Source organism: Pedococcus sp. P2_E2, from assembly GCF_056403955.1.
In genome coordinates this window covers 736,909-794,579 of sequence record NZ_JBFUEM010000001.1, presented here as the reverse complement: position 1 = coordinate 794,579, position 57,671 = coordinate 736,909, and the positions used below count along the sequence as shown (strand labels likewise).

Here is a 57,671-nt window from a genome sequence, read left to right as displayed (position 1 = left end):
AGCGATGCGGCGGAATTCGGGCAGGTCCACCAGACGCACCGCGGCATATACGACCATCGCCCCGAGGGCTGCCCGTGGGAAGGCGGCCAGCACCGGTCCGAGGAACGCGACGGAGAGCACGACGGCACCCAGCGCCACGAGCGAATAGAGCTGGGTCCGGCTGCCCAGCGAGTCGCCGATCGCCGTCCGACTCCCGCTACTGCTCACGGGAAACCCCTGGGCCGCACCGGAAGCGAGGTTTGCGGCGCCGAGAGCCAGGAGCTCCTGGTTGGCGTCGAGGGCAGTCTCGTTGCGTGCGGCGAAAGCGCGAGCTGTCAGCACGTTGTCAGAGAACGCGACCATGGCGACTCCGAGGGCCGCAGGCAGGAGCGTCAGCAGATCCTCCGGCCCCATGTGTGGCAGCTGGAGAGCAGGGACCCCGCGCGGGATGGCTCCCACCACCGACACACCCGTCGCATCGAGGTCGAAGAGGGCAACGACCCCGGTTGCCAGAAGCATCCCGATGAGGGGGACGGGGGCCTTCGGGAAGTACCGGCTCGCAAGAAACAGGAAGGTCAGGACGAGAAGAGCCAGGACTGCCGTGGGAGGGTCGACGTCCCCCAGGTGACGCAGGACGAAGCCGACCTCCTCCACCGGTGAGTCGCCCTCCACCGTCAGCCCGGTGACCTTGCCCAGCTGGGTCACCACCATGAGTAGGGCCACTCCCGCCATGTAGCCGACGAGCACCGGCCGCGAGAGCAGGTCCGCCAGGAAACCCAGACGTGCCACCCAGGCGACCACGCAGATGAGGCCCACCAGACCCGCGAGCACGGCGGCAAGGGCCGCGTACCTTTCCGGCTGCCCTGCTGCAAGACCCGCCAGCGCCGTGGCGGTCATCAGGGCGGTGGTCGACTCAGGGCCCACGGACAACTGGGGTGACGACCCCATCACCGCATAGACGAGCAGTGACACCGAGGCAGCCCATAGCCCCGCCACTGCGGGGAGCCCGGCGACCTCGGCATACGCCATCACCTGCGGGATGAGGTATGCCGCAACCGTGACCCCGGCCAGGACGTCACCACGCAGCCACCCCCGCTTGTAGCCGGCGAACGCTGCGACACCCGGCGTCACCCGGCCCCAACGCCGTCCACCCTGCGATCGCAGCCGGCTCACGTCGCTGGCCTGAGGCCGCCGCGGGTCAGAAGAGTCATCACGCCACGCCTCCTCCCGGTGTCCAGCGTCCCATTCTCACGTCCGCCGGAACACCTGTCACAGGGGCAAGATCCCGGGCCGCGCCCGCCCAATTCCGTGACCGAGGCCGGTTTCGTGCCGATGTCGATCATGTCGTCCAGGGTCCTGAGGTAGTTCACTGGCCGCGTTGAGCCCGACCGCCCTGCGCGGCGAGTGCTGATTCAGGCAGAGCCGCCCGAAGTGCCGCCGCCAGGCCTCCCGCAACCACCTCGCGCAGCTCGTACCGTGCCCGCACAACCGGTACGGGGACGGAAAGCACTCGTGTCAGGTCGATCGGCGTGCCGCTGACCACCGCGTCGCAGACCCCTGCATCCACGGCTGCCCGGATCGTCGCCTCGAGGTCGCGTACCTGCGCCGCGCCGTAGCCCATGGCCGGTAGGACGCCACGGGCGTTCGCATACTTGGCGTACGTTGGGGCGATGCACCCCACGGCATACGGCACCGGGTCGACGATCTCGGAGGCCCCAGCCGCCCGGGCGCCGACCACGCCGGCGCCGTAGGTCATGGATCCGTGGGTGAGCGTCGGGCCGTCCTCGACGAGGATGGCACGACGCCCGTGCACTGCCGCAGCGTCGTCGACGGTCACCGGGCTGTCAGCCCGCAGGACGGTCGCGGCGGGGTTGAGGGAGCGCACTGACGCCTCGACTGCCTCGATGTCGGCCCTTCGCGCCGAGTCGCACTTCGCGACGACGACGACATCGGCCATGCGGACGTTCGCCTCCCCTGGGTGGTATGCCGCCTCGTCGCCCGGGCGCAGCGGGTCGGCGAGCACGATGTGCAGGTCGGGCACGATGAAGGGAAGGTCGTTGTTGCCGCCGTCCCAAAGAATGACGTCTGCCTCCCGCTCCGCTTCGCGCAGAATGCGCTCGTAGTCGACGCCCGCGTAGACGACTCCCCCCGCGTCGATGTGCGGCTCGTACTCCTCGCGTTCCTCGATGGTGCAGTGGTGTCGGTCGAGGTCGGCATAGGACCCGAACCGCTGGACGGCCTGCGCGGCGAGGTCGCCGTAGGGCATGGGGTGCCGGACCGCTACGACCCGCAGGCCGTGGTCGCGCAGGATCCTGGATAGGTAACGGGTGGTCGGGCTCTTGCCAACACCGGTGCGCACCGATGTGACCGCGACGACCGGCTTCGTGCTGCGCACCATGGTGCGCCGGGCGCTGTGGAGACGGAAGTCCGCGCCCGCACCGATACACCGCGACGCCAGGTGCATGACCTCCTCGTGGCGCACGTCGGAGTAGGCGAAGACAACCACCTCCACGCGCTCGCGCTCCAGGAGATCGGTCAGCTCCGACTCTGCCACGATCGGGAGGCCGTCCGGATAGAGCGCCCCGGCAAGCTCTGGCGGGTAGCGACGTCCCGCGATGTCGGGAATCTGCGTCGCGGTGAAGGCGACGACCTGGTGGCTCGGGTCGTCGCGGAAGACGACGTTGAAGTCGTGGAAGTCGCGCCCGGCAGCGCCGAGGATGACGACGCGGGTGCGGGGTGAGTTGGTGCTGGTCACGGCCATCTCCGCGACTGGGTCACCGACGTGACCGATCCACCCAGTGTGGGAGGTCTCTCGTTTCCAGCGTCCGCGTCAGCGGTCATGGCGGCGGCCGATCAGGAAGTAGGCGCACGGCCCCACGAAGTTCACGAACGTGGCGCCGACCCACACCCAGCGCGGTCCGTTGACCTGTTCCGGCGCGCGATGACGCAGGTCTCGAAGGGCTGCGAGCTGAAGAGCCACCTGCGCGAGCGCCCCCGCCACGACCACGCGGCGCTGAAACTGGCTCAGGTCAGCCCAATTGCTCTTCCCCATGATGGTCTCCCTTGGAACGTCATTTGACAGTGAAGTCTTGTCGTCCGTGGCTGGGCCGTTGCCCTCCCCGCCAGAGGGGTCGTCGGTGGACAGGGTCACGATGTATGCCAGGTCCCAGCCGACTGCTGAACGACAATGCGCCGAAGCCTCCGGTGCCGGTGCCACCCATGGTCGAACCCCGGGCGACCTCGATCCCAGCGGCGGTGCGGATCGTCCAGCCGAAGGTGGCCTCGAACGACGCCCCGAGTCCCGTGAAGGTCACCTTTCCGGCCCTGCGGATGCCCCCCTCCTGCGGGGCGGTGATCCATGCCTGAGCCTGGACCTCGAGCGGGACGGCCCGCTTGGTGGCGGTGCCGATACGCAGGGCTCCCCACACGTCCGCGGGTTTGCCGTCCCTGGTGATCGTCACGCTGGTCGCCGGCGTCCCGCTCTGGGGGGCCGCGACGGTGGCGGTGTAGATGAGCTGCTGGAGGGCGCTCGCAGCGACCTCGCTGCCGAGGTTGGTGTTCGCGAACGCGTCAGCGGACAGGTCGACCGCGACGTTGTTCCCCGTCTGCTGCACCGTAATCCGGCTGGCGGGTCGCCACGGCGTCATGTAGTCCGTGTCGAGTGGGGCCAGTCGGGTCATGGCGCTCACGGCTGAGGCGACGGTTCCGCCCGTGTCGGGCACGGTACGGAACGCGCGGTACAGCTTGAATGAGCGCTGGGACTCGGCGACGTAGTAGACGGGGATGCTCTTGAGGGTGGTGGCCGCCGTCGGGGTTGACGGGGTCGTGGTGGACGGGATGGTCGTCGACGTGGTCCCCGATGGGCGGGGCGACGCCGGGGTGACGAGCGTGCTGGATGAGGGCCGGCCCGGGCCGTCTGCGCCGCCGCACGCCGCGACGGAGGCAACGGATGCGGGGACGATGACCGCGCCCGCGACCACCTGCGTCGACTGACCTCTCATGACTCCTCCTCGGAACGTTGCTTCCTTCCAGTGCAGAGCGGAAGGAAGCCGCGGACTAGGGCCGAAGGGCCCGTCACGGAGAGGACCGACCTGGGTCCACACGAACCAGGTCCTCAGCTCTGGCGGATCCGGGACCAAGGTCCCTGCTGCGATCTCGCCAGAGGTGAGAGAAAGGGGGTGTCGCAATCGGCAACGACGGCGACACCGAAGGAAACCACCACCCTCGGTCCCACGGGCCAGACCCGCGGGACACGCCCTCGACGACGGGATGTGGTGGCACGGGTTCTCATCGGCGCTGCGTGCAACGTCGGCAACGCAGACGAGGCCCCGGACGATTCTTGAATCGCCCGGGGTCTCGCCATGTCGGGCCGAAAAGCGTGGCTGCAGGGAAGCTTGGCGCCTGTCCCTGCGTGAACGGAGACTGATCAACTTCGAGGCACCCCGCCGAAGAATTTCATGGGCATGGCACAGGACGATCCAAGCACTCGATCGAATCAGCCACAGGCGGCCTACGGCCAGGCTCCCCCATTCGCATCGATCTTGGCGGGGTCGGAACCGAGTGCCGTGGCAACAAGTGCGCCAGCGCGGCGGCGGCGCCGCCCTTATGTTGGGCCATGTACAGATGCGCGGCGGCCGCGTATACAGGAACCATGGCGTGGTGCTCAGCTATAAGCCCACCGAAGGAGCTGGCTCTGGTCCCGCGCGAGGCGATGTGGTTGGCCCGTGGGCTGTCCGACAATCGCACACTCGTTGCCCGTTACGACAGGTGCCAAGTTGCTGTCCCACCGTATTGGTGGAGCGTCCACGGCCTGCAAGAGCGGTCGACTCCAGAAGCAAGAGTGGTCATTCAGACCGCCGGTTGGGACCAGTCATGTCTGCAACGGAGTTTCACATCACCATCGGATACTCGCCCGCCTCGGACGGATGGGGGTTTGTGGGCAGCGTCAAGATCGAAGAGCACGAGTGCTATCGGACAATGCAGGGCTTCACGACACCAACCGAGGCCCTCCAAGCAACCCAGCTGATCGTCGGTGACGCCCTCGGAGTTTTGCTGGCAGGACAAGAGTGGCGCGCTTTGGGCCAAGGGACGGGACACGCGCCGACCCGTCAGGACCTGAAGTTCGGGCTCTCAACCTCGGATTCGCGCGGCGGCGGCTCGCAGCGCAGCTCATAGGTCGGGCGACTCGCCAGGACCGGATGTGCCGGGCCGTGCCGCCAAAGCCAACGAGACTGCGGTGGCCCTTGCGACAGTGTGTGCTGGTGGGAGCTCAGGACTTGTGGCCATTCGGGGAACGGTGGGCCAGCCGCAGTCTGATCAACGGCTGATGCCCCGACTCGACAAAGACGCAGTGAACGGAACGCCGCTTGGCGCCCACTACACAACGTTGAGCTCGAGCAGATAGACGAGAAAAGCGCGCACTGGCGGATCAAACCACGCCGCGCCCGGCTTTCAGCGGCAGCGGTCGGTGGTGGCTCCAGCGTGCGGACAGCCGGTGGATGCGGTGGGTGTGGTCGCGCTGAAGGGGACGCGGCGTGGTGGTGAGGGCTGCCTTGTAGAAGAAGTACTTGCCCATTTCCACGGCGGCCAGGTAGGCGATCACGAAGGCGGTGAGCACCCCGAAAAACGCGGGAGGCAGCGGCGCGAACCCGAGTACGTCGTTGAACGGGCTCTGCGGGACCAGGACACCGACGGTCACGACGGCGAGAACCGAAATCAGCAGAGGCCTCGAGGGGCGACTGGCGAAGAACGGGACGCGACGGGTGCGGATCACGAACACGATGAGGGTCTGGGTGGCAAGGGACTCGACGAACCAGCCGGACCGGAACTCGGGCGCGGTGGCGTCGAAGGCCCAGAGCATCGCGGCGAAGGTGGCGAAGTCGAACACCGAGCTGATGGGACCGAAGCGGATCATGAACCGGCGGATGAAGCCGATGTCCCAGTGCGAGGGACGGGCCAGCTGTTCCTCGTCCACGCGATCGGTCGGGATGGTCATCTGGCTGGTGTCGTAGAGCAGGTTGTTGAGCAGGATCTGGAAGGGGAGCATCGGCAGGAACGGCAGGAATGCGGCGGCGGCGGTGACGCTGAACATGTTGCCGAAGTTCGACGAGGTGCCCATGAGCACGTACTTGATGGTGTTGGCGAAGATCCGGCGTCCCTCGGTGACACCATCTGCGAGCACGTCGAGGTCGCGTTCGAGCAGGATGATGTCGGCGGCGTCCTTGGCGACGTCGGTGGCCGAGTCAACCGAGATCCCGACATCCGCGTGGTGCAGGGCGAGGGCGTCGTTTACACCATCGCCGAGGAAGGCCACGGCGGAGCCGGCGTCGCGCTGGGCGCGAAGGATCCGAGCTTTCTGCTCGGGGCTGACCCTGGCGAAGATCGTGGCCCTGCCGACAGCGGCGACGAGCTGGGCGTCGTCGAGTGAGTCGAGATCGGCACCGGTGAGGGTTCCGTCAGACTTGACCCCGAGGGTCCGGCACACGGTCTCGGCTACCACCGGATTGTCACCCGTCACGATCTTGACCGTGATGCCGAGCCCTGCAAGCCGCGCGATCGACGCAGCGGCCGATGGCTTCGGCTGGTCGAGAAACACGAGGAAGCCCGCGAGGGTCAGGTCGTGTTCGTCGCCGGGGGCGATGGTGTCTAGGTCCGGGGCCAATCGGCTGGCGATGGCGACCACGCGGTGGCCGGCGCTGAACTCTGCGTCGAGCACGCGAAGGGCACCTTCGGCGACGTTCGTGCAGTGCCCTAGAACCGCTTCGGGAGCGCCCTTGGTGATCAGGAACCGCTTGCCGTCGTGGGCGGCGAGCACCGACGCACAGCGCCGCTCGTGATCGAAAGGTGTCACGGCAATCTGCTGAAAGCTGCCGAACTGGCTAGTAGCCGCGGCAGGCGCTTCCCACAGGGCGACGTCGAGCGGGTTTCCACCCACGGCTGTGTCCCCGGTCGGAGTGGCCTCGTTGCACACCAAGCCGAGGGTGAGCACGTCGTCGCTCTCGTTGCCGGCCGGATCGATCGCCCGTTCGAAACTGATGTGGCCATCGGTCAGAGTGCCGGTCTTGTCAGTGAACAGGACGTCGATGTCGCCGAGGTCCTCGATGCACACCAGACGCTTGACGAGCACCTTCTTTTCCGCGAGGCGCCGAGATCCGGTGGCCAGGCTTGTAGAGACGACAGCCGGCAGCAGCTGCGGGGTGATGCCGACGGCTACAGCAAGAGAGAACAACACTGCGTCTATGACCGGGCGCCCCAGGCCGACGTTGATCACAAAGATCGCCGCGCTGAGCACCGCACCTACCTTCGCCAACAGCCCCGAGAAACGGGTGAGCCCGAGCTGGAACTCGGTTTGAGGATGTCGCTCACCGAGCCCGACGGCGATACGCCCGAACTGGGTCGAGGAGCCGATCGCCACCACCACCGCCTCGGCGGCTCCTTCGTGGACGACCGTGCCCATGAACAGGCACGACGACAGCTCGGCCAGCGGGGCGGCCCTCGGCACACGATCGGCCGACTTCTCCGCCGGAACTGACTCACCAGTCAGGAGCGACTCGTCACACTCAAGATTGCTCGCGGATAGGATGCGCACATCGGCCGGGATGATCGAACCGACACCCAGGCGCACGATATCCCCCGGCACAAGGTGGGTGACTTCAACGCTGACCGATCCCCCATCGCGCGTCGTCGCGACCACGTGGCGTATCTCCGAGTGCATCGCCTCCGCCGCGCGCTCGGCCCGGTACTCATTGGTGAAGCCGAGGCCCACCGACGCCGCGACGATCACCCCGATGATGACAGCGTCGAGTCCCTCGCCCACCACCCCGGACACAGCCGCCGCGGCAAGCAGCAACCACAACAACGGACTCTGCAGCTGCCGGGAGAGCACCGGCCACGCACTCGCATGATGCGAACGCACGGCGTTCGGACCAAAGAGTGCAGATCTTGTCGCGACCTCCACCGACGACAGACCCGACAGCCGGGACCCGAAGGCGGCCAGCGCCTGGTCCGGGGTCAGCGCAGCCGCCTCCACGATCGACGGTAGTGACGCAACCTCGAGCGAGGATGGGAGAACGGTCACACCCGAGTATGCGCTGCCGCATTGGGTGAACGGTGTTTCTGCGTCGTGCGCGAACGCGCGAATCCACAACTCACGCCGCTGCTGAGGTACCTGCCGTCATGGCTGTACGCGGCTGACCCTGGCGACCTGAACCCCGCGACGCCCACACCGGAGCCAATCTCTTCATGCCTAGTCTCGAGGACCCGGCGGACTAACCGCATACCTCGCAGTCCACCGTGACCGTCGGCGGATCTGGTGGACCTTTGGCACAGGCCCCGGGACCGGTAGAGGAGCTAAGCCGATCGGCGCGCACTCCACCTCCCGCATTTGGGGCAACCTTCCATCACCGATCGTGGGCGTGGGTGACGCGTACCCGTGTCGACCCGATGCTTCGCGACGGACAACCTGGTGCTGACTTCCAGCTCGTGCCTCCATTCGACGAACCTCGATGGCGGACTGGTCCGCGCGAGACGTGTCGATCGCCGAGCGAAGAACCTCCATTGGGTCGCCTTCAGGAACACCGACGTGATTGGTGTCGCCGTCGAGGTCGTACGCAACATCGACATAGAGGCGGTTGCACTCGCGTCCCCTGGTGGCCATGACGTACAGAGGTTCGCGCATTGTTGCCCCCGTCACGAAGGCGTGAGCGGTGTCGACGGTGCGGCCCTGTGCCCGGTGGGCGGTCGACGCGTAGCCGAGTTCGACATTCTCGGCAACGTAGTCGCGGGGAAGAACACCCAACGCTCCTCCACGAACACCGCGCACGCGAACGGAGCCGTCACGGTTAACGGCTTCCACGATCCAGTCATCACCGTTCTTGACCCACCCGCGCCCGTTCACGATGGAGCGCCGGTTCAGGCGGGTGACAATGAGATCGCCGACCCCAACCTTCGTTCCGTCCGCCGTGGTCCAGCCGGTGTTGGCAACCTCGCCAGTTGCGACCCTGTGGGCGCGCGCACGGCTGTTCAGGTCGGCCACGGTTAGGGCGTCGGCGGCAACCATCAAGGATTGGCGTCCGGCTCGAGTGTCGTTGAGCCAGGCTGCGAACAGCAGGTCGAGCATGTCCTCGCGGGACCCGGACTCAACGCGCCCATGCCGGAGGTAGACGTCGGCGACGTCGCCGTTGCCGATGCGCAGTTGCAGCGAGGCATCGCGTTCCCACTCGTGGCGGAATCGGCGCACCCCGTGAAGAGTCGGAACCTCATGGCCGCGGTCGTCAGTGAGCAGCTTGAACGCACCACCGGCCTGTACAGGGGAGAGTTGCGCCCAGTCCCCCACCAGCAGCACCTTGGCGCCGGCGCGTGACGCAAGGGCGGTGATCTGGTCAAGGTCCTTGGTGTTGGCCATAGATGCCTCGTCAACAATGACCAATTGCCCGGGTGTTAGGGTCCAGCGTCGGTATGCCGCGCATTCGGTCGCCGCCTGTTGCTGCAGTTGGCGGGTGGCCGGGGATGGGTAGGCGCCCGCCAGCCGGGCGGCATACTCGCGCAGTCTTTGCTCGCGTTCGGGCAGGCGCGCGTTCTCACTGATCCACTTGGCGGTGTTTTCGGTGTTGACCCCTACGGCGTCCGCCAAGACGTCTGCGGCGGCCGCCGACGGAGCCAACCCGACGACCGAGCCGGGACCGAACGTGGCTTCCCATATGGCGCGGACGCCGGCCATCGCAGTGGACTTTCCGGTACCAGCCGCTCCGACGAGTACGTCGAGGCGACGCCCAGACGTGACGATGACGGCGACCGCGTGCGCCTGCTCCGCAGACAAGACATGGTCTCTGCCGGGGGTACCAATTGGTCCATCCTGGTGACAACCTGCGGGTGCACGGCCGGCCCGTCGGTGGCTTGCCCGGCGATGAGCAGCCGGGCTTCGGCATCGAGGATCTCCTGGGTTGCGTAGACCTCGCTGTTGCGGGCTCGCAGCCGGGACGTACCGTCCGCCCGCAGCAGGTGCGCAGGCACAAGTTCGACGCTGTATGGCGTCAGCCTGACTGCTTTCGCGACAGCAAGGTCAGCAGTCCGTTCAGCGACGCTGATGCGGTCGGTGGGCGTGGCAAACCGGACCCCGTGCAGCTGCCTGTGGATCTCGGCCAGCAGGTTCGCGCGAGTGAACGTGGCCTGCCTCTCCGCGACCTTGGCCAACACAAGGGTGGCCGCATCGGCAAGGATCCCCTCCCCCAGGTCAGACGCGGGCACCAGGCTTTGCATGAGTCGTCCGGCCAGCTGGGTCACCCACGAGGTCTGATCTGGGCCGATGAACACGGCAGCACGTTCGCGCCAAGACTCGACGAGCTGGCTGAACGGCCGGACATGCTTGTCCCCGCGGGTCACGAGGGTGGCCTGCTGCCGAAGCTGGATGACCTCACGAGCCGTGGGCTGACGACCGTGCGAACCGACAAACGCGTCGACGAGGCCATCCTTTGCTCGTTCGATGTCGGTCGTGCGTTGGGAGAACTCAGCCCGCAACTCCTTCGGCACGCCCTCGACTGCCCACTTCGGCTCGGCCGAGCGGCGCCGCGCCTCGGGCACCCACGCCCACCCAAACTCGCGCGTGAGCTCATCGGCCAGGAGGCCGTTGTAGAGCTCGGACATCCCCACTGCCGCCCGGAACAGGGCCTTCGAATCGAGCGTCCGCCACGCTCCATCGCGTACGGATTGAGCCCTATTCAAGACGACTACGTGTGTGTGCAGCTGGGGGTCACCGGCACGGGAGTCCCAGTGGTCGAACCCGGTCGCGACCACTCCGCGCACGTCCTCGTTGATCGCGCCGCCATGGCCGGTGCGGGTGGCGAAGACCTGGGACTCCCCGTAGGCGATGACCGACAGAAGGGCACGCGCGTGTGCCGCGTGGATTCGCGCGCGCGTGCCTTCGTCGGCCAATGCCCAGGCAACCGACACCGACTTGGGCGCAGAGAACGTGAGGTCGAAACCGGCTATTGACTGACGCGCTTTACAAACCCGGCCTAGGTGGTCGACGAACACCATCCCTGGCCCCGTCGGTGCCCGGCCGAGCTGCTCTCCCGTGACCGGGTCCTGCAGCATCCCTAGCATCCGCCACAGCTGCTCTTCCGTCACCGCTGAGCCCGGCTCGACGCCGGCTCCCCCGGCAAGGCCAGCCAACCCCGCCCCGAGAAACCGGCCAGGTGGAGTGCCATGGGCAGCGTAGTAACCGGTCAGGCCGCGAGCCGGGCCTGCTTCGTCCACGCGAGCGACTGATGACATCAGGTATCGGTAGCCGGCACCCAGCGTCATCCGCCTGATCGACATCGTCATACCTCGCAAACGCGCCCTTGGGGGCAACATCGCAACCACATCCCGCACCTTGGTGCCAGACGTGTGAAGCGGCGTGGTGGGTGTCGAGCGGGTGGCCGGGGTGGGGCGCGCGTTCTGTCCGTGGTTGGAGGTCGTCGGCGGCCAGATTCGGCCCCGGGCCGGACCTGAGGAGACGGGGAGGTGGAGCGGACCTGACTGGAGCGGTAGGGCTTGGCGCGGTCGTGGACGAGGTGTGAACCACCCAAAGCCGCGGCCGGCTGAAGGGATCGCTTCGGGCTTGCAAGGGGAGCTTTGCGCTCAGGCGCCAGCCTCAGTGGGCTGGATTGGCCCTGGGATGTTGTCAGATCGGCGTCGTTGCCGTTCTTCCAGCACCTCGATGATGATCACCTGGATGGAACCCGCGATCGGGATGGCGGCCAGGGACCCCAGGATGCCGGCGACCTCGGTGCACAGGATGATCGATATCAGGACTGCCAGAGCTGAGAGCTGCAGGGCGCGGCCGTAGATGAGCGGGCGCAGCGTGTGGCCCTCGATCAGGTGGTAGAGGAGCATGAGGACGAAGACAATGGCGGCGGCGGCGGGGCTTTCGGTCAATGCAACCAGGCTGAGCAGCACGGTGACGACCGCTGGGCCGATGTAGGGGATCAGCTCGACGATCGCCGTGAACAGGCCAAGGGGGAGTGCGTACGGGACCCCGACGAGCAGCAGGATCACCGTGGCGACGACTCCGGCGAGAAAGCTCGCCAGGAGGTTGCCGGTGACGAAACCCCTGACGGACTTGTACACGCCAGCGCCGATGCGCTCGGCCGGGAGCATGTGACGCTCGGGTATCAGGTCGGTGACCCGTCGCCGCCATTCGGGGCCCTCGAGGAGCATGAAGAGCGTCAAGAAGGCGATGATGACCATGCCGGTAACGGTTGTGGCCACGCCCTTGGCGATGCCGAACGCTGGCGTTGCCGCTCCCGTCAGCGCGTCGGAGCTTTGCCTGGTCGTTGCCCCACGGACGCTTTCGACGACGTGGTATCTGCGCTCGAGGAACCCGAACGGTCCGTGACCCTTGGTCAGGTCGTCCACCAGAACGGGCAGGGCAGTGACGAAGTGCGAGACCTGCGTCACCAACGGCGGGATGAAGACCAGACCCAGCAGCGCGAAGAAGGCCACCGTGAGGCTGGAGACGAGGGCGACCGCCACCCCGCGACCCAGCCCGCGACGCTGGAAGAACTCCACGGCGGGGTTGATGGCGATCGCCAGGAACAGAGCGACCGCGATGAGTGTGAGGCCTTTTTGCGCCCGCAGGATGAACTCGAGGGCGGCCAGTACGCCCAGCGCGATACCCAGCCCGATGAAGACGGTGCGAAGGCGAAGCGTGACCACCCGCACGTTGCTCGTGGGGAGTTGTGGTTGGGGCGTGCCAGCCGACATGCGCAGAGTCCTCTCAGCGGTGCCCCTGCGCTGCAGGGTTGACCTGACCGTAGTGCCCGTCCGGTGAATTGGCAGGCCGGAGCGCGCTCGTGCTCGTCAGGGAGCTGGGCTGGATCCGCTGGACCTGTTCCTGGTCCACATGACGGACTTCGTCCTCCCGACCAACGTCCTCGCCATCGGCGTGGGCTTCCAGTGCACCAAAGTGGCCGGCGATCTCCACAGGCAGGGGATTCATCCTGCCGAGCTCGCCCACAGAGGTAATCGCGGGAGGGCATCGGGCGGGCGAAGTGCCGGGATAGTGGCCCATGCGTGGGCCGGCCCCTTCCTCCCTTTCGCGGTGCGCGCCGACGCGGGAGAGGTCAAGCTCCGTTACCCCGCTACATACAGACTCCGGGCATCCATCGCCGGTCGAGCGAGTGAAACCTTGGATGAGGCAGAGCCATCCACAGAATCACCGTGGCTCATCCCAATGATTCCGAGAGTGCCCAACAATGCTGACGTCGGCTGCACCACCAGGCCACGAACTAGCTGATGGTGCCCCCTCTTCCGCGTTGTCCATCCGAGGACAACAAGGGAGAAACCAATGACAGCAGTGGCAGAACGAGCGCTCTACGCCATTTCTGATGTCATGACGTTGCTGAGCATGAGCCGCAGCGTCATCTACGAGCAGATCCGCGCCGGACGGCTCGAAACCGTGCATCAGGGTCGTCGGTGCTACATCACCGGCGCCGCGATCGACCGCTACATCGCCTTGCTCGAGTCCGAGGCCCAGACTGATGCCAACACGGCGTAGCCGTGGCGAGGGCGGGGTCCATTACTCGGAGGCAAGGGAGCGGTGGATCGCCACCGCCCATGTCGGATTCAGCGCCGACGGCAAGCGCATCGTCAAGCGGGTCAGTGGCCGGACGAAGACAGAGGCCAAGACCAAGCTCCAAGCGATCCGCCGTGACCTCGACGACGGCGTTGGCGTCCAGGGGCACAAGTTCACCGTGGAGGATGCCCTGATGGACTGGCTCGAGCACGGTCTCAACGGTCGCGATCCCAAGACCATCGCATCCAATCGCTTCTTGATCGAGCACCGGCTCGTCCCAGGTTTGGGACGACGTCGCCTGCGCGAACTGACAGCAGATGACGTTGACCGATGGCTCGCCAATGAGGCACGTCAGGTCAGCAGCGCAACCCTGAGCAAGATGATGTCGATCCTGCGCCGCGCGATCCAACGGCAGATGGCGCGGGATCGAGTCAAGCGCAATGTCGCGCTGCTCTGTGAGCTGCCCAAGGGACAACCGGGACGTCCGTCGAAGTCAATGACGTTCGAGCAAGCCAAGGCGTTACTTGCCGCTGCAGAGGACTCAGATTTGAACGCCTATGTTTCCCTCTCCCTGCTCACCGGCGCCCGGACCGAGGAGCTGCGCGCCCTGACCTGGGCCAACGTCGACCTCGTCGGAGATACAGAGGTCAACCCGCCCGGGCCCCCAACCGTGCAGTTGTGGCGCTCGGTACGCGCCAGCGATGACACGAAGACCAAACTGTCTCGGCGTACCTTGCGGCTTCCTCTGCGCTGCGTCGAAGCGCTGACATCGCATCGGGATGATCAGCAGGGGGTTCGTGATCGTGCGGGCGATCGCTGGCAGGACAACGACCTGGTCTTCACGTCCTGGCACGGCGCTCAGCTCGACGCCGCCAACGTACGTCGGGCCTTCAGACGGGTGCTGGCCGACGCCGGCCTGGACCCCAAGGCGTGGACCCCCCGGGAGCTACGGCACAGCTTCGTGTCGCTGATGTCCGACGCGGGAGTCCCGGTGGAAGAGATCGCGCGGTTGGTCGGGCACCGCGGCACGGTCGTCACCGAAGCCGTCTACCGCAAGCAGCTCCGCCCCGTGATCACCGAGGGAGCCGAGGCGATGGACCGGATCTTCGCCGTTCATAACGTCCAGAAACATCCCAGGACACCCACGGATGTCGACGCGAAATCGGATCCTTAGTCACTCAATTGGTCACTCAGTGGCCAATTTGGCCGCTCTGCAGGCATGAACAAAACAGCCCCTGACCCGCGTTTTCGCAGGTCAGGGGCTGTTTCGTGCTGGTGGGCGATACTGGGTTTGAACCAGTGACCTCTTCCGTGTCAAGGAAGCGCGCTACCACTGCGCCAATCGCCCCGGGTCCTGCTGGGTGGTGGGTCGTGCTGGGTGGTGCTGGGTTCGACTCAGGGTTCAAGTCGTCTGAGGTGGAGACGGGATTTGAACCCGTGTACGCGGCTTTGCAGGCCGCTGCCTCGCCTCTCGGCCACTCCACCGTGAAGGCGGTCAAACCCTCCGAGCGGATGACCGGGCTCGAACCGGCGACCTCAACCTTGGCAAGGTTGCGCTCTACCAACTGAGCTACATCCGCATACACGCGCTATTGGTGTTGAACGGGGTTTTTCACCCGCTGCGCGTGCGTGCAGACATTATCCGATCATCAGCGTCGTCTCCAAATTGGGTGTCGTCCGCGGCGTTTTCCGACCCACGAGGCATGGGGGTCAGCGGCTTTCGCGCCTCGTCCCGCAGTCCCTCGACCGAGGACGTCAGCTCCTCGCGCGCCCCGTCGACACGCAGCCGATCATCGCTGGCCGGCGCGTTGAGGGGCAGCGAGCCAGTCCTGCGCGCAGACACGCGGGCCTTCACCCACTTCACCATCTGTGCCCGCAGGGAAAGCCGATCCGCCACCGGCCACATCGTGCGGATCGCTGCGTTGAGGGCGGCACCGATGAGGACGGCGATGGCCAGCGCGTACAGGAAGATCAGCAGCACGATCGGGGCGGACAGCGGGCCGTAGATCGAAGTTCCACCGCTGACCGAGGCCGTGATCGTGCCGCGAAGGACGAAGGACGCAAGCACCCAGATCAGCAAGGTGAGTACTGCGCCGGGCACGTCCCTCAGCCACGGCGACCGACGCGGCGTGGAGATGTGGAACAGGGTCGCGATGCTTGCCACAGCGGCAATGGTCACCACGGGCCAGTAGAGGTACGCCAGGAACTCTGCCCCCGGCGGCAACAGATCCTTGAGCCACGTCGGGCCGATCACGACGAGCGGGACGACCACGATCCCGACGACCAGAGACAGGAAGTACAGGGTCAACGACAGCGCACGGGTCCGGACGATCCCCCGCTCGCCCGACTGTCCGTACATGATCGAGATCGTGTCGACGAAGACGTTGAGCGCTCGCGACCCCGACCAGATCGACAGCAGGAAGCCGAGCGAGATCAGGTCTCCGCGACCGTTCTGCAGCACGTCGTTCGCCGTGGGCAGGATGATCTGTTCGACGACGTTGGCGACCAGGAAGTCGGACGCGAAGTTCTGGATCCCCTTGATCAGCTGGTTGACGATGTCCTTGCCGAGCCACCCGCTGATGTAACCCACGCCACCGAACAGCCCCAGCACCAACGGCGGCAGAGACAGCAGCATGAAGAAGCCTGCCTCCGACGCCAGGCCGGTCACCCGGTACCGCAGGCACACCCGGATCGTCTCCACGGTCAGCTTGGCCGCGGGCATGGCGCCGGGCACGCGTAGCAGCGCGCGGCGTACCCGGGCCTTAGGTGTCACCCCGTCACGGTATCCCGGCATAGTGTGCCCTCGTGCCCACCCACGCCGTCACCAACCAGGTGCCCCCACTGCCCGACTACAACACGGTCACGTCCCAGCCGGCGCTGGACGAGGGGCTGAGGCGCTGGGCCGGCTCCGCGGCATACGACGAAGTCAGTGCGCTGGGGGCCCGTGCGGGCAGTGCCGAGGCGCGCGAATGGGCCGTCCAAGCCAACGAGAACGAGCCCGTGCTGCGCACCCACTCCCCCACCGGCGAGCGCATCGACGAGGTCGCCTTCCATCCAGCCTGGCACTCCCTGATGGACGTCGCCGTCGGCGCCGGGCTCACAGCCGAGCCGTGGACCCAGCCCGCCGGGAGCGGCGCCCACGTGCGGCGGGCAGCGGGCTTCGTCGCGTGGTCCGAGAACGAGCAGGGTCACCTGTGCCCCATCTCCATGACGTATGCCGCGGCGCCGGCCCTCGCGGCCAACGCACCTCTCGCGGCGCGTTGGCTGCCCCAGCTCGCCTCGCGCAGCTACGACTTCGGGCTGAGGCCCCTGGCCGACAAGCGCGGGGCGCTGGTCGGGATGGGCATGACCGAGAAGCAGGGCGGTTCGGACGTCCGTGCCAACACGACGCGTGCAGTCGCGACGCCGGACGGTCCGGTCGAGGGCGGCGAGACCTACCGGCTGACCGGCCACAAGTGGTTCTGCTCGGCCCCGATGAGTGATGCGTTCCTCGTCCTGGCGCAGACCGATGCCGGCGTCGGTTGCTTCCTCGTGCCGCGCGCGCTCGACGACGGCGCACGCAACCCCTTTGCGCTGCAACGACTCAAGGACAAGCTGGGCAACCGGTCCAACGCCTCTTCCGAGGTCGAGCTCGACGGCACGTGGGGCGTGCGCGTCGGCGATGACGGTCGCGGGATCCGCACCATCCTCGACATGGTCGCGGCCACCAGGCTCGACTGCATCCTCGGTTCGGCGTCGACGATGCGAGCCGCCCTCGTGCGGGCGATCCACCACACCCGACACCGCTCCGCGTTCGGTGCCCTGCTCGTCGACCAGCCGCTCATGCAGAACGTCCTGGCCGACCTCGCCCTCGAGGTCGAAGCCGCCACCACCCTCGCGCTGCGTCTGGCGCACGCGGTCGACGAAGGCGACACCGCGCTGTCGCGACTCGGTGTGGCCGTCGGCAAGTACTGGGTCTGCAAGCGCACCTCACCGATGGTCGCGGAGGCGCTCGAGTGCCTGGGCGGCAACGGCTACGTCGAGGAGAACGGCCTCGCCCGGCTCTACAGGGAGGCACCGCTCAACTCGATCTGGGAGGGCTCGGGCAACGTCAACGCCCTCGACGTCCTGCGCGCAATCACCCGCGAGCCCCTGTCCGTCGAGGCGTTCCGCAAGGAGCTCGCCCTCGCCCACGGCCACAGCACCGTCCTCGACGAAGCCATCACCCGCGTCGACGACGTGATCGCGTATGCCGCGGAGCCCGGCGCGCAGGCGGGCGCCCGACACGCCGTGGAACGCCTCGCGGTGACCCTGCAGGCGTCCCTGCTGGCCCGCTACGCGCCGACCGTGGTCGCCGACGCGTTCGTTGCCAGCCGCCTCGGAGGGCAGCACGGCGCCACCTTCGGCACCCTCGACGCGGGTCTGTCGACCCAGCATGCCCGCACAATCATCGACCGCGCGTTCGCCGGCTGATGCGAGGCGGTCGCGCGCGCGGGCTCTTGATCGGCGCCGCCCTCGGCATGCTCGTCACGGGCGCACTGATCCTGCTCCCGGCGGCCCTCCAGGGCGACTTCTACGAGATTGGCGACGCGCTGCTCGTCATGGGTGTTCCGATCATCGTCCTCAGCGCCATCGTCGGCGCCGTCGTCGTGGCAAGTCCCCGCGGATCCGGGGCTGGCAGAGCGGCGCACACCTCCAAGGGTGCCCGGCAGGTCTGGATCGGGTGTCTGTGCGTGGGCGCCCTCCTCGCTGTCTGGCTCCTCCTGTGGGGCACTGGGGCGATCAGCACACCGGTGCTCTGGATCGGCTAGTCCTGGATCACGGAGAGGACGTTGCCTGCGGGGTCGGTGAACCAGGCGATGAGCGGGCCGCCCTTGCGGAAGATGCCCTTGGCGTCGGTCTCCATCGGGGTGCCCTCGTACCTCTCGAAGGCCACTCCCCGACCCGTTAGTTCGTCAACCGTCGCCTCGATATCGCTCACCGGGAAGTTCAGGATCGTGAAACCTGCCGGCTCGTGGTTCGGCTTCGGGTAGGCGATGGCGTGGTGTCCCCCGCCGAGCTGGATGCGCAGGATGCCGTTGGCCTCGCTCACCTCCAGCCCCAGAGTCTCGGCATAGAACCTGCGGGCGGCTTCGGTGTCCGGCACCGAGAAGCCGCTGAACGCCTGGGAGTCCTTGAGCATGGCTGATTCCTTCCGTTGACGACCCAGTGTCGGCTACCGGTACCGACCCAGACGGCCCGGCAAACTCATCGGTCGGACGGTCGGGCTCAGGACTTCGCCAGTCGCTGCTTCTCGGCCTCGACGTCGAAGTCGGCGGCCGGCCACTGGGGGTCCATCGCCTCCAGGTGCTCGAGCACCAGGTTCTGGACAGCCAGCCGGGCGTACCACTTGCGGTCGGCGGGAACGACGTACCACGGGGCTGCCTCGGTCGAGGTCTTCTCGAGCACCGCCTGGTACGCCTCTTGGTACTGCGGCCACCGCAGGCGCTCGTCGACGTCCCCGGGGTTGTACTTCCAGTGCTTGTCCTCGCGCTCGAGCCGCTCGGTGAGGCGGGCCTTCTGCTCGTCCACCGAGATGTTCAGCATCACCTTGACGATCGTCGTGCCGTCAGCGACGGCCTTGGCCTCGAAGTCGTTGATCTGGGCGTAGCGCCGCGACCACGTCGCCCGCGGCACGAGCTCGTGGACGCGGACGATGAGCACGTCCTCGTACTGCGACCTGTCGAAGACACCGACCTGACCGGGGCCAGGCAGGGCGTTGCGGATGCGCCAGAGGAAGGGGTGCTTGCGCTCCTCGGCGGTGGGCGCCTTGAAGGCGGTGTACTTGACGCCCTGCGGGTCCATCTGCCCGACGACGTGACGCATGATGCCCCCCTTGCCGGAGGTGTCCATGCCCTGCACCACCAACAGGAGAGAGCGCTTCACGTCACCCTTGGACTCGGCATAGAGCCGCTCCTGGAGCTGGCTGATCTCCCCTGCGCGTGCCGCGAGGGCTTCCTCGCCCGCTGCCTTGTCACCGTCGAAGCCCGGGGTGGAGCGTGGGTCGCACTCGGCGAGGATGAAACCATCCGTGACCCTCAACGCGTCGGCGAAGGCCGTCGGCTCGGGGACACCCTTGTCGGATGCCGCCGTGGCGTCCAGGCCTGCGACCTTGGACTTCGGCCCCCCCTTGGACTTCTTGTCGCCCTTGGACTTCTTGCTGGCCTTTGCGTCGTTCTTCCCCTTGCCCATTGACGCATCCTGTCATCGCGGGGCACGGCGCGCGAGGGATTCCAGCCGAGCAAGTGCCCGTGCGTCAGCCGGCACCCCCGCCGTCGCCCGGCCCCCACTGTCCCGGAGGCCCACCCAGACCCGACCCGGACCGCGGGTCGTCCGGGCGATAGCTCGGGTCGCCGGTCGAGCCGCGCCGCCTGAGGACGAGGAAGAGCGCAGCGATCACCGCGACAACGACCAGAAGCCAGATCCACCACATGGTCGCTCCCTCCATGCCGCACCCAGCGGCGGCCACTTCCGATGTCCTCAGCCCGAGTGTCCTCATGTCGAGGATGGCTGTCCACAGCCCAGCAGATGGGGCAGTTGCTCAGTCGGCGTGGCGCGCGAGGGAAGTGAGTCGCGAGATCGCGCGAAAGTACTTCTTGCGGTAGCCGCCCGCCAGCATCTCCTGGGAGAACAGGTCGCCCAGCGGCAGCCCGCCGGCGAACACAGGGATGTCGGCGTCGTAGAGCCGGTCCGCGAGGACGACCAGCCGCAGGGCGACGGCCTGGTCCGTCACGGGGCGCACGTGGGTCCACCCGACGGCGGTGACCCCGTCGAGCATCGCGCGATAGCGGCTCGGGTGCACGGTGGCGAGGTGACGCGTCACGTCGACGAAGTGGTCGAGCACCCCACCGTCGACATCCACGCCGGCGCGCACCTCGTCCTCTGAGGAGGGCGGGGGGCTGTCGACGCTGTCGCGGTGCCGGTAGTCGGGGCCGTTCACGGTCAGGACCTCGAACCGTGCCGACAGCGCCTGGATCTCGCGCAGGAAGTCCTCGGCCGCGAACCGCCCTGCCCCCAGCGCGTCGGGCAGGGTGTTCGACGTGGCGGCCAGCGAGACCCCTGCTGTGGCCAGCCGCCCGAGCAGCGTCGCCATCAACACGGTGTCGCCCGGGTCGTCGAGCTCGAACTCGTCGATGCAGACCAGCTCGTGACCGCTGAGCGCCTCCACGGTGGGTTGGAAGCCCAGCGCTCCGACGAGATTCGTGTACTCGACGAAGGTGCCAAAGGCCTTGGCCCCGGTGGCTTCGTGCCACAAGGACGCCAGCAGGTGGGTCTTGCCGACTCCGAAGCCGCCGTCGAGATAGACCCCGCGGCCGTCCCCTGCGGCGGCCTTTCGCCGCGCGAACCATCGGCCACTCGCGCGGTGGCCCAGCGACGCGGCATACCGCTCGAGTCGCTCCACGGCGGCCGCCTGCGAGGGTTCGGACGGATCTGGCCGGTAGGTCGTGAACCGCTCGGTGTCGAAACGGGGAGGGGGCACGAGCTCCCGCACCAACCGCGCACGGTCCAGCCGAGGAGAGCGGTCGAGAAGGGAGCCGGGCACGATGTCGAGCCTAGTGAACGAAGATCGAGGGAAATGCAAGACTGTGCGCATGCGCCTGCTGCTTGACTCCTCCGGCACCCATGCCCCCGGTGACCTCGTCGACGCCGCCGACCTCGCGGACCTGTACGCCCCGCCCGCCCGTCGCTGGCTGCGCGCCAACTTCGTGGCGACCCTGGACGGCGCGGCCAATGGTCCCGACCAGAAGTCGGGCAGCATCAACACCGAGGCCGACCATGTGGTCTTCGACCTGCTGCGCCGTATGACGGACGTCGTCGTGGTCGGGGCCGGCACGGTCAGGGCCGAGGGTTACCCCTCGCTGAAGGCCGAGAACGCAGCGGCACCGACGCTCGTGGTCGTCAGCCACTCAGGACAGCTGCCTGTGAGCGTGGCCGACGGACCTCCCGGATCCGTCCTGCTCGTCACCCGCAGCGGAGCCGACGCACGCGCCCTGGACGCCTCGCGTGAGCTGATCGGTGAGGAGTTCGTCCTCATGTCCGGCACCGACTCGGTGAACTTGGTGCGGATGAGAAACATGTTGGAGGACAAGGGCTTCCGACAGATCCTGTGTGAGGGCGGCCCCACCCTGCTCGCCAGCCTGTTGAAGGCCGGGGTCGTCGACGAGCTCGACCTCACCTGGTCGCCCGTCATCGTCGGCGGCCAGCATCCGGCGATCGTCAACGGACCGGAGCTGAACGTCCCCGCCTCCCCCGCGGTCCTGCTCGAGGAGGACGGCAGCATCCTGGGACGCTGGTTCGTCAACCGCTGACCCGACAGGTCCGCGCGGCACCGGGCGTGGATGGCTCAGGTGGCCACGAACTCGGCGACAGACCGCTCCCAGCGGTCCGGGTCGACGTTCCACTCCTTGGTGTGCCGCGCGGTGTCCCACCGCTCCATCGTCACCAGGTCTGGCCGCGCCTGCGCCAACGCCTGGGACGGGCCCACGGGGACGAACTCGTCGTCGACCGAGTGGATGAGCAGGATCGGGTGCGCCAACTCGCCCGCACGCGCCACCCAGTTGGTCTTGGCCACGTCCACCGGGTCGTGCACGCCGACGAGTCGGCGCGCCGAGCGGCGACCCATGAGGGCCCGGCCGAGACCGCCGATCGGGGCCGGGATGCCGTTGGCCCGCGCGTGGTGGGCCAGCACGTCACCCCAGTCGATGACCGGCGCGTCGAGCACCACGTGGGTGACGTGGTCGGCCAGCCAGGAGCGGCTGAGGGTCTGCAGGACGATGGCCCCTCCCATCGACCACCCGACGAGCAGTAGCTCCCGCGCCCCACGCTGCACCGCGTGCAGGCCGGCGTCCTCGATGTCGCGCCACTCCGAGAGGCCCAGGTTGTAGCGCCCGTCCGGTCCGCTGCGTGCTCCGAGGTCGTTGCGGTAGCTGGGGATGATCACGTTGATCCCGTTGTCGTGCAACGGCTTCACCGCCCGCACCCCCTCGTGGCGCCTGGCCCCACGGCCGTGGACGAGGATTGCCCACCGGTGCGACGTCGTGGCGGCCGGCACCACCCAGGCGGGCATGGTGCCCAGTTCGGTGAGCACGTCGACGTACTCGGTGCGCAGTCCCAGTGAGCGGTCCGGGGGGCTGGCGAAGTAGTACTGGTTCCACCGGCCGAACCCGCCGGTGAGGTGTCCGAAGTCGACCCCCAGCAGCTCTCGACGCACCCGGCCCGACCCCTGGTCGAGCTCCAGGACGTCGCCGACGCGCGCGTGGCCGCTCTCGCCGTCCAGCCAGAGGCCGTACCGCCCGGGCGAGACCGTCTCTGGGCTCACCCCCAAGGTCACCGAGTCGTCGGCGACGGCAAGGATCTGGGTGTCATCGGGTCGCTGCCGGTCCGGGGTGAGGACCCGGCGTGCGAAGTAGGTCGCGGCGCCCATGGTGGTCAGGGCACCTGCGGTCAGCACCGACCCTGCGGTCACTGCTCCCGCGATGGCCGCCTTGCGGCCGGCAGACATCGGGGTCGAGGTCGCCCCGGTGGCCACTACCTCTCCCCCAGCACGTCGGCGAGGTCGAAGCTGACCGGCTCCTCGAGCTGGTCGTAGGTGCACGACTGCGGGGTTCGGTCCTGGCGCCAGCGGACGAACTGGGCTGTGTGGCGGAACCGGGCGCCCTCCATGTGGTCGTACCTCACCTCGACCACGCGGTCGGGCCGAAGCGGCGTGAACGACAGGTCCTTGCCCGCGTTCCAGCGCGACGTCGCCCCGCCCGTCGGGGTGCGGTTGCCCATCTCCTCCTTGGCCCAGGACCACGGGTGGTCGTCGAGGTCGGTGACCAGCGGCTGCAGCTCGTCGAACAGCTCCTTGCGTCGCGCCATCGGGAACGCCCCGATCACGCCCACGCTCATCAGGGATCCTTCGTCGGTGTACAGGCCCAGCAGCAGTGAACCGATCAGGTCGTCGCCGCTCTTGTGGGTGCGATAGCCCGCAACCACGCAGTCAGCGGTCCGCTCGTGCTTGATCTTCAGCATCAGCCGCTTGTCGGGCACGTAGCCGATGTCGAGGGGCTTGGCGATGACGCCGTCGAGCCCGGCCCCCTCGAACTGCTCGAACCACTCCTGCGCAACACTCGGGTCGTCGGTGGCCCGCGTGAGGTGGATCGGCGGCTGCGCCGCGGCGAGGGCCTGCTCGAGCCGGGCACGGCGCTCTGAGAAGGGGCGCACGGTGAGGTCGTCCTCGCCGATCGCGAGCAGGTCGAACGCGACGAAGCTGGCAGGGGTCTCGGCGGCGAGCTTCTTCACCCGGCTGGCGGCGGGGTGGATCCGCTGCTGCAGGGCGTCGAAGTCGAGCCGGTCGCCGGTCGCGCCGATGAGGACGATCTCGCCGTCCACGACGCACTTCTCGGGGAAGTTGGCCAGCACGGCCTCGACCACCTCGGGGAAGTAGCGAGTCATCGGCTTCTCGTTGCGGCTGCCGATCTCCACCTGCTCGCCCGACCGGAAGATGATCGAGCGGAATCCGTCCCACTTGGGCTCGAACAGGTAGTCGCCCGTGGGGATCCCCTTCACCGGCTTGGCCAGCATCGGGGCGACGGGCGGCACGACCGGACCCCACACGGAGCGCAGGTCCGCATCGCGTTCGGCCTTGGGGGGCATGTAGTCCTCGTCGGACTTGTCCTTGCGGCGCTTGCTCGGCTGCACCCTGGGTGGCTCTCCCGGCATCTTGGGGTAGTCCGGCGGGAAGTTCAGCTCGCCGAGGCCACGCTCGCTGATGTCCTTGTCCCACAACGCAATTGCCGAGGAGACGTCACCGACAGCATCGTCCATCGCCGCCCATGCGTCACCATCCGCGGCGACGATCCCCGGCACCGTCAGCACGGTGAAGTCGCCGGGACTGACGCCGGGCAGCGTGTCCCAGCTGACCGGCATACTCACCGGCGCTCCGGGGAGCGGGCGCGGGCTGTAGGCCGAAGCGATGGTGCGGTCGCGACACGCCTGGTTGAAGTCGACGAAGACGCGCTCGCCGCGCTCCTCCTTCCACCACGAGGTCGTCACGAGGTCGGGCAGGCGGCGCTCGAGCTCGCGCGCGATCCCGATCACCCCGTGCCGCACGTCGAGGAACTCGTGGGTCGGCGCGACCCGGACGAAGACGTGGACCCCACGGTTGCCGGACGTCTTGGCCCAGCCGGTCAGCCCGAGCTCGGTGAGCAGCTCACGGAGCACGAGGGCGGCTTCGACGGAGTCCTTGAAGTCGCGGCCCGGCTGCGGGTCCAGGTCGATGCGCAGCTCGTCGGGGTTGTCGACGTTGCTCGTGCGCACCGGCCAGGGGTGGAACGTCACCGTGTTCATCTGCATCGCCCACACCACGGCTGCCGGCTCGTCGACGACCACCTGGAGGTGCTTGCGACCCGAGGGGTAGGTGCACATGACGGGGTCGATGAAGTCGGGCATGCCCTTGGGCGGGTTCTTGGTCCAGAACTCCTCGCCCGCGATGCCCTCGGGGAACCGCTGCAGGGTCACCGGGCGGTTGCCCAGTGCGCGCATGAAGCCGTCAGAGACGTCGACGGCGTACTGCGCGAGGTCGAGCTTGGTGATCCCGTCGTCGGGCCAGATCAGGCGCTCGGGGCTCGAAATCCGAACACGTCGCGATCCCTCAGGTCCCCCGGGGACTTCCAGCTCGGTTGCTTTGGCCGCCATGGCGCGAGCCTATCCGGGGAGCCCGTCAGCGGGCCGTAAGGATCTACGGGACCAGAATGGGCCTTGATTGCGTTGTGATGGACGTGAAGCTGTTTGGACGAAGTGGGATCACCGGGCGAAGGAGCCGAAACGTGAGCATGGACCAGACCGACCGCACCTATGCCGTCACCAAGACGGACGAGCAGTGGCGTGAGGAGCTGAGCCCGGCGGAGTACCAGGTGCTCCGTCAGGCAGGCACCGAGCGGCCGTTCGTCGGGGAGTACACCGACACCAAGGACGAGGGCGTCTATGCCTGCCGAGCCTGTGGTGCCGAGCTGTTCACCTCCGACACCAAGTTCGACAGCCACTGCGGGTGGCCGTCGTTCTACTCACCCCTCGCCGGCGACTCGGTCGAGTACCTCGAGGACTATGACATGGGCATGAAGCGCGTCGAGGTCAGGTGCGCCAACTGTGGCAGCCACCTCGGCCACGTCTTCGAGGGCGAGGGCTACGGCACCCCCACGGACCAGCGCTACTGCATCAACTCGATCTCGATGACCCTGCGCCCCAAGCCCGACGCCACCTGACCGACCCCCCTGCCCCGCCTTTATCGGGTCATGGGACAAAGGTCGGCTTCACCCCGGAACGGTTTCGGGGTGAGGCCGACCTTTGTGGGGCGCGGCCGGCTTGAGCACAGCGCTGGATGGGTATGCCGCGTGGCTGAGGACACCGAGCGCCCGCAGCCGCGCGATGAGCGGTCCAAGGCGCTCGAGATCCGACCAGACGACGCGGACCACCCGGTATCCCAGCCGTCTCAGCTCGTCCTCTCGGCGTTTCTCAGCGATGAGCGCCTCCGAGCCACCGTCGCGATACTTCACGAGGCCGTCGAACTCGATCACGACGTTGGTGCCCTTGACGAGGAAGTCGACCCTCGCCACGACTCTGCCTCGCTCGTCGCGGATGGCGACCTGCGCCTCGACCTCGATCCCCACCGCGGCGAGGCCGACGCGAAGGCGCGACTCCCCCACGGACTCGGACTTCGGGTCGACGAAGGCCAGCATGGTCCTGACCCGGCTCGACCGCGGCCAGCCGTGCACGCGCGCGGCGACGGCCTCGAGCTCGTCGCGCGAGATCATGCCCTCGTGAAGCGCCGCGTCGGCCGCCACCACTCCGGGGGTGGCGCCGTGCTCGAGGCAGTGCTGGACCACGGCCACCGGAGTGGAGACCACACCACGGGGCGCCTTCAGCCCAGCGAACGGCGGCCGGATCACGAGGTCTCGCGTCAACACCTCACGGTGGATCGGTCGCTCGAGGTGCGCACGCTGCAGGGAGGCACCCCAGACGGGGAGCCCGAGTGCCACCAGCGCCGTGTGACCAGAGAGCGCGCCGTCCGGATAGAGCAGCTGCGCGCCGCGGCCGAGCAGGCGATGCCTTTCCGCCGAAGCCGTCGGGCCGTCGGGCGGCGCGCCCACGGCATACACACCGCGAGTCAGGCGCACCACGCCGCCGTCGCGAACCAGTGCCGCCAGCGACTCGCGGCTGTGGCCGAGCAATCTCGCCTGACGGGTGATGAACACGCCGTCCTGCGAGTTGGCGATGTCGAGAAGCGCAGGGTCCATGGCCCGAGGATGTCCGCCGTCGAGGCGCTCCATCGACCCACGGACGTGGACCTGTGGAGGGCTGGGTGCGGACAGGTCGCTTGTGGACGGCCGTCGCCACACCCGGGCAAGGACGGCATGACCCGAGAACGGTTTCGGGGTGAAGCCGACCCAAGTCCCTAGACCCGATAAAGGTGGGGCGGGGTCAGCGCAGGGAGGCGAGGAGCTCGTCGACCTGGACGCGGCGACCGGTGTGGAACGGCAGCTCCTCGCGGACGTGCATGCGGGCCCGCGAGGCGCGCAGCTCACGCATCAGGTCGACGATGCGGTGCAGCTCGTCGGCCTCGAAGGCCAGCACCCACTCGTAGTCGTTCAGCGCGAACGAGGCGATCGTGTTGGCCCGCACGTCGGGGTAGTCACGTGCCTGCTGCCCGTGCTCGCGCAGCATGTCGCGGCGCTCGGCGTCCGGCAGCAGGTACCACTCGTAGGACCGGACGAACGGGTAGACGCAGATGAAGTCCTTGGGCGGCTCGTCGCCGAGGAACGCCGGGATGTGGCTCTTGTTGAACTCCGCCGGTCGGTGCAGCGCTGCCGCCGACCAGGTCGGCTCGAGCAGGTGGCCCAGCTCGGTGCGCAGCAGGGAGCGGTAGGCCCGCTGTACGTCCTCGATCCGTTCGGCGTGCCACCAGACCATGAAGTCGGCGTCGGCGCGCAGCCCCCCGATGTCGTAGACGCCGCGGGTCACCACACCCTCTGCCTCGAGCTGCGCGAAGAGGTCCTCGACCTCCTTGGCCATCACGTCCCGGTTGTCGCCCAAGGGCCCGGTGACGGAGAACACCGACCACATGGCATACCGGATCGAGTCGTTGATCTCGCGGATCCGGGCAGCGTTCGGGTTGGAGGGGTGCGGCTCGCTCATGCCCCTATCCTCCCGCGCCGATCGTTCGCGTCCGCAGGTGGGTGGTCACCGCCAGTGCCGCCGACCGCCCAGTCGCGATGCACGCCGGGATCCCCACACCTTCGTATGCCGCGCCGGCGAGGGCCAGCCCCGGCGCGGCCGCCGCTGCGGCCCGGATGCGGGCCACCCGGTCGAGGTGCCCGACGGTGTACTGCGGCAGCGCACCGCCCCAGCGTTGGACGTGGGTGTCGACGATCCGGGGCAGCTGGTGGCCGAGGGCCTCGCTGACCTCGGCGACGGCGATCGCCACGAGCTCCTCGTCCGGGCGCTGCAGGTCGGTCGTCTCGCCGAACCGCCCCACAGAGGCTCGCAGGAAGGAAAGGTCCCCGGCAGCCTCGGCGGTCCATCGCCACTTGGTCGAGGAGAAGGTGCTGGCCTTGATGGTCCTGCCCTCGACCGCCGGCACGAGGAAACCGGAGCCGGGAAGCGGCACGGTGCCGGGGCCCTCGGCCCCGACGGCCAGGGTGATGATCGCCATCGAGGCGTACTCGACCTCACGCAGCGCCCGGGACGCGTCGGGCAGGTGTCGAGCCAGGAGCCGGCTCGCAGGGGCGGCGGGGACGGCGAGAACCACCGCTTCCGCGACCAGCCGTTCGGGCCGCGGGTGCGGTCCGACCACCACCGACCAGCCGCCACCCGCGGTGTCCGGCTCCCGGTGCAGCTCACGGACGATGGTGCTGCTGCGAATCGTCACGCCGCGAGCCCGCAGCGACTCGGTCAGCGACTCGGCGAGCCGGCCCACCCCACCCACCAGCCCGGCGAAGACCGGCGCGGCCAGCTGGTCGGTCTGGCCCGCCTGGCCCGCGCGGTCGGCCCGGCCCGCCCGGCCCGCCTCACCGGCCTGGCCCGCAGCTGCTGTCTGCGTGAGGGACTCGCCTCGCCGGGCCGCCGCGAACACGGAAGGCAGGCAGGCGCGCAGCGACAACGACCGAGCCTGCCCGGCATACACGCCCCCGAGGAGCGGCTCGACGAGACGGTCGACGACCGCGTCGCCCAAGCGGGCCGCGACGTAGTCGCCCACCGAAACGTCCTCGAAATCGCCTCTGTCCCATGGTGTTTCGCCCTCGGCTCGAGCGACCTCGTCAGGGGACAGGACGCCGAGCGCGGAGGCGGCCGGCGAAGGGATCCCCATCAGCGTGCCCTTGGGCATGGGGTGAAGGTCACCTCGCGACCAGATGGACGCCGACGTCGTGTCGGGGTGGACGACCTCGCCATCGAGGCCCAGCTCGGACATCAGGTCCAGCGCCTCGGGTCGTCTGGCCAGCATCGACTCGGCCCCCACGTCCAGCGCCACCCCTGCCACGGGTTCGCGTCGGAGCTTGCCGCCGGGTCGGTCTGCCGCGTCGAGGATCGTGATGGTCGCGTCAGGAACCGCACGCGTCAGCTCCCAAGCGCAGGCAAGTCCAGCGATACCTCCCCCGACGATGAGGATTCGTGATCCGACCATGCCCACACCCTTTCAAGATCGTGACTGTTTCGACACCACCGGGTGGGAACGTCGAGCCCACGACGCGAGTCGCACCGGTATTCCGCACCGCCCGATACGACCAGCTCGACTCGACCAGGGGGTCGCCATGTTCAGCGTTCGTCCGCACCGCAGCATCGCCGTCGTCGGCGCAGCTCTCCTCGCAACGCTCGCCCTCGCTGCCTGCGGCGGCGGCGGCTCCGACACCTCCAGCGCCGCCTCGGTGGCCGGAGGCAGCTCCAACGAGTCGTCCGGCCGGGCCGTGGCCCCGTCCGCCGGCGACAGTTCCGCGTCGGGAGGTGACTCGGCCAAGCCGGGATCAGGCACCGCTCCCAAGGGAGTCACGGCAGCCAACCTCGCGGCCAACCAGGACTCCCTCGCCCGTCGCGCGACCATCGCGCTCCAAGTCAAGAACATCGGCCAGGCAGTGGCGAAGGTGCGGGCCACCACGGCGACCGCCGAGGGCATCGTCCTGTCGGAGAACATCGGGACGGCGAACAGCGACGCCCCCCTCACGGACTCCGCGAAGGTGACCGCCACGACGTACGCCGAGATCACCCTCTCGGTGCCCTCCGCAGAGCTCGACCGGGTCATCGCCGAGCTCGGGTCGGTCGGCACGGTGATCCGCTCGACGAGCTCGAGCGAGAACGTCGGCGGACAGATCGTCGACACCGCCTCACGGCTGGAGACGATGCGGGTCAGCGTCGAGCGGGTCCGGGCCTTCCTCAAGGACGCCAAGGACCTCAACCAGATCGTCGCCATGGAGGCCGAGCTGACCCGGCGCCAGTCCGACCTCGAGTCCCTCGAGGCGCAGCTCGCCTCCCTCAAGGGGAGCGTCGCGCGCTCCCCCATCCAGATCAGCCTGACCACAGAGCCGAACGCGATCGTGGAGGAGCCCGACCAGGCCGGCTTCCTCGTCGGGCTCAAGGGTGGCTGGGACGCCTTCACCGGGTCCGCGACCGTGCTGCTCACGGTCGTCGGAGCGATGTTGCCGTTCCTCGTCCTGCTCGGCCTCCTGGGACTGCCGGTGTGGTGGTACGTGCGACGCCGTCGTCCGGTGACGCCGCCCCCCGCCGTCCTGCCGCAGTAGCCCCCACTACGGCAGGGGCGAGGTCGGTCGGCGACTCAGCGCTGGCCGACCTCGTGCACCAGCTCGACCACACGGGTCAGCACATCGGGATCGGTGTCGGGCAGCACGCCGTGGCCCAGGTTGAAGATGTGACCGGGTGCGGCCCGTCCCTCCTCCACGATCGAACGGACCTTGGCCTCCAGCGCCTCCCAGGGCGCGAAGAGGAGGGCGGGGTCGAGGTTGCCCTGCACTGCGTACGAACCGTCGAGACGGGCGAGGGCATCGGTGAGGGACACGCGGTAGTCGACGCCGACCACGTCGGCGCCCACGGCGCCCATGGCCGGCAGCAGCTCACCGGTGCCGACCCCGAAGTGGATCTTCGGGATGCCGCGTGCCGACACGGCTTCCAGCGCCGCGGTCGAGTGCGGGGCGACGAAGCGCTCGTAGTCGGCTCGTGGGAGGGCCCCCACCCACGAGTCGAAGAGCTGGACCGCGGAGGCCCCTGCGGCGGCCTGCACGTCGAGGAAGGTGCCCGAGATCTGGGCCAGGCGGGCGCACAGGTCGTGCCACAGCTGCGGGTCGCCGTACATCAGTGCCTTGGTGTGTTCGTGGTTCTTGCTCGGGCCGCCTTCGACCAGGTAGCTCGCCAGCGTGAACGGTGCGCCCGCGAAGCCGATGAGGGGCGTGTCACCCAGCTCCGCGGTCAGGAGCCGGACGGCTTCGGTGATGTAGGGGACGTGGTCGGGCGTCAGCTCGGGCAGGCGGTCGAGGTCGCCGCGGGTGCGGATCGGCTTGGCGACGACCGGCCCGACGCCGGGGACGATGTCGAGGTCGACGCCGACGGCAGCCAGGGGCACGACGATGTCGGAGAAGAAGATCGCGGCGTCGACGCCGTGGCGGCGCACCGGCTGGAGGGTGATCTCGGTGACCAGGTCGGGGCGACGGCACGACTCGAGCATCCCGACGCCTTCACGGACCTTGCGGTACTCCGGCAGCGAGCGCCCTGCCTGACGCATGAACCAGACAGGCGTGTGGCTCACCGGCTGACGGCGGGCAGCACGGACCAGGGCGGAGTCGTGGGGGGAGGTCACCGGGTGATTCTAGGTCGCTCAGAGGGCGATGATCGCCGCGCCCGCCAGGGACAGCACCGCGCCCACCTGCTGGATCCTGCGCAGCCGCTCCCGCAGCAGGACGCGTGCCAGCACGATCGTCACGACGGGGTAGAGCGAGGCGAGCACGCTCGCCACGCTCACCTGTCCGCGCGAAGATGCGATCCCGAACAGGAGGTTGGCGCCCATGTCACCGCAGCCGATGGCCAGCAGGGCAGGCAGCTCGCGGGCCTGCACCCCTCCCCTGGACCGCAACGCCAGTGCCAGCGTGAGGAACACGACGAAGGACACCCCGCGCATCCCCCACAGGGTCATGAGGGTCGATGTCCGGGCGCCGCGGTCGATGCAGAACAGGGCGAACCCGAACCCGACCGCCGCCACCCCAGCCAGCACCACCGGCCTCGGAGAGACCCCGCCACTCAGCTCGGGCCCCGACGCCAGGGTCACGCCGACGATGGCGACCACGATCCCCACCCAGGTCCAGGAGGACGGCTCGTCGCCGGTGGCCACGCCGAGGAGCACGGGAACGGCCACCCCCAGGGCTGCGATCGGGGCGACGACGCCGATCGTGCCACTCGCCAGGGCGGTGTAGAAGCAGAGCAGTCCCGCCACCCCGGAGACGGCGGCACCGACCGACCACAGGGGCCAACCCGTCCACGTGAGGCTGTCCCAGCGGAGGGCGACGGCAACGCACAGGACGAGGAACGCCAGTGACTGCGTCCACCCCACGACGGCGACGGCGGGGCGGCGCCGCGAGTACAGCCCGGCGAAGAAGTCCGCGGTCCCCCAGCTGGCGCTGGACGCCAGCGCGAGCAGCGAGAGCATGGCCGCACGCTACCGGTGGCGCGACACGACGCGGACGGCAACCTCCCTGTGATATCCGAGATCGCGGCATACCCTCTGATGGTGGGCAGCCGAACGGTCCCTGGCGACCAATCCCCCGAGTTCACGCAGGCGCTCAGTGACCTGCGCGGAGCGCGCTTGCGCCCCGAGGTCCGCCTCACCGAGGTGCCCGCTCCCCAGCGCATCGCGCCGTATGCCGTGGCCCTCACCGCCGAGGTGGTGGGCGCCGCCAACGACGAGGACGAGTTGGCGTCGGGACGCTTCGTGCTGCTGCACGACCCGTCGGTCCCGGACCCGTGGGACGGGGCCTGGCGTGCGGTGACGTTCGCCCGGGCCGAGCTCGAGCCCGAGCTGGCCAACGACCCGATGCTGGGTGCGGTCGGGTGGTCCTGGCTGACCGACGCCCTGGCCCATCACCACCTGGGCTACACCGCAGAGGCCGGCACGGTCACGAGAGTGGTCTCGGAGAGCTTCGCCGGTCTGTCCGACCGGCCCGCCAGCGTCGAGATGGAGGTCCGCGCTTCGTGGACCCCCGTGGCCGGCAACGTCGGCGCCCACCTCGTCGCGTGGTCCGACCTGTTGTGCACCATCGCGGGTCTGCCGCCCCTGCCGGAGGGCGTCATCGCCCTGCCTGGACCACGCCGTTAACAGTGGAGTGCTGACTTCCGGGACGTGTTCCGTGGCATCGGCCGGGTAGGTTGATCCGGTGACCGACACCGAGGCCGAGCAGACTACGGCCGACCAGGCCGAGGCCGGGCGGACGGAGGCCGGGCAGACGGAGGCCGTTCAGGCGGTGCAGCCCGAGCAGCAACCAGCCGTCGAGCTGACCCCTCTCGACATGCCTGTCGACGGCGTGCCCCCGGTCGTCGAGTCCGAGCGGGCACTGATGGAGGCCGCCCGCGCCATCGCTGCCGGCGAGGGGCCGGTCGCCCTCGACGCCGAGCGGGCGAGCGGCTACCGCTACGGCCAGCGCGCCTACCTCGTGCAGCTGCGACGCGAGGGCTCGGGCACCTGGTTGATCGACCCGATCGCGTGCCCCGACCTGTCGCCCGTCAACGACGCCATCGGCAGTGCCGAGTGGATCCTGCACGCGGCCACCCAGGACCTCGCCTGTCTCGCGGAGGTGGGACTGCGGCCTCAGCAGCTGTTCGACACCGAGCTCGCCGGGCGACTTCTGGGCCTGCCCCGCGTCGGGCTGGCCGCGGTGGTCGAGCACTACCTGGGCCTGTCCCTGGCCAAGGAGCACTCCGCGGTCGACTGGTCCACCAGGCCCCTGCCCGAGCCGTGGTTGCGCTACGCCGCCCTCGACGTCGAGGTGCTGGTCGACGTGCGCAACCTGATGGGCGTCGACCTCGCCAAGCAGGGCAAGGACAGCTGGGCGCGCGAGGAGTTCGAGGCACTGCTCGACTTCATGGGACCGGCGCAGCGCGTCGACCCGTGGCGGCGGACGAGCGGCATGCACCGCGTCCGACACCGCAGGATCGCGGCGGTCGTGCGAGAGCTGTGGGAGACCCGCGACCAGATAGCCCAGGACCGGGATGTCGCCCCCGGGCGGGTGCTGCCGGACGCGGTGCTGGTCGAGGTGGCCATGGAGTCACCGACCAACCCCGGCACGCTCCCCGGTGGGCACCGGTCCGTCCGGCGCTACCAGCGCCAGTGGCTCGACGCCGTCACCCGGGCGAACGCGATCCCCGAAGGCGACCTGCCGCCGATGACCCTGCGCTCGGACGGCCCGCCGCCCCAGCGTGCCTGGGCCGAACGCAACCCCATCGCGGCCGCCCGACTGAGCGCCACGCGCGAGGCGCTGACCGCGTTCGCCACCGAACACGTGATCCCGATCGAGAACGTCCTGTCTCCGGAGCCCCTTCGCCGGGTGATCTGGACTCCCCCGGCCGACCAGACCGCCGCCGGGTTCGCCGCCGCGCTCACGGCTCTCGGAGCCAGGCACTGGCAGGCCGGCGTGGTCGCGCCGATGATCGAGGCGGCCTTCGAGGCCAACCCCGACGCCTGATCCGGCTCCTCGCGCTGCAGGTTTCGTTCCAATGGGAGGCAAACCTGCATGGGTGACGGCTCTCACTCGCGGGTTCTGGTGACCTCGTTGTTACCGGGAAGTAGCATCGGTCCTGTACCCACCGCATACCCGGTGGATCGCACCGATCCCGCACCCCAAGACTCAATCACCCGAGACTCCAATCAAGGGAGGCCACCTGTGCCCCGCACCCTTCATGAGGTCGTGTTCGTCGACGGAGTTCGCACGCCGTTCGGCAAGGCCGGCGACAAGGGCATGTATGCCCAGACGCGCGCCGACGACCTCGTCATCCGCTGCATCCGCGAGCTGATGCGCCGTCATCCCGAGCTCCCTCCGGAGCGCGTGGAAGAGGTCGCCATCGCCGCCACCACGCAGATCGGCGACCAGGGCCTCACGCTCGGGCGAATGGCTGCCCTCCTGTCCGGCCTGCCCAACACCACGCCCGGCTACTCGATCGACCGCATGTGCGCCGGTGCCATGACGGCCGTGACGACTGCGGCGAGCTCGATCGCGTTCGGCTCCATCGACATCGCCATCGCCGGGGGCGTCGAACACATGGGCCGCCACCCCATGGGTGAGGGTGTCGACCCCAACCCGCGGATCGTCGCGGAGAAGCTCGTCGACCCCTCCGCCCTGGTCATGGGTTCGACCGCCGAGAACCTGCACGACCGGTACCCCTCGATCACCAAGGACCGCAGCGACGCCTTTGCCGTCAGGTCCCAGGACAAGCTCGCCAAGGCCTACGCGAACGAGCAGATCCAGCCCGACCTCGTGCCGGTCGCCACGCGCCACCAGGAGCTGGGCTACGGCCTGGCCACCCGGGACGAGCCGCCGCGTCCAGGCACCACGGTCGAGGACCTGGCCTCGCTCAAGACGCCGTTCCGCCCGCACGGCAATGTCAGCGCCGGCAACTCGGCCGGGCTCAACGACGGTGCCACCGCGTGCATCCTCGCTTCGGAGCAGGCTGCCCAGGAGCTGGGCCTGCCCGTCAAGATGCGCCTCGTGGACTTTGCCTTCGTGGGGGTCGAACCCGAGGTCATGGGCATCGGCCCGGTCCCGGCGACCGAGAAGGCTCTCGCCAAGGCGGGCTTGTCGATCGAGGACATCGGCCTGTTCGAGCTCAACGAGGCCTTCGCCGTGCAGGTGCTGGCGTTCCTCGAGCACTTCGACATCGCCGACGACGACCCGCGTGTCAACCAGTACGGCGGCGCCATCGCGATCGGTCACCCGCTGGYCTCGTCGGGGGTGAGGCTGATGACCCAGCTGGCCCGACAGTTCGAGGAGCACCCGGAGGTGCGCTACGGGCTGACCGCCATGTGCATCGGGATCGGCATGGGCGCCAGCGTCATCTGGGAGAACCCACACCACGCTGACTACGGCCAGGAGGTTGCGGCATGAGCGAGCAGACACCGACGCAGACAGGGACCCAGACAGTGACGCAGACACCCGGGTTCGAGGAGGTCGTCACCCACACCCCGGTGCGCGACGTCGTCCTCCCCGGCAAGGCGGGAACCCTGGCGCTGGTCACGCTGGACAACGGCTTCGACCACACCAAGCCGAACACCTTCGGCCCGCAGACCATCGCCGGACTGAAGGCCACCATCGACGCCCTGCGCGCCCGCGCCGACGCCGGTGAGATCCAGGCGGTCGGGATCACCGGCAAGCCGTTCATCTTCGCCGTCGGCGCGGACCTCAAGGCCGTGTCGCAGGCGAGCGACCGCACGCAGGCGATCGAGGTCGCCCGCGCCGGTCACGCGGCCTTCGCGGCGATCATGGACCTGCCCGTCCCGACCTTCGCGTTCGTCAACGGTGCGGCCATGGGTGGCGGTGTGGAGATCGCACTGTCGGCCGACTACCGCACGATCTCCGCAGGGGTGCCCGCGCTCGCGCTGCCGGAGACCTTCCTCGGGCTCGTCCCGGGCTGGGGTGGCTGCTACCTGCTGCCCAACCTGGTCGGTCCGGCCAACGCCCTCAAGGTCATCATCGAGAACCCGATGAACACCAACCGCATGCTCAAGGGTCCGCAGGCCTTCGAGCTGGGAATCGCCGACGCGATGTTCGCACCGGCCGACTTCCTCGAGGAGTCGCTGCTGTGGGCGGCTGGGGTCCTCACGGGCGACACCGTCGTCGAGCGGACGACCAAGGAGGGCAACGGGATCTCCCGCGACGAGGCGGAGTGGGCAGGCGCCATCAAGGCCGCCAAGGGCCTGGTCGACCTCAAGACCGGCGGCAAGGCACCGGCGCCCTACCGGGCCCTGACCCTCGTCGAAGCAGCTCGCACCGCCACCCGCGACGAGGCCTTCGCTGCCGAGGACGAGGCGCTCGCCGACCTCGTCATGGGTGACGAACTGCGCGCGGGGCTCTACTCCTTCGACCTGGTGCAGCGGCGGGCCAAGCGTCCCGCAGGCGCCCCTGACAAGGCATTGGCCCGCAAGGTCACCAAGGTGGGCATCGTCGGCGCCGGTCTCATGGCCAGCCAGCTGGCCCTGCTGTTCGCCCAACGTCTCGAGGTGCCGGTCGTGATGACCGACCTCGACGAGGAGCGGGTGGCCAAGGGAGTCGGCTACGTCCACGCCGAGGTCGACAAGCTGCTGGGCAAGCGGCGGGTCAGCCCCGACAAGGCCAACCGCCTCAAGGGCCTGGTCAGCGGCGCGACCTCCAAGGACGGCTTCGCCGACGCCGACTTCGTGATCGAGGCGGTGTTCGAGGAGATGTCCGTCAAGAAGACCGTCTGGGCCGAGGTGGAGGCGATCGTCACCCCCGAGTGTGTCCTGGCGACCAACACGTCGTCGCTCTCGATCACCGAGATGGCCGCGGAGCTGGCCCACCCCGAGCGGGTCGTCGGCTTCCACTTCTTCAACCCGGTCGCCGTCATGCCCCTGCTCGAGATCATCAAGGGCGAGCAGACCGACGACGCAACCCTGGCGACGGCGTTCGCCACCGGCAAGACGCTCAGGAAGACGACCATCCTGGTCAAGGACAGCCCGTCCTTCATCGTCAACCGCCTCCTCGGTCGCTTCATGGGCGAGGTGGCCAGGGTCGTCGACGAGGGCACCCCCATCGAGGTCGCCGATCGAGCCTTCGCCGGGCTTGCCCCGATGCCGCCGTTCATCCTGCTCGGCCTGGTCGGTCCGGCCATCGCCCTGCACAACAACGAGACCCTGGCCAAGGCCTTCCCCGACCGCTTCTACGTCTCTGAGAACCTGCGCAAGGTCGTCGCGGCCAAGAAGCCGGCCATCTACCTCTGGCCCGAGGGCAAGCCGGTCGTCGACCCCGAGGTCGAGGCGCTGTTCGACAAGCCGGCCGACCCGGTCGTGCTGTCCACCGAGGAGGTCCGTGAGCGGGTGCTCGGCGTGCTCGCGGACGAGTCGCGTCGCATGCTCGACGAGGGCATCGTCGCGGCTCCGATGGACCTCGACCTGGCCATGATCACGGGCGCCGGGTTCCAGTTCTGGAACGGTGGCCTGACTCCCCTGCTCGACCGTGAGGGCGTGTCGGAGAAGGTGACCGGCCAGCGCTTCCTGCCACCGGGCGCTGCGAGCGTGCCGACCCTCGCGGGTTGATCTCCGGAATGTGAAATGAGCCTGACGGTTTCGTCAGGCTCATTTCACATTCCTCACTCGTGTCCCCGACCACGGGCGGTGGTGCAACGCGCAGGTCCCTGTGTGCTCGCCCACACAGGATCAGGCGGAACTGTGGCCTGCCACCACATGCTCGCGTGCTGACGGCCGACCTAGTCTCGCCTGATGCCGACGACGCCAGCGCTGCTCGACCTGTCCGGACGCACCGCGTTGGTGACCGGCGCCGCGAGCGGTATCGGGGCGGCCTGCGTGGAGCGGCTCGTTGCCGCCAAGGCGAGCGTGTATGCCGTGGACCTCGACGCCGAGGGCCTGACGAGGTTCGCCGGTGTCGGGGCTGTGGAGACCATTCCCGTCGACCTCGCCGACCTCGATGTGGTCGAGGGGCTGCCCGGCACGATCGACATCCTCGTCAACAACGCCGGCATCCAGCATGTCGCTCCGATCCAGGAGTTCCCCGTCGACACGTGGGACCTGATCATCCGGCTGATGCTGACCTCGCCGTTCCGGCTGACCCGGCGCGTGCTCCCGCACATGTACGCGCAGGGCTGGGGCCGGGTCGTCAACGTGTCGAGCGTGCACGGGCTACGCGCCAGCCCCTACAAGGCGGCCTACGTGAGTGCCAAGCACGGGCTCGAGGGGCTTTCCAAGGTCACGGCGCTCGAGGGCGCCGAGCACGGAGTCACGAGCAACTGCGTGAACCCGGCCTATGTGCGGACCCCGCTGGTCGAGAAGCAGATCGCCGACCAGGCTCGCTCGCACGGCATCACCGAAGACGACGTGATCGGCAGGGTGATGCTCGAGCCCGTGGCCGTCAAGCGGCTCGTCGAGGCGGACGAGGTAGCCGAGCTCGTCGCCTTCCTCTGTGGCCCGGCCGCGGACTCGGTGTCCGGTTCGTCGTTCTCGATGGACGGCGGCTGGACCGCCCACTGAGGGGGTCCGGCGCCTAGGATCCGTGACGATGGACGCCCACGACCACTCCCCCGCGATGAGGCTGCTGCGCCTGCTCGCGGAGGGGGCGCCCGCGTCGGAGCTCGAGGCCCTCGGCCAGGACGCGGACGAGGCCGGAGAGTCAGGCGAGTCGGGGGAGGCACGTGAGCTGGCCCTTCGAGTGCGCGCCGCGTTCGACTCCCGCCGTCGTCGGGAGGCCGAGCTGACCGGCCTCGTGGAAACCGCTCGCGACCTCGCCGCCCTGCGCGACCCCAGCGGCATCCTCGAGGCGATCGTGCGCCGGGCGCGTGCCCTGCTGGGCACCGACGTCGCGTACCTCACGCTCTTTGACCCCGAGGCCGGTGACACCTTCATGCGCGCGACCGACGGGTCGGTGAGCGCGGAGTTCCAGGAGGTCCGCCTCTCGCTGGGCGACGGCCTCGGCGGACTCGTCGCCTCGACGCGCAAGCCCTACTGGAGCGCGGACTACCTCCACGACCACAGGTTCCAGCACACGGGCACCATCGACAGCGCCGTCGGCGACGAGGGCCTGGTGTCGATCTGTGGCACACCGCTGGTGGTGGAGGACGAGTTCGTGGGCGTGCTGTTCGCCGCGAACCGCTCGCCCCGCCCGTTCTCGCCCGACCAGGTCGCCCTCCTCGGGTCCTTGGCGGCTCTGGCCGCCGTCTCGATCGTGCAGACCCGTAGCGCCGAGGAAGTCCGCCGGCACACCGCAGGTGTCGAGCGGGCCGCCGCGGCGCACGACCGGTTCGCCGAGCTGGTGCTGGCCGGAGGAGGGGTCGACGACATCACGAAGGCGCTGGGCGACCTGCTCGGCGGCTGGGTGGTGCTACTCAACTCCGAGGGCGAGACCCTGAGCAGCCATGGCCCTGCCCCGTTGCCCGAGGACGGTGCCGGCGCGGCGCTCGCGCGCTCGTCGGTCGTCCGTGAGACGGAGGCCTCGGGTCGGCTGGCGCACGACGCCCTCAGCGACCAGTGGGCGATCGTCGTCAAGGCTCCACAGACCCCGTTGGGCATCCTCGTCCTCGGCGGGGTCGGGGTGCTCGACGACGCAGACCGGCGGACGGTCGAGCGGGCCTCGGTCGTCAGCGCGCTGGTCCTGCTGTTCGAGCGCACCGCTGCCGAGGCCGAGCAACGAGTTCGCACCGACCTCGTGGCCGACCTACTCAGTGGTCGTGGCGATCCCACCTCGCTGGCGAGTCGCGCCCGTGCCCAGGGAGTCGACCCGTTCGCCGCCCACGCCGTGCTGGTGGCACACGCGGACGCAGACACCTCCCGTCGCACTCTCCTGCTGGCCGCCCACGCGGCGGCGGGCCACGGATCAGTGGTCGGCGAGCACGATGGACACGTGGTCGCGCTGCTCCCGTCGGACGACCCGCACCAGTCCGCCGCCGAGCTCGCCCGCCGGCTCAGCCGCCTGGCGACCGTGACCGTCGGCGCAGCGGGACCGACGACGCTGACCGAGGATGTCCCAGCCATCTGGCGCGAGGCGGTCCGCACCGTCTCGGCGCTGGTCTCCCTCGGGCTCGCGGGCACCGGTGCCAGTGCCGACCACCTGGGCTTCGCCGGACTCGTCGTGGGTTCGGCCCCGGACATCGGCGGCTACGTCCGCCAGCACCTGGGGCCGCTGCTCGACTACGACGCCCGTCGCGGGTCCGAGCTCGTGAAGACCCTGCAGGCCTACTTCGACGCCGGCGGCAGCCCTCGACACGCAGCCACCGACCTGCACGTGCACGTCAATACCGTCAGCCAGCGGCTGGAACGCATCTCCGCGCTCCTCGGACCGCACTGGCAGCGCCCCGACGACGCACTCGAGCTCCAGCTGGCACTGCGCCTGATGCGGCTCAGCGCAGGCGCGACGCCAAGGACGTAGCCACCGCGTCCGCGGTGAGCCCGACCTCTTCCAGCAGCTGCCCGCGTGAGGCGTGGTCGAGGAAGCGCTTGGGTATGCCGTGCACGTGCACCGGGACGTCGACGCCCGCGTCACGCAGCGCCAGCGTCACCGCAGCGCCCACTCCACCGCTGACGAGGTTGTCCTCCACGACGGCGACAGCTCCAGCCCGGCGAGCCATCGCCACGAGGTCGTCGCTGACGGGCAACACCCAACGCGGGTCCACTGCGGTGACCGAATGTCCCTGCGCCTCGAGCTTTCCCGCGATCTCGACCGCCATGGCGGCAAACGCACCCACGCCGACGAGCAGGAGGTCGCACGTCTGGGCCGAGGTCTCGTGGAGCACGTCCACCACCCCTTCCTGACGCACGGCCGCCACAGCGGGACCCACGTCGCCCTTGGGAAAACGGATCACCGTCGGACCATCCGTGACGTCGATCGCCTCGCGGAGCTGGCGCTTGACCTGGTCACCGTCACGAGGAGCAGCCAGTCGAAGGCCAGGGACGACCGAGGCGATGGTCATGTCCCACATGCCGTTGTGGGAGGCGCCGTCGCTGCCGGTGATCCCGGCGCGGTCGAGGACGAACGTGACGCCCGCCCGGTGCAGGGCGCAGTCCATGAGCAGCTGGTCGAAGGCCCGGTTGAGGAAGGTGGCGTAGACCGCCACGACCGGATGCAGGCCGGCATACGCGAGGCCGCTCGCCATGGTGACGGCGTGCTGCTCGGCGATTCCGACGTCGAAGACGCGATCGGGGTAGGCGGCGGCGAAGCCGTCGAGGCCGACGGGGATGAGCATCGCGGCGGTGAGCGCGACGACGTCCTTGCGCTCGCTCCCGATGGCTACCATCTCGTCGTTGAACTCGTCGGTCCAGATCCTCCCGCTCACCTCGAACGGCAGTCCCGTCTCGGGGTTGAACTTGCCGATGGCGTGCCACTGGTCGCCCTCGTGCTGACGCGCCGGGTCGTAGCCGCGGCCCTTCTCGGTGATGACGTGGACGAGCACCGGGCCACCGAAGGCCCGCGCCCTCCGCAGGGCGGACTCGACGGCCTGCTCGTCGTGGCCGTCGACGGGACCGAGGTACTTGAGGCCGAGGTCCTCGAACATCCCCTGCGGGGCGACGATGTCCTTGATCCCCTTCTTCACGCCGTGGAGGGTCTCGTACATGGCTCCCCCCACGACCGGCGTGCGGCTCAGCGTGTTCTTGCCCCAGTCGAGGAAGCGCTCGTAGCCGCGGGTCGTGCGCAGGGTGGCGAGGTGGTCGGCCAGCCCGCCGATCGTCGGAGCGTAGGACCGCTCGTTGTCGTTGACGACGATGGTGAGTGGCAGGTCCTTGTCTGCGGCGATGTTGTTCATCGCCTCCCAGGCCATCCCGCCCGTGAGCGCCCCGTCGCCGATCACGGCGACGGTATGCCGCCCGTGCTCGCCGCGCAGCCGCCTCGCCTTCGCGATGCCGTCGGCCCAGGACAGTGCGGTGGAGGCGTGCGAGTTCTCGACGACATCGTGCTCGGACTCGGCGCGACTGGGGTAGCCGGACAGGCCGCCCTGCTTCTTGAGCTTGCTGAAGTCATGACGACCCGTGAGCAGCTTGTGGACGTAGGACTGGTGGCCCGTGTCGAAGACGATGGCGTCCCGGGGGCTGTCGAAGACCCGGTGCAGTGCGATCGTCAGCTCGACGACACCGAGGTTGGGACCGAGGTGGCCACCGGTCTTCGAGACCGACTCGACCAGGAAGTCCCGGATCTCCTGGGCGAGGCCGGGGAGCTGGGCAGGCTTCAACGCCTTGAGATCGGCCGGGCCGTTGATGGTCTCGAGCAGTCCCACGCGCACCGTCCTTTCTGTTTGCGGTCGACACAGGGGGTCCTCTGTCTGCAGGGGAACCGCCCGAGTCTATGCGCCCTGCCTGATCTCGACCTCCTGCGGCACCCCGGTCACCTGGACCTCGCCGTCACGCGTCACCGTGACCGTGAACCCGGCCCCGCCCAGCCGCAGTCCCTCGACGTGCAGCGCGCCGAACGCGGTGGGCCGGATCGGGTCGACGTGCAGGACACCGGCGGGCAGGTCTGCGCGAAGTCCCAGGGCCACGGTGAGGACGGCGCCCGCCGAGGCCGCCGACCACGCCTGCGGACGGCATGAAGCAGGGTAGGGCGACGGCCGGCCCAGCATGGGCAGCCCGGAGTAGAGCTCGGGCCAGCGGTAGTCGAAGGCCTCGCCCGAGGCCACGAGTGCGTGGACGACGCGAGCGGCCTCTGTTTGGAGGCCCTCGCGGGCCAGTCCGAGCGCGACGATCGCGGAGTCGTGGGTCCACACCGAGCCCGTGTGGTAGCCGATCGGGTTGAACCCGCCGTTCCCGGTGCCCAGGGTGCGCACCCCGAAGGTGTCGAGCAGCTCAGGGCCCGTGACGGTCGCGCCCACGGCGGTGGCTTCGGCCCGGTCGAGCGCACCGGTGCCCAGCGCGTGGCCCATGTTGGAGCCGAGCCCGTCGACGGGCTTTCCCGAGCCGTCCAGCGCCATGGCCAGGTATCGCCCGGCGTCGCCGTCCACCCAGAAGGCAGCCCGGACCCGGTCGCGCAGGGCCTGTGCCTCGGCGCGGGCCCGGTCGCCACCCGTCTCAGCCAGCGCGTCGAGGAGGTTGGCGGCGCCGAGGAGGGCCTCCACGGCATACGCCTGCGCCTCGACGAGGGCGATCGGGGCCTCGGCCACGCGACCGTCACGCATCCGCATCGAGTCGCCGGAGTCCTTCCACCCCTGGTTGGCCAGGCCGTGGCCCGTGGTGTCGAGGTACTTGAGGAAGCCGTCGTCGTCGGGCTGTCCGTCTCCGGTCAGCCAGGTCAGGGCTGCCCGGAGGTTCGGCAGGAGCGCCCGCACCTGCGTCTCCGGCAAGCCCCAACGCCAGGCCTCGACGAGGAGGGTCACCCAGAGCGCGGTCGCGTCGACGGTGCCGTAGTAGAGGGGCGGGAGGGACAGGTCACCCTTGCGCGGTGACCCCACGTATGCCGTGCGCCGCACCTCGTGCGCGATCTTGCCGGGCTGCTCGGCGGAGTCGGCGTCGTAGCCCTTCCCCTGACGGCGGGCCAGGGCACGCAAGGTGCCGGCCGCGAGCTCGGTGCCGAACGGAAGCATCATCCGCGCGGTCCAGATCGAGTCGCGACCGAAAAGCGTGAGGTACCAGGGCGATCCGGCAGCAGCGAAGACATCGGTCGGGTCGAGCGGGTCCCGCAGCAGGAGGTGCCTGAGGTCGTCGACCGACTGGGTGACGAGCGGGCCGAGGCGCGGGTCGTCGGCAACGACACGGATGGCGTCCCAGTGCACCCCATCACTGCCGGGGTCGGCGTCGAACTCCGAGGCGGCCGTCCGGCTCGGGGTGATGGTGACACGGAACAGCTGGCTCTCCCCCGGCTCCACCGCGACCTGGTGTTCGACGACAGCCCGGTCGGGAGCGAGCTCGAGCGAGTCGGGCGCGGGGTGGAAGTCGACCGTCGTGAGGTGACGCGGGGTGGTGAAGGTGACGACACCGTTTCCCGCGCCCGGGGGCGCGACGGGACGGACCGCGGGGGCGTCGACGGCGCCGTACTTCACCTGGGCGATGGAAACCCCGTCGGACCCGAGCTCGAGCCGCAGCGCCGCTCGGACTGTCTGGGCGGCACGCGAAGTGACGGTGATGTCTTCACGCATGGCGCCGTCGGCGAGGGTGCGCACACGGCGGACCTCGACGGTGGGGTCCGCGCCCACGTCGCCGAGCCCCCGGGCGGCGCCGAAGAACTCAGCGACGGCTCCGCCTGCCCCTGCGGCCACCGCGCTGGGGGCTTCGCCGGACACGGTCAGCTCGAGGCGCGAGAGCACCCGGACGTCGTCGACGAACAGGCCGTGGCCCGAGTCGGGACGCAGGTCGCCATCCGCCGCCGACAGCGCCGTCGCGTTGCCGTGGACGATGATCGACACGTCGTGCAGCCACGGTTGGCGTGGCGTCTGCTCGGTGTTCAAGCGGTCCTCACTCTCCGGACGAGCCGTGCGTGGGTCGCCACGATCATGCCGCCATGATCTCTGGTCCTTTCGCCGGGGTCCCTTGACGACGATCCCGTCGTGGGCCATTCTCAGACTAGTTTGAACGTTCAAATCGGGCCACCTCACCACAACGTGGCGCAGAACGAACACGGGCAAGGGAGCGGATGTGGCAGGTGGTTCCGGGCAGTCCCGCGAGCGAGCGACGATCATCGACGTCGCCGCTGCCGCCGGGGTCTCGCGCCAGACCGTCAGCAACACCCTCAACAACCCGGACCGGGTGGCCCCCGACACGTTGCGCAGGGTGCACCGCGAGATCGAGCGACTCGGGTTCTCGCCCAACGCTGCGGCCCAGCAGCTGCGCCGACGCAAGGCGTCTGCCTACGGCTTCGAGGTCAACCCCTCGGGTGTCGGCCGGATGGGGCACATCCTCGACGGCTTCCTGGTCGAGCTCACCGTCGCGGCGCCGGGTCACAGCAGCCACCTCGTGACCTTCGCCCCCGACCTGTCGGACCTCCTGGACGGCTACGACCAGATCCTGTCCACCGGCCTCGTCGACGGCTTCGTCCTCGGTGACACCCGGCACGGTGACCCACGGCCGGCCTGGCTCCTCGCGAACGACGTGCCCTTCGTGACCTTCGGCAGGATCTGGGACGACCCCGAGATGGGCCGCTGGGTGGACGTCGACGGCCGAGCCGGCATGGAGCTGGCGGTCGAGCACCTCGTCGCCCAGGGCTACACCTCCATCGCCTACCTGGGGTGGCCCGACGGGTCCCCGGTCGGCGACGACCGGCGCCGAGGGTGGCTCTCCGGGTTGGCCGACGCCGGGCTCGCGGGCAGCGCCATCGCCGAGGAGGCCGTGCAGGAGCTCACCGCGGCGACCGTCGCAGCGGAGCGGCTCCTCGACCGCCTGCCCTCGGGAGGCGCCATCCTCTGCGCCTCCGACCTCCTCGCACTCGGGGCGCTGCGCGCCGTCCGCAACCACGGGCTCGAGCCGGGCCGCGACATCGGTGTCGTCGGCTTCGACGACAGCGACGTCGCCGAAGCCCTGCAGCTGACCAGCCTGCGCCAGCCGCTGCAGGACGCGGCCGCCCATGCGTGGCGGATCGTCCAGGCCAAGGGCACCGACCTCTCCCTGACCGCGCTGCTCGCACCGACCCTCACCGTCCGGGCGAGCACCACCCCCACCGGTTTCCCACCCCCCACACCGTCCCCCACTCGGGTGGACGGCACACGTATCCCTGAGGAGCAGCAATGAGGCGCACCCCATTTCTTGCCGTCGCCGCGACGGCCACCACCATGCTGGCGATGAGCGCCTGCGGCGGAGGCGGCGGCTTCAGCAGCGGCTCGGCCACGCAGAACACCAAGAAGGGCCCGGTGCACCTGACCGTGATGATCGGCAGCTCCGGTGACGCCGAGACGACCGCGGTCAAGGCGGCGACAGCAGCGTGGGCGTCCAAGTCCGGCAACACCGTCGAGGTCATCGCCGCCTCCGACCTCGGCCAGCAGCTCGGTCAGGCGTTCGCCAGCTCGAGTCCGCCCGACGTCTTCTACACCGACGCGTCCAAGATCGGCACCTACGCCAAGGCCGGCAACCTCTTCCCCTACGGCGACCAGGTCAAGGATGCCGGCTTCGTCGACTCGCTGGTGAAGTCATTCACCTACGACAACAAGTTCTACTGCGCCCCCAAGGACTCCTCGACCCTGGCGCTGGAGATCAACACCGACATGTGGAAGGCCGCTGGGCTCACCGACGCCGACTACCCCAAGGACTGGGCGGGCCTGGAGTCCGTTGCCACGAAGCTGACCAAGGGCAACGTCACCGGTCTGGTCATCGGCAACGACATCAACCGCTCCGGCGCCTTCATGAAGCAGGCCGGGGGCTGGGTCGTGACCGACGGCAAGATGAGCGCCGACGCGGCTGGCAACCTCCAGGGCCTCCAGGAGGTCCAGAAGATGATGAAGGCGGGCGTCCTCAAGTTCAACACGCAGACCAAGCCGGCCGCCGGCTGGGGCGGGGAGGCCTTCGGCAAGGGCCTTGCTGCCATGACGATGGAGGGCAACTGGATCGCGGGTGGCATGAAGGACTACCCGAAGATCAAGTACACGACCGTCGAGCTGCCGGCCGGCCCGGCTGGCAAGGGCACGCTGACGTTCACCAACTGCTGGGGCGTCGCAGCCAAGTCCCCCAACCAGACCGCCGCCGTCGACCTGGTCAAGAGTCTCATCACGCCCGACCAGCAGATGAAGTTCGCGGACGCCTTCGGCGTCATGCCGTCGACGACGCAGGGCCTGCAGCAGTTCGCCACGAAGTACCCGGACAGCAAGGCGTTCGTCGACGGCGCGGCATACGGTCAGGGCCCGGTCAACCTGGCTGGTCTCGATGACGTCATGTCGAAGTTCAACAGCCAGCTGGGGACCATGACCGGTACCTCCGGCGACCCGAAGGCCTGGCTGAGCGACCTCCAGAAGAACGGCAGCTCGGCGCTCGGAGGCTGAGCAGCCACGTCCAGGGGTGGTGTGCGAAGCCCCGTCTTCGCACGCCACCCGCTCCGCCCATCACGCGCGCCCCATGCACCACGGACAAGGAGGACCCATGTCCCTGATCGGCGAACCACGCGCTGAGGCCGGCCAGGAGGCCCTGGCCGCCCCAACGGCTGCGGTCACCACGAAGCCCCCGAAACCCACGCGCCGCGGCAGCAGCGGGCTGCGCGGACGCGAGGGGATCGCCGGGTGGTTGTTCGTCAGCCCGATGATCGTCATCCTCGGGTTGTTCCTGGTGATCCCCATCGTGATGGCGCTCTGGGTCAGCCTCACCAACTGGAACGGCTCGGTGGACCCGTTCCACACGGGCCCCGGAGCCGAGTTCGTCGGCGCCAAGAACTACACGGACCTGATCGCCAAGGACGGCCTGACCCGGTCCAACTTCATGCAGTCGATCGGCAACACCTTCTGGTACGTCCTGTTCGTGGTCCCGCTGCAGACGGTGCTCGCCCTCGGGCTGGCGCTGCTGGTCAACAACCGGCTGCTCAAGGCCAGGAGCTTCTTCCGGACCGCGTTCTACTTCCCGTCAGTCACGAGCTCGATCGCGATCTCGACGGTCTTCCTCTTCCTGTTCTCGAGCACGGGCGCGGTCAACTCGCTCCTTGGCGCGCTGGGCCTGGGCCAGCCGAACTGGTTCACCGACGACCGGGGCCTCGTCCGCCTGCTGTTCAACACGGTCGGGGTGGACAACCCCGGCTGGGGACAGCACGAGGTCCTCGGCCGCTCCATCTGGGACTGGGTGTCCGGGCCGTCCGTGGCCCTCACCGTGATCATCATCCTGGTCGTGTGGACCACGTCCGGGACGTTCATGCTGATGTTCATCGCCTCCCTGCAGGACCTGCCGGTCGAGGTCGACGAGGCCGCGGCGCTCGACGGCGCCACCGGCTGGCAGAAGCTCAGGCACGTCACCATCCCCATGATCAAGCCGGCACTGTTCCTGGTGCTCACCCTGGGTCTCATCGGCACCTGGCAGGTGTTCGACCAGATCTACGTCATGGGCGCCGGCGCACCCAACGGCACGACCCTGACGCCGGCCTTCCTGAGCTACCAGCAGAGCTTCAAGAACTTCAAGTACGGCTCGGGTGCCGCGATGGCGTTCGTGGTCTTCGTGATCATCGTCGTCCTCACCTCGCTGCAGCGCCGGGCACTGACCGACAAGGACGAGCGCAGACCCCTCCTCGGGCGACGGAAGAAGGTCGGTCGATGAGCTCCCGCACCAGCCCCGCCAAGCAGGCGCTCCTGTACGCCGCCGTCGTGCTGTTCGCGGTGTTCTTCATCTACCCGTTCTTCATCCAGATCGCGACGTCGTTCAAGTCCGACCCCGACGCGGCAGCCAACCCGTTGTCCCTCATCCCCAACCCGTTCGACCTGCATGCCTGGAAGAACATCTTCGGCCAGGGCGCGGCACACGTCCCCGCGACCACGTGGATCAAGAACTCGGTCCTCATCGCGGTCGTGGTGACGGGCGCCCGCGTCTTCCTCGACAGCTTGGCCGGGTATGCCCTGTCACGACTGCAGTTTCGCGGTCGCGGCTTCGTCTTCGCCGCGCTGCTGGCCGTGATGGCGGTTCCGGGCGTGGCACTGCTCATCCCCAAGTTCCTCATGGTGAACTACCTGGGCATCTACGACACCTACACCGCCATGATCCTGCCCCTCATCGTGGATGGCGCCGGCGTCTTCATCATGAAGCAGTTCTTCGACTCGGTCCCCATCTCGATCGAGGAGGCCGCCCGGATGGATGGCGCCAGCATCTTCCGGACGTTCTGGTCGGTGGTGCTCCCCATGGCGCGTCCGGCCCTCATCACCCTGACCATCCTGTCGTTCCAGGGCTCGTGGAACGAGTTCTCGCACTTCCTCGTGGTCACCCGTGGGACACCGGATCACATGACTCTGGTCACGGGCCTGGCCAGCCTCACGAGCGGCCAGCTCGGGGCCGGGACGCAGTACCCACTGAAATTGGCGGCAGCGCTGCTCACCACCATCCCGGTGGCTATCCTGTTCTTCTCCTTGCAGCGCTACTTCGTGCGTGGCGCGAACGAGGGGGGCGTCAAGGGCTGAGGCCCACGAGTGGAGCCAGTCGCACGGACCCGGACGGGCTCCAATCCCCAGTACCCCGGCTGGGCGCGCGTGCACCCCCGTCCCGCGCGCCCAGTCGGCCTGACTGAACCAGCACGGGTATGCCGGCGTCGCGTTCGGCTCACCTCACAGCCGCGGCACGTAGCGCTTTCCCTGCAAGGCGTCGTAGACCAGTCCCGCGCTGCGTCGAGCCGCGAGGAGGCGGACGCCCTCCGCCTCGAGGTCGGCCAGCACCTGCGCCAGACCATCGGTCGTCAGGTGGTCCCCGAGCTCGACCCGCACCTCCCGATAGGCCTGACGCATCGCCACCAGCTGCGCATCGATGTGCCGGGTCGTCACCCAGGCCAGGGCGACGGGCTGACGACGCCACCCGGCATACAGGCGGTACTCGGACGGGCAGAAGTCCAACAGCCACGACACCGCCGGCACCTGCCAGCCAGTCGACTCCGGCGGCGGAACCAGCGGGGGCCAACCCGGCGGCACCGCCGCACTGGGCCCCTTCTGGACCTGCGGACCCGGGCTGAGTCGGCGGCCCGGGTCAGGAGCGCGGCGGGCTGACGTGGGCATCCACGACCGCACATGATTCGAACATGTGTTCGAGTATAGGCGATGGCCGAGGCGACAGACAGGCATCTCACCGAACAGCGCCGCGGGACGTGCCCCGTTGGCCGCCCTGGCAACGCGGTCCGGCTCAGCCGCGCTCGGCGCGAGGCGGGGCGGCGAACGCACGGTCAGCCTGCGCGCTGACCTCACGGCGCCGCTCGAGCGGGACATCACGCCAGTCGACACCGAGCAGGGCCGCGTCCAACGACCACAACAGCATCGTGTGCCGCGGAGCGCCCGCGTGGACCGCCCTGAGGTAGGCCTCGACGGGACCCAGCCGATCGAGCTCGTCGGGCGTCTCGATGCCCGCCGCGAGCAGCATCGCCTCACTCGCCGGCCCGAGGTTGGGCAGGTCGCGCAGGCGTTGAGGCATCACCTCGCCAGTCTGGAGCGCGACCCCCGGCAGGGGGAAGGGACGGACCGCGACGCGCGCGCGGTCCGTCCGTTCCCGCCGACGTCACGTCAGGGCGACGAGACGCCGACTGGTGATCCGCGAGGCAGTTCCGACGAGGAGCAGCAGCAGGGCAAGCAACAGCAGTGCCCAGCTGTCACCACCAGTCATAGCCAGGGAGGGCGCCGCCTTCGCGGCCGAGAACAGCGAGGGCAGCGCCGACGCGGCCGGAGGGTCTACGGAGGCGGCGCCCCCGCTGTCGCCGGCGCCGGTGGCACCACCGGGCGGGAGCTCACCACCGGTGGAGGTGCCGGGGTCGCCCGGGGCGCCGGGACCCGACCCACCGGGAGTCACCGGGCTCGTGCTGGTGCTCCCGGTCGTGCTGGCGTTACCCAGCACCGACACGGCATTGCCGCTCGCGGATACCGGAGCCGCCGCCGGAGCGGTGACCTGGTTACCACCACCGGTCGCGTCCTGACCCGAGGTCGAGTCACCCGCCGCGGTCCCACCGGAGGAACCGGCCGACGAACCGGCCGGAGCCGACGCCGTCGAGCCCGAGGACGAGGAGTCCCCCAGCACCGACACGGCATTGCCGCTCGCGGATACCGGAGCCGCCGCCGGAGCAGTCACCTGGTTACCACCACCGGTCGCGTCCTGACCCGAGGTCGAGTCACCCGCCGGGGTCCCACCGGACGAACCGGCCGACGAACCGGCCGGAGCCGACGCCGACCCCGAGGACGAGGAGTCCCCCAGCACCGACACGGCATTACCGCTCGCGGACGCCGGAGCCGCCGCCGGAGCGGTGACCTGGTTGCCACCACCGGTCGCGCTCTGACCCGAGGTCGAGTCACCGGCCGTGGTCCCACCGGACGAACCGGCCGGAGCCGACGCCGTCGAGCCCGAGGACGAGGAGTCCCCCAGCACCGACACGGCATTGCCGCTCGCGGATACCGGAGCCGCCGCCGGAGCGGTGATCTGGTTGCCACCACCGGTCGCGCTCTGACCCGAGGTCGAGTCACCGGCCGCGGTGCCACCGGACGAACCGGCCGACGAACCGGCCGGAGCCGACGCCGTCGAGCCCGAGGACGAGGAGTCCCCCAGCACCGACACGGCATTGCCGCTCGCGGATACCGGAGCCGCCGCCGGAGCGGTGATCTGGTTGCCACCACCGGTCGCGTCCTGACCCGACGTGGTGTCAGATCCCGAGCCGGCAGGAGCCGACGTCGCGGACGACGCCGAACCGGAGCTTGCCGAGTCGCCGACCACCGAGATCGAGTTGCCCGTCGGTGTGACGGGGGCGAAGACGGACGTTGCCGCTTGGTTGCCACCCAGAGCGCTGTCAGCGCCCGTGGTGCTGTCATCGGCCGAGGCTTGTCCTGCGAAGAACAGGATGCCGCCCCCGACCACGAGGGCTACTTCGAGCCCTCGACGCAGATATGCATGCATGGTCATTCCTTCCTGATCGTGCTGTGTCGCCCGCGAGGCGGGCATGGCTCGTGAGCGCCTGCTGGGAGGCGCCGGAGCAGCATCAATCAGGTCGAGAGCCGGGCTGAGCCGGCAGTCCCCGAGGGGCTCGCCAGTCGGACGCGCTGGATCCCCTCGGGGTGAAGGCGGGAAGAACGATGGCTGAGTCGATCGAGGCAAGCTCCTCCGACGAGGTTCCGCCACCCGGGTTGGGTGCCGAGCTGGTCGGGGGCATCGGAGACTGCGGTGCCGGGAATGGCCCGGGCGGTTCAGATGGTTCGGGACCGGTAGACAGTGGCGTCGCGCCTATGGCCACGATGGCGGACCGCACTCCCGTGCCTGTCGTCTTCGAGTCGAACGAAGCCAGGGCCAGCCCGCGAGGAACGGTTGCGGGACGGGTGGGAGACGGTCGATTCCCTTGCGTTGCAGGCGAATCCGCAGCCTGGATCGCCACTTCTGGATCCGGGACGTGAAACACAGGTAGCTTCTTGGGCAACGGAGCCTTCGACAGGTCGGGCAGTGGCACGTCCACGAGTGGATCTCGCCCCACGACGGGAACCGTGTCCGACACCGTCACCACAGCGTCGGCGACGACCACCACAGGTGCCTCGAGCGCCGGGACGGCTGCGCCAACGGCTTTCAGCGACTGTGCGGCGGCGTCCACCCTGTCCGAGGTCGTGCTCACCGGCTTCTCCACCGAGGCGATGAGCGCAGCTGCCGAGGCGGGTGCGGGACGCTCAGCAGCGTCGGCCCGCACGGAGGAGAACAGGACCCAGGCGAGGCACAAGAAGGCAGCGCAGACGAACAGCCTCAACAGGCTGCTGATGCGCCCCGTCCCCCGCATGTAGTCGTCCCCAAGCTCCCCGGCTCAAGGTGTCTACCTGATTTCAGTGGATCATGGCTCACCGGGCTCCGCAACCAGGGGCACCCTCGTGACGCCGGAATTGAGGTCAGGAACTGACCGCATCCCGCCCTAGCCTGAACTCATGAGCCAGACAACAGAGACCCTTCCCACCGCCCCCTCGTCGAACGCAGGTTCGGGAGAACGCGCCGACCTGCTGGAGGCGCTGCGCAAGCATCGTGGCTTCCTCCGCTTCGCCGTCAAGGAGCTCACCGACGACCAGGCGCGCACCCGGACGACCGTCAGCGAGCTCACCCTGGGCGGGCTCGTCAAGCACGTCGCCGACGTCGAGGCGCAGTGGGCGACCTTCATGGTCGAGGGCAGCGGCTCGGCGCCGGAGATCGACTGGGCGTCGATCGACTGGGCGAACCCGCCGGCCGAGGTGGCCGCCTTCGCGGACTCCCACCGAATGCTCGACGGTGAGACGCTCGCCGGTGAGCTCGCCCGGTACGAGGAGGTTGCCCGTCACACCGACGAGCTCGTCCTGACGCTCGACCTGGACACGGTCCACGAGCTGCCCAAGGCCCCGTGGTTCGAGCCGGGGGCGACCTGGTCGGTTCGCCGGACCGTGCTGCACATCCTGGCCGAGACGTCGCAGCATGCCGGCCACGCAGACATCATCCGTGAGTCCCTCGACGGCCAGAAGACGATGGGCTGACCAACGACGAGGCCCCGGTCACCACGATGGTGACCGGGGCCTCGACGGCGCTCACGCGGCATACCGAAAACGGTTGCAGCGCAGCGGGACTCAGCTGTTGACGAGCGACCGCAGGACGTACTGCAGGATGCCACCGTTGCGGTAGTAGTCGGCCTCACCGGGGGTGTCGATGCGAACGACCGCGTCGAACTCCACCGGGTCGGCGCCTTCGCGGACGGCGGAGACCTTCACGGTCTTGGGTGTCCGGCCCTCGTTGAGCTCGGTGATGCCCGAGATCGAGATCGTCTCCGTGCCGTCCAGGCCGAGCGAGTCCGCGGACTGCCCCGCCGGGTACTGCAGCGGGATCACGCCCATGCCGATCAGGTTGGAGCGGTGGATGCGCTCGTAGGACTCGGCGATGACAGCGCGCACGCCCAGCAGGCGGGTGCCCTTGGCAGCCCAGTCCCGTGACGAGCCCGAGCCGTACTCCTTCCCCGACAGGATGACCAGCGGCACACCCGCTGCCTGGTAGGCGGCCGAGGCGTCGTAGATCGTCGTCTGCTCGCCCGCCTTCGCGGAGGCAGTGTCGACGAAGGTCTTCGTGAAGCCGCCCTCGACGCCGTCCAGCAGGAGGTTCTTGAGCCGGATGTTGGCGAACGTGCCGCGGATCATCACCTCGTGGTTGCCGCGTCGTGAGCCGTAGGAGTTGAAGTCCTTGCGGTCGACGCCGTGCTCGGCGAGGTAGGTCCCGGCGGGACTGTCGGCCTTGATCGAACCGGCCGGGCTGATGTGGTCGGTCGTGACCGAGTCGCCCAGCTTCGCCAGCACCCGTGCATCCGAGATGTCCGAGACCGGCGTGGTCTCCATGGTCATGCCGTCGAAGTACGGGGGCTTGCGCACGTAGGTCGAGTCGTCGGCCCAGTCGAAGGTCTTGCCCTCGGGCGTCGGCAGCGACGTCCAGCGCTCGTCGCCGGCGAACACGTCGGCGTAGTCGCTGGTGAACATCTCCTTGTTGATGCTCTCGGTGATGGTCCGCTCCACGTCGTCCGGTGTCGGCCACAGGTCCTTGAGGAAGACATCGGTGCCGTCGGTGTCCTGGCCCAGCGGCTCGGCGTCGAAGTCGAAGTCCATCGTCCCGGCGAGGGCGTAGGCGATGACCAGCGGCGGCGACGCGAGATAGTTCATCTTCACGTCCGGGTTGATCCGGCCCTCGAAGTTGCGGTTGCCCGAGAGCACCGAGACCACGGCCAGGTCGTTCTCGTTGATGGCCGCGGAGATCTCGTCCGAGAGGGGCCCGGAGTTTCCGATGCAGGTGGTGCAGCCGTAGCCGACGAGGTGGAAGCCGAGCTTCTCGAGGTAGGGCCACATGCCGGCCTTCTCGTAGTAGTCCGAGACGACCTTGGAGCCCGGTGCCATCGACGTCTTGACCCACGGCGCCACGGTCAGCCCGCGGTCCACGGCGTTCTTGGCGAGCATTGCCGCAGCCATCATGACCGACGGGTTGGAGGTGTTGGTGCAGCTCGTGATCGAGGCGATCGAGACGATGCCGTGGTCGATCTCGAACGTGGCTCCCTCTGCCGAGGTGACGCTCACCCTCTTGGTGGGTCGACCCGCGCCGTCACCTTCGTAGGCCGGCTTGTCGCCACCGTTGGTGCCGTCGGTGCTGCCCTGCGGCGAGGGGTCGCTCGCGGGGAAGCTGGTGGCCGCACCGGCGTCGCCCTCGTGGTGCGCGACGTAGGTGGGAAGCACCTTGCGGAAGGCGTCCTTGGCGTCGGTGAGCGCGATGCGGTCCTGCGGGCGCTTCGGGCCGGCGATCGAGGGGACCACCGTCGAGAGGTCGAGCTCGAGCCGCTCGGAGTAGCGCGCCTCGGGCTGGTCGGGCCCGGCGTGCAGCCACATGCCCTGCTCCTTGGCGTAGGCCTCCACGAGCGCCACCGACTCGTCGGAACGGCCGGTGAGGCGCAGGTACTCCAGGGTCACGTCGTCGATCGGGAAGATCGCACACGTCGAGCCGAACTCGGGGCTCATGTTGCCGATCGTGGCGCGGTTGGCCAGTGGCACGGCCGAAACGCCTTCGCCGTAGAACTCGACGAACTTGCCGACGACGCCGTGCGCGCGCAGCTGCTCGGTGATGGTCAGGACCACGTCGGTCGCGGTCGCACCGGCGGGGATGGACCCGGACAGCTTGAAGCCGACGACGCGCGGGATGAGCATCGAGACGGGCTGGCCGAGCATGGCCGCCTCGGCCTCGATCCCACCGACGCCCCAGCCGAGCACCCCGAGCCCGTTGACCATGGTGGTGTGCGAGTCGGTGCCGACGCAGGTGTCGGGGTAGGCCACACCGTCGCGGACCATCACCGTGCGCGCGAGGTGCTCGATGTTGACCTGGTGGACGATGCCGGTGCCGGGCGGCACGACCTTGAAGTCCTCGAACGCCGTCTGGCCCCAGCGCAGGAACTGGTACCGCTCGCCGTTGCGCTGGTACTCGATCTCCACGTTGCGCTCGAAGGCGTCGGCGCGGCCGAAGACGTCGATGATGACCGAGTGGTCGATGACCATCTCGGCCGGGCTCAGGGGGTTGATCTTGGCCGGGTCGCCGCCGAGGTCGGCCACTGCCTCGCGCATGGTGGCCAGGTCGACGATGCAGGGCACCCCCGTGAAGTCCTGCATGAGGACGCGGGCGGGGGTGAACTGGATCTCGGTGTCGGGTTCGGCGCTCTCGTCCCAGGCGCCGAGGGCCCGGATGTGGTCCGCGGTGATGTTGGCACCGTCCTCGGTGCGCAGGAGGTTCTCCAGCAGCACCTTCAGGCTGTACGGGAGGGTCTCGCTGCCCTCGACCGCGCTCAGTCGGTAGACCTCGTAGGAGTTGTCACCGACCTTCAGCTCACCGTGGGCGTTGAAGCTGTTCGTGCTGGCCACTGCCTGCTCCTTCGATGCTCTGGGATCGTTGCTGTGAGGCTGCACCAGGTCGTGCTCGATGCGCACCCGATTTATCTTGACGTCAAGATATCACGTCGGTCAGGCCTGTGCCTGATCCTGCTCCACGGGCGAGCGCAGCGAAAGTGCAAGCCCGTGCCGGCCGGCTTCCCGGCATCACGCACCGGTCCTCTCGAACAGGGCGATGCACTCGACGTGGTGGGTCATCGGGAAGGCGTCGAAGGCCCGAAGCCCGCCCAGCCGGTACCCCTCCTCCGCGAGGAATGCCGTGTCCCGCGCCAGCGCCGAGGGGTCGCAGGCGACGTAGGCGATCGCCCGGGGCCCCAGAGCCGCCACCTGGGCGGCGACGGCGCGGCCGGCTCCGGTGCGTGGCGGGTCGAGCACGACGAGGTCTGCGCGCAGAGGCAGCAAGGGGTGCCGCCGCAGCTTGCGCGAACGCTGTGCGCGGTTGCGCGCGGGGCCCGACCGGTGCGCCCGTGGCACACCGAACGCGTCGTCCACTCGCGCCCGCACCACGACCACCGACGGGTATGCCGCGAGGTTGCCCGCCGCCGAGGCCACGGCTTCGGTGTCGGACTCCACGGCGACGACCTTGCCCGACTCCCCCACGCGCTCGGCCAGGGCCGCCGCGAAGAGTCCCACCCCGGCATACAGGTCGAGTGCGGTCTCACCCGGCTGGGGGGCGAGCATGTCGGTCACGGTGTCGACGAAAGTCGCGGCCGCCCCTGGGTGGACCTGCCAGAAACCGCGAGCCGACACCTCGAAGCTGCCCGAGAAGCTTTGTGCTGCAACGCGCTCCGTGACGACTGGAGCATCCGCCTCACCGGAGGGGACGGGGACGACGACGGCCTCGCCCTCGGACGGTGCCGCGACGTCGACGGCCACCTCGCCGGACCAGTCCTTGGCCAGCACACCGGTCGCCAGGACGCGGGGGTCCGCGATGAGGCAGGACTCGACGGGAATGACATCGTGGGACCGGCTCCCCCTCAGCCCGGCCCGACCGGCGTCGTCGACGGCGAACTCCACCCGGGTGCGCCACCCGAGTCCGGCATCGTCGCCCGGCAGCGGATCGACGGCCACGTCGACGTCCCGCTTGGCGAGCCGGGAGAACTGCTCTCGGACGACAGCGGTCTTGAGCTCGCGCTGGTAGGAAAGCTCTGCGTGCTGGAAGTCGCAGCCGCCGCACAGTCCCGGCGCGGCATACCGACAGGGCGGGACGACCCGGTGCGGGCTGGCCTCGAGCACCTCGACGCAGTCGGCCCGCACGAAGCGCTGACCCTCGCGCGCCTCGGTGACCTGCGCGTGGACGCGCTCCCCCGGCAACGCGTGACGGACGAACACGACCCGGCCCTCGTGCCTGGCCACGCAGAAGCCGCCATGGGCCACAGGGCCGATGTCGAGCACCACGACGTCGCCG

46 protein-coding genes, 3 tRNA genes and 1 pseudogene (2 of these 50 only partly in view) are annotated in these 57,671 nt (G+C 69.1%); 20 read left to right on the top strand and 30 right to left on the bottom strand.

Features of this window, described 5'->3' with window-relative positions:
- The 4 genes from AC1DWR_RS03725 to AC1DWR_RS03710 all read right to left on the bottom strand — a co-directional run.
- On the bottom strand, positions 1-1,152 hold the 5' portion of the coding sequence (locus AC1DWR_RS03725; protein ID WP_477623680.1) for a SulP family inorganic anion transporter. 591 nt of this gene lie to the left of the window's left edge; 1,152 of the gene's 1,743 nt are visible here — the first part of the coding sequence; it begins with the start codon at positions 1,150-1,152; the stop codon falls past the left edge of the window.
- Between the two features lie 193 nt (positions 1,153-1,345).
- Positions 1,346-2,734, bottom strand: coding sequence for a cyclic 2,3-diphosphoglycerate synthase (locus AC1DWR_RS03720; protein ID WP_477623679.1), 1,389 nt, complete (start codon positions 2,732-2,734; stop codon positions 1,346-1,348).
- Between the two features lie 75 nt (positions 2,735-2,809).
- Positions 2,810-3,031: a PLDc N-terminal domain-containing protein gene (locus AC1DWR_RS03715; RefSeq protein ID WP_477623678.1), complete on the bottom strand. Its 222-nt coding sequence runs from the start codon at positions 3,029-3,031 to the stop codon at positions 2,810-2,812.
- A 19-nt stretch (positions 3,032-3,050) separates the two neighbouring features.
- The gene (locus AC1DWR_RS03710; RefSeq protein WP_477623677.1) at positions 3,051-3,980 is read right to left on the bottom strand and encodes a Gmad2 immunoglobulin-like domain-containing protein; all 930 of its coding nucleotides are present in this window, start codon (positions 3,978-3,980) and stop codon (positions 3,051-3,053) included.
- An 871-nt stretch (positions 3,981-4,851) separates the two neighbouring features.
- On the opposite strand from AC1DWR_RS03710, the gene AC1DWR_RS03705 reads away from it, so the two are divergent.
- The gene (locus tag AC1DWR_RS03705) at positions 4,852-5,154 is read left to right on the top strand and encodes a hypothetical protein (protein ID WP_477623676.1); all 303 of its coding nucleotides are present in this window, start codon (positions 4,852-4,854) and stop codon (positions 5,152-5,154) included.
- A 253-nt stretch (positions 5,155-5,407) separates the two neighbouring features.
- Here AC1DWR_RS03705 and mgtA read toward each other — a convergent pair whose 3' ends face one another.
- The 4 genes and pseudogenes from mgtA to AC1DWR_RS03685 all read right to left on the bottom strand — a co-directional run bounded on the left by mgtA (position 5,408) and on the right by AC1DWR_RS03685 (position 12,723).
- Positions 5,408-8,056: a magnesium-translocating P-type ATPase gene (mgtA, locus tag AC1DWR_RS03700; RefSeq protein WP_477623675.1), complete on the bottom strand. Its 2,649-nt coding sequence runs from the start codon at positions 8,054-8,056 to the stop codon at positions 5,408-5,410.
- Positions 8,057-8,224: 168 nt separating this feature from the next.
- Complete coding sequence (locus AC1DWR_RS03695) at positions 8,225-9,796, bottom strand: ATP-dependent DNA helicase (RefSeq protein ID WP_477623674.1); 1,572 nt, start codon at positions 9,794-9,796, stop codon at positions 8,225-8,227.
- Positions 9,797-10,350: 554 nt separating this feature from the next.
- Positions 10,351-11,250: pseudogene (mobF, locus tag AC1DWR_RS03690) on the bottom strand (MobF family relaxase); the annotation flags it as partial.
- A gap of 348 nt (positions 11,251-11,598) precedes the next feature.
- Positions 11,599-12,723, bottom strand: coding sequence for an AI-2E family transporter (locus AC1DWR_RS03685; RefSeq protein ID WP_477623673.1), 1,125 nt, complete (start codon positions 12,721-12,723; stop codon positions 11,599-11,601).
- A gap of 583 nt (positions 12,724-13,306) precedes the next feature.
- On the opposite strand from AC1DWR_RS03685, the gene AC1DWR_RS03680 reads away from it, so the two are divergent.
- Together AC1DWR_RS03680 and AC1DWR_RS03675 are read left to right on the top strand one after the other, a co-directional pair.
- A complete protein-coding gene (locus AC1DWR_RS03680; protein WP_477623672.1) occupies positions 13,307-13,516 on the top strand; it encodes a helix-turn-helix domain-containing protein in 210 nt (69 codons plus the stop codon).
- Positions 13,500-14,708, top strand: coding sequence for a site-specific integrase (locus AC1DWR_RS03675; RefSeq protein WP_477623671.1), 1,209 nt, complete (start codon positions 13,500-13,502; stop codon positions 14,706-14,708). The genes AC1DWR_RS03680 and AC1DWR_RS03675 overlap by 17 nt, the downstream gene beginning before the upstream one ends.
- Before the next feature lie 99 nt (positions 14,709-14,807).
- Here the strand turns inward: AC1DWR_RS03675 and AC1DWR_RS03670 are convergent.
- From AC1DWR_RS03670 to AC1DWR_RS03655, 4 genes are all read right to left on the bottom strand, one after another.
- Positions 14,808-14,882, bottom strand: a tRNA-Val gene (locus tag AC1DWR_RS03670).
- Between the two features lie 66 nt (positions 14,883-14,948).
- Positions 14,949-15,019, bottom strand: a tRNA-Cys gene (locus AC1DWR_RS03665).
- Between the two features lie 22 nt (positions 15,020-15,041).
- Positions 15,042-15,114: transfer RNA gene (locus AC1DWR_RS03660), tRNA-Gly, on the bottom strand.
- A 32-nt stretch (positions 15,115-15,146) separates the two neighbouring features.
- Entirely contained in the window at positions 15,147-16,307 is a 1,161-nt protein-coding gene (locus tag AC1DWR_RS03655; RefSeq protein WP_477613117.1) for a YihY/virulence factor BrkB family protein, read from the bottom strand.
- A gap of 32 nt (positions 16,308-16,339) precedes the next feature.
- Here AC1DWR_RS03655 and AC1DWR_RS03650 point away from each other — a divergent pair, with 32 nt between their 5' ends.
- Positions 16,340-17,986 carry an acyl-CoA dehydrogenase family protein gene (locus AC1DWR_RS03650; RefSeq protein WP_477623670.1) on the top strand — a complete coding sequence of 549 codons (1,647 nt, stop codon included), beginning with the start codon at positions 16,340-16,342 and terminating at the stop codon, positions 17,984-17,986.
- Complete coding sequence (locus AC1DWR_RS03645; RefSeq protein WP_477613119.1) at positions 17,986-18,324, top strand: hypothetical protein; 339 nt, start codon at positions 17,986-17,988, stop codon at positions 18,322-18,324. The genes AC1DWR_RS03650 and AC1DWR_RS03645 overlap by 1 nt, the downstream gene beginning before the upstream one ends.
- On the opposite strand, the gene AC1DWR_RS03640 is transcribed toward AC1DWR_RS03645, so the two are convergent.
- The 4 genes from AC1DWR_RS03640 to zapE all read right to left on the bottom strand — a co-directional run bounded on the left by AC1DWR_RS03640 (position 18,321) and on the right by zapE (position 21,095).
- Positions 18,321-18,695, bottom strand: a complete 375-nt coding sequence (locus AC1DWR_RS03640) for a VOC family protein (RefSeq protein ID WP_477613120.1) — start codon at positions 18,693-18,695, stop codon at positions 18,321-18,323. The two genes, AC1DWR_RS03645 and AC1DWR_RS03640, sit on opposite strands and share 4 nt — an antisense overlap.
- An 86-nt stretch (positions 18,696-18,781) precedes the next feature.
- Positions 18,782-19,744, bottom strand: a complete 963-nt coding sequence (locus AC1DWR_RS03635; RefSeq protein WP_477613121.1) for a polyphosphate kinase 2 family protein — start codon at positions 19,742-19,744, stop codon at positions 18,782-18,784.
- Between the two features lie 64 nt (positions 19,745-19,808).
- The gene (locus tag AC1DWR_RS03630; protein WP_477613122.1) at positions 19,809-20,000 is read right to left on the bottom strand and encodes a hypothetical protein; all 192 of its coding nucleotides are present in this window, start codon (positions 19,998-20,000) and stop codon (positions 19,809-19,811) included.
- Positions 20,001-20,093: 93 nt separating this feature from the next.
- A complete protein-coding gene (gene zapE / locus AC1DWR_RS03625) occupies positions 20,094-21,095 on the bottom strand; it encodes a cell division protein ZapE (RefSeq protein ID WP_477623669.1) in 1,002 nt (333 codons plus the stop codon).
- A 49-nt stretch (positions 21,096-21,144) separates the two neighbouring features.
- Between zapE and AC1DWR_RS03620 the strand changes: the two genes are divergently transcribed.
- Positions 21,145-21,861: a dihydrofolate reductase family protein gene (locus tag AC1DWR_RS03620; RefSeq protein WP_477623668.1), complete on the top strand. Its 717-nt coding sequence runs from the start codon at positions 21,145-21,147 to the stop codon at positions 21,859-21,861.
- Between the two features lie 35 nt (positions 21,862-21,896).
- Here the strand turns inward: AC1DWR_RS03620 and AC1DWR_RS03615 are convergent, their stop codons facing one another.
- Entirely contained in the window at positions 21,897-23,081 is a 1,185-nt protein-coding gene (locus AC1DWR_RS03615) for an alpha/beta hydrolase family protein (RefSeq protein ID WP_477623667.1), read from the bottom strand.
- Positions 23,081-25,231, bottom strand: a complete 2,151-nt coding sequence (locus AC1DWR_RS03610) for an ATP-dependent DNA ligase (RefSeq protein ID WP_477623666.1) — start codon at positions 25,229-25,231, stop codon at positions 23,081-23,083. Before AC1DWR_RS03610 ends, AC1DWR_RS03615 begins: the two co-directional genes overlap by 1 nt.
- Positions 25,232-25,368: 137 nt before the next feature.
- Between AC1DWR_RS03610 and msrB the strand changes: the two genes are divergently transcribed.
- Positions 25,369-25,797: a peptide-methionine (R)-S-oxide reductase MsrB gene (msrB, locus tag AC1DWR_RS03605; RefSeq protein WP_477613428.1), complete on the top strand. Its 429-nt coding sequence runs from the start codon at positions 25,369-25,371 to the stop codon at positions 25,795-25,797.
- 48 nt (positions 25,798-25,845) lie between these two features.
- Here msrB and AC1DWR_RS03600 read toward each other — a convergent pair whose 3' ends face one another.
- The 3 genes from AC1DWR_RS03600 to hemG form a co-directional block, all read right to left on the bottom strand.
- A complete protein-coding gene (locus tag AC1DWR_RS03600; protein ID WP_477613127.1) occupies positions 25,846-26,829 on the bottom strand; it encodes a type IV toxin-antitoxin system AbiEi family antitoxin domain-containing protein in 984 nt (327 codons plus the stop codon).
- A gap of 184 nt (positions 26,830-27,013) precedes the next feature.
- Complete coding sequence (hemQ, locus tag AC1DWR_RS03595; protein ID WP_477613128.1) at positions 27,014-27,727, bottom strand: hydrogen peroxide-dependent heme synthase; 714 nt, start codon at positions 27,725-27,727, stop codon at positions 27,014-27,016.
- A gap of 4 nt (positions 27,728-27,731) precedes the next feature.
- Positions 27,732-29,213: a protoporphyrinogen oxidase gene (hemG, locus tag AC1DWR_RS03590; RefSeq protein WP_477613129.1), complete on the bottom strand. Its 1,482-nt coding sequence runs from the start codon at positions 29,211-29,213 to the stop codon at positions 27,732-27,734.
- Positions 29,214-29,340: 127 nt separating this feature from the next.
- On the opposite strand from hemG, the gene AC1DWR_RS03585 reads away from it, so the two are divergent.
- On the top strand, positions 29,341-30,321 hold the full coding sequence (locus AC1DWR_RS03585; RefSeq protein WP_477613130.1) for a DUF4349 domain-containing protein: 981 nt from the start codon (positions 29,341-29,343) through the stop codon (positions 30,319-30,321).
- Between the two features lie 35 nt (positions 30,322-30,356).
- Here the strand turns inward: AC1DWR_RS03585 and hemE are convergent, their stop codons facing one another.
- Together hemE and AC1DWR_RS03575 are read right to left on the bottom strand one after the other, a co-directional pair.
- A complete protein-coding gene (hemE, locus tag AC1DWR_RS03580; protein ID WP_477613131.1) occupies positions 30,357-31,391 on the bottom strand; it encodes a uroporphyrinogen decarboxylase in 1,035 nt (344 codons plus the stop codon).
- Between the two features lie 18 nt (positions 31,392-31,409).
- Entirely contained in the window at positions 31,410-32,234 is an 825-nt protein-coding gene (locus tag AC1DWR_RS03575; protein WP_477613132.1) for an EamA family transporter, read from the bottom strand.
- Positions 32,235-32,312: 78 nt separating this feature from the next.
- Between AC1DWR_RS03575 and AC1DWR_RS03570 the strand changes: the two genes are divergently transcribed.
- The 6 genes from AC1DWR_RS03570 to AC1DWR_RS03545 all read left to right on the top strand — a co-directional run bounded on the left by AC1DWR_RS03570 (position 32,313) and on the right by AC1DWR_RS03545 (position 40,683).
- Positions 32,313-32,900, top strand: a complete 588-nt coding sequence (locus AC1DWR_RS03570; RefSeq protein ID WP_477613133.1) for a DUF3000 domain-containing protein — start codon at positions 32,313-32,315, stop codon at positions 32,898-32,900.
- A 190-nt stretch (positions 32,901-33,090) separates the two neighbouring features.
- Positions 33,091-34,263 (top strand): HRDC domain-containing protein, encoded by a 1,173-nt coding sequence (locus AC1DWR_RS03565; RefSeq protein ID WP_477613429.1) that lies wholly within the window; start codon positions 33,091-33,093, stop codon positions 34,261-34,263.
- Positions 34,264-34,461: 198 nt separating this feature from the next.
- Complete coding sequence (locus AC1DWR_RS03560) at positions 34,462-35,679, top strand: thiolase family protein (RefSeq protein ID WP_477623665.1); 1,218 nt, start codon at positions 34,462-34,464, stop codon at positions 35,677-35,679.
- A complete protein-coding gene (locus AC1DWR_RS03555; protein ID WP_477613135.1) occupies positions 35,676-37,844 on the top strand; it encodes a 3-hydroxyacyl-CoA dehydrogenase NAD-binding domain-containing protein in 2,169 nt (722 codons plus the stop codon). The genes AC1DWR_RS03560 and AC1DWR_RS03555 overlap by 4 nt, the downstream gene beginning before the upstream one ends.
- Before the next feature lie 183 nt (positions 37,845-38,027).
- Positions 38,028-38,792, top strand: a complete 765-nt coding sequence (locus tag AC1DWR_RS03550) for a 3-hydroxybutyrate dehydrogenase (RefSeq protein ID WP_477613136.1) — start codon at positions 38,028-38,030, stop codon at positions 38,790-38,792.
- Between the two features lie 28 nt (positions 38,793-38,820).
- Positions 38,821-40,683: a helix-turn-helix domain-containing protein gene (locus AC1DWR_RS03545; RefSeq protein WP_477613137.1), complete on the top strand. Its 1,863-nt coding sequence runs from the start codon at positions 38,821-38,823 to the stop codon at positions 40,681-40,683.
- Here AC1DWR_RS03545 and dxs read toward each other — a convergent pair.
- Both dxs and AC1DWR_RS03535 read right to left on the bottom strand, forming a co-directional pair.
- Positions 40,655-42,523, bottom strand: a complete 1,869-nt coding sequence (dxs, locus tag AC1DWR_RS03540) for a 1-deoxy-D-xylulose-5-phosphate synthase (RefSeq protein ID WP_477623664.1) — start codon at positions 42,521-42,523, stop codon at positions 40,655-40,657. The two genes, AC1DWR_RS03545 and dxs, sit on opposite strands and share 29 nt — an antisense overlap.
- Positions 42,524-42,589: 66 nt before the next feature.
- Complete coding sequence (locus AC1DWR_RS03535) at positions 42,590-44,683, bottom strand: amylo-alpha-1,6-glucosidase (RefSeq protein WP_477623663.1); 2,094 nt, start codon at positions 44,681-44,683, stop codon at positions 42,590-42,592.
- Between the two features lie 187 nt (positions 44,684-44,870).
- Here AC1DWR_RS03535 and AC1DWR_RS03530 point away from each other — a divergent pair, with 187 nt between their 5' ends.
- From AC1DWR_RS03530 to AC1DWR_RS03515, 4 genes are all read left to right on the top strand, one after another.
- Positions 44,871-45,959: a LacI family DNA-binding transcriptional regulator gene (locus AC1DWR_RS03530; protein ID WP_477623662.1), complete on the top strand. Its 1,089-nt coding sequence runs from the start codon at positions 44,871-44,873 to the stop codon at positions 45,957-45,959.
- Entirely contained in the window at positions 45,956-47,200 is a 1,245-nt protein-coding gene (locus AC1DWR_RS03525; RefSeq protein ID WP_477613141.1) for a sugar ABC transporter substrate-binding protein, read from the top strand. The genes AC1DWR_RS03530 and AC1DWR_RS03525 overlap by 4 nt, the downstream gene beginning before the upstream one ends.
- 97 nt (positions 47,201-47,297) lie before the next feature.
- On the top strand, positions 47,298-48,452 hold the full coding sequence (locus AC1DWR_RS03520) for a carbohydrate ABC transporter permease (protein WP_477613142.1): 1,155 nt from the start codon (positions 47,298-47,300) through the stop codon (positions 48,450-48,452).
- Positions 48,449-49,303: a carbohydrate ABC transporter permease gene (locus AC1DWR_RS03515; protein WP_477613143.1), complete on the top strand. Its 855-nt coding sequence runs from the start codon at positions 48,449-48,451 to the stop codon at positions 49,301-49,303. Before AC1DWR_RS03520 ends, AC1DWR_RS03515 begins: the two co-directional genes overlap by 4 nt.
- A 144-nt stretch (positions 49,304-49,447) precedes the next feature.
- Here the strand turns inward: AC1DWR_RS03515 and AC1DWR_RS03510 are convergent, their stop codons facing one another.
- From AC1DWR_RS03510 to AC1DWR_RS03500, 3 genes are all read right to left on the bottom strand, one after another.
- Entirely contained in the window at positions 49,448-49,741 is a 294-nt protein-coding gene (locus AC1DWR_RS03510; RefSeq protein ID WP_477613144.1) for a hypothetical protein, read from the bottom strand.
- 271 nt (positions 49,742-50,012) lie between these two features.
- On the bottom strand, positions 50,013-50,297 hold the full coding sequence (locus AC1DWR_RS03505) for a TfoX/Sxy family protein (RefSeq protein ID WP_477613430.1): 285 nt from the start codon (positions 50,295-50,297) through the stop codon (positions 50,013-50,015).
- Positions 50,298-50,381: 84 nt separating this feature from the next.
- Positions 50,382-51,761, bottom strand: a complete 1,380-nt coding sequence (locus tag AC1DWR_RS03500) for a hypothetical protein (RefSeq protein ID WP_477623661.1) — start codon at positions 51,759-51,761, stop codon at positions 50,382-50,384.
- A gap of 578 nt (positions 51,762-52,339) precedes the next feature.
- On the opposite strand from AC1DWR_RS03500, the gene AC1DWR_RS03495 reads away from it, so the two are divergent.
- Complete coding sequence (locus AC1DWR_RS03495) at positions 52,340-52,627, top strand: hypothetical protein (RefSeq protein WP_477613146.1); 288 nt, start codon at positions 52,340-52,342, stop codon at positions 52,625-52,627.
- 138 nt (positions 52,628-52,765) lie between these two features.
- Positions 52,766-53,338 carry a DinB family protein gene (locus AC1DWR_RS03490; RefSeq protein ID WP_477623660.1) on the top strand — a complete coding sequence of 191 codons (573 nt, stop codon included), beginning with the start codon at positions 52,766-52,768 and terminating at the stop codon, positions 53,336-53,338.
- Between the two features lie 90 nt (positions 53,339-53,428).
- Here the strand turns inward: AC1DWR_RS03490 and acnA are convergent, their stop codons facing one another.
- Both acnA and AC1DWR_RS03480 read right to left on the bottom strand, forming a co-directional pair.
- Entirely contained in the window at positions 53,429-56,236 is a 2,808-nt protein-coding gene (gene acnA / locus AC1DWR_RS03485; protein WP_477623659.1) for an aconitate hydratase AcnA, read from the bottom strand.
- A 174-nt stretch (positions 56,237-56,410) separates the two neighbouring features.
- Positions 56,411-57,671, bottom strand: partial view of a class I SAM-dependent RNA methyltransferase gene (locus AC1DWR_RS03480; protein ID WP_477623658.1) — the 3' portion only. Its footprint extends 38 nt past the window's final position; the window shows 1,261 of its 1,299 coding nt (coding positions 39-1,299); the start codon falls outside the window, past its right edge — the gene reads right to left on this strand; it ends in the stop codon at positions 56,411-56,413.

Bases quoted from the DNA above. Each gene is read 5' to 3' on its own strand.
- AC1DWR_RS03715 (WP_477623678.1), bottom strand. From the start codon at position 3,031: ATGGGGAAGAGCAATTGGGCTGACCTGAGCCAGTTTCAGCGCCGCGTG.
- AC1DWR_RS03710 (WP_477623677.1), bottom strand. From the start codon at position 3,980: ATGAGAGGTCAGTCGACGCAGGTGGTCGCGGGCGCGGTCATCGTCCCC.
- AC1DWR_RS03705 (WP_477623676.1), top strand. From the start codon at position 4,852: ATGTCTGCAACGGAGTTTCACATCACCATCGGATACTCGCCCGCCTCG.
- AC1DWR_RS03685 (WP_477623673.1), bottom strand. From the start codon at position 12,723: ATGTCGGCTGGCACGCCCCAACCACAACTCCCCACGAGCAACGTGCGG.
- AC1DWR_RS03680 (WP_477623672.1), top strand. From the start codon at position 13,307: ATGACAGCAGTGGCAGAACGAGCGCTCTACGCCATTTCTGATGTCATG.
- AC1DWR_RS03675 (WP_477623671.1), top strand. From the start codon at position 13,500: ATGCCAACACGGCGTAGCCGTGGCGAGGGCGGGGTCCATTACTCGGAG.
- AC1DWR_RS03645 (WP_477613119.1), top strand. From the start codon at position 17,986: ATGCGAGGCGGTCGCGCGCGCGGGCTCTTGATCGGCGCCGCCCTCGGC.
- AC1DWR_RS03640 (WP_477613120.1), bottom strand. From the start codon at position 18,695: ATGCTCAAGGACTCCCAGGCGTTCAGCGGCTTCTCGGTGCCGGACACC.
- AC1DWR_RS03635 (WP_477613121.1), bottom strand. From the start codon at position 19,744: ATGGGCAAGGGGAAGAACGACGCAAAGGCCAGCAAGAAGTCCAAGGGC.
- AC1DWR_RS03630 (WP_477613122.1), bottom strand. From the start codon at position 20,000: ATGGAGGGAGCGACCATGTGGTGGATCTGGCTTCTGGTCGTTGTCGCG.
- AC1DWR_RS03620 (WP_477623668.1), top strand. From the start codon at position 21,145: ATGCGCCTGCTGCTTGACTCCTCCGGCACCCATGCCCCCGGTGACCTC.
- AC1DWR_RS03610 (WP_477623666.1), bottom strand. From the start codon at position 25,231: ATGGCGGCCAAAGCAACCGAGCTGGAAGTCCCCGGGGGACCTGAGGGA.
- msrB (WP_477613428.1), top strand. From the start codon at position 25,369: ATGGACCAGACCGACCGCACCTATGCCGTCACCAAGACGGACGAGCAG.
- AC1DWR_RS03600 (WP_477613127.1), bottom strand. From the start codon at position 26,829: ATGGACCCTGCGCTTCTCGACATCGCCAACTCGCAGGACGGCGTGTTC.
- hemQ (WP_477613128.1), bottom strand. From the start codon at position 27,727: ATGAGCGAGCCGCACCCCTCCAACCCGAACGCTGCCCGGATCCGCGAG.
- hemG (WP_477613129.1), bottom strand. From the start codon at position 29,213: ATGGTCGGATCACGAATCCTCATCGTCGGGGGAGGTATCGCTGGACTT.
- AC1DWR_RS03585 (WP_477613130.1), top strand. From the start codon at position 29,341: ATGTTCAGCGTTCGTCCGCACCGCAGCATCGCCGTCGTCGGCGCAGCT.
- AC1DWR_RS03575 (WP_477613132.1), bottom strand. From the start codon at position 32,234: ATGCTCTCGCTGCTCGCGCTGGCGTCCAGCGCCAGCTGGGGGACCGCG.
- AC1DWR_RS03570 (WP_477613133.1), top strand. From the start codon at position 32,313: ATGGTGGGCAGCCGAACGGTCCCTGGCGACCAATCCCCCGAGTTCACG.
- AC1DWR_RS03565 (WP_477613429.1), top strand. From the start codon at position 33,091: ATGCCTGTCGACGGCGTGCCCCCGGTCGTCGAGTCCGAGCGGGCACTG.
- AC1DWR_RS03555 (WP_477613135.1), top strand. From the start codon at position 35,676: ATGAGCGAGCAGACACCGACGCAGACAGGGACCCAGACAGTGACGCAG.
- AC1DWR_RS03550 (WP_477613136.1), top strand. From the start codon at position 38,028: ATGCCGACGACGCCAGCGCTGCTCGACCTGTCCGGACGCACCGCGTTG.
- AC1DWR_RS03545 (WP_477613137.1), top strand. From the start codon at position 38,821: ATGGACGCCCACGACCACTCCCCCGCGATGAGGCTGCTGCGCCTGCTC.
- AC1DWR_RS03525 (WP_477613141.1), top strand. From the start codon at position 45,956: ATGAGGCGCACCCCATTTCTTGCCGTCGCCGCGACGGCCACCACCATG.
- AC1DWR_RS03520 (WP_477613142.1), top strand. From the start codon at position 47,298: ATGTCCCTGATCGGCGAACCACGCGCTGAGGCCGGCCAGGAGGCCCTG.
- AC1DWR_RS03515 (WP_477613143.1), top strand. From the start codon at position 48,449: ATGAGCTCCCGCACCAGCCCCGCCAAGCAGGCGCTCCTGTACGCCGCC.
- AC1DWR_RS03505 (WP_477613430.1), bottom strand. From the start codon at position 50,297: ATGCCTCAACGCCTGCGCGACCTGCCCAACCTCGGGCCGGCGAGTGAG.
- AC1DWR_RS03500 (WP_477623661.1), bottom strand. From the start codon at position 51,761: ATGCATGCATATCTGCGTCGAGGGCTCGAAGTAGCCCTCGTGGTCGGG.
- AC1DWR_RS03490 (WP_477623660.1), top strand. From the start codon at position 52,766: ATGAGCCAGACAACAGAGACCCTTCCCACCGCCCCCTCGTCGAACGCA.